This is a genomic window from Mesorhizobium sp. WSM4806 (assembly GCF_055811635.1).
Genome location: NZ_JBVVQZ010000002.1, coordinates 136,318 through 192,436 on the forward strand (window position 1 = coordinate 136,318; position 56,119 = coordinate 192,436).

54 protein-coding genes and 2 pseudogenes (1 of these 56 cut by a window edge) are annotated in these 56,119 nt (G+C 63.4%); 25 read left to right on the top strand and 31 right to left on the bottom strand.

The genetic code is table 11. From position 1 onward, the window contains the following. The coding region (locus AC0L2M_RS03340) for a hypothetical protein (RefSeq protein ID WP_473534030.1) at positions 1-598 on the top strand (598 nt) is incomplete at its 5' end. A gap of 104 nt (positions 599-702) precedes the next feature. Here AC0L2M_RS03340 and AC0L2M_RS03345 read toward each other — a convergent pair. Beyond that, entirely contained in the window at positions 703-1,875 is a 1,173-nt protein-coding gene (locus AC0L2M_RS03345; protein ID WP_473534031.1) for an amidohydrolase, read from the bottom strand. A 100-nt stretch (positions 1,876-1,975) separates the two neighbouring features. Here AC0L2M_RS03345 and AC0L2M_RS03350 point away from each other — a divergent pair, with 100 nt between their 5' ends. Continuing rightward, on the top strand, positions 1,976-2,830 hold the full coding sequence (locus AC0L2M_RS03350) for an AraC family transcriptional regulator (RefSeq protein ID WP_473534032.1): 855 nt from the start codon (positions 1,976-1,978) through the stop codon (positions 2,828-2,830). Between the two features lie 61 nt (positions 2,831-2,891). Here AC0L2M_RS03350 and AC0L2M_RS03355 read toward each other — a convergent pair whose 3' ends face one another. The 4 genes from AC0L2M_RS03355 to AC0L2M_RS03370 are packed head-to-tail and all read right to left on the bottom strand — an operon-like array spanning position 2,892 to position 4,985. Then, entirely contained in the window at positions 2,892-3,446 is a 555-nt protein-coding gene (locus AC0L2M_RS03355) for a nuclear transport factor 2 family protein (protein ID WP_473477051.1), read from the bottom strand. Continuing rightward, positions 3,443-3,874: a hypothetical protein gene (locus AC0L2M_RS03360; RefSeq protein WP_473534033.1), complete on the bottom strand. Its 432-nt coding sequence runs from the start codon at positions 3,872-3,874 to the stop codon at positions 3,443-3,445. The genes AC0L2M_RS03355 and AC0L2M_RS03360 overlap by 4 nt, the downstream gene beginning before the upstream one ends. Further along, positions 3,805-4,422, bottom strand: a complete 618-nt coding sequence (locus AC0L2M_RS03365; protein WP_473534034.1) for an alpha/beta hydrolase — start codon at positions 4,420-4,422, stop codon at positions 3,805-3,807. Before AC0L2M_RS03365 ends, AC0L2M_RS03360 begins: the two co-directional genes overlap by 70 nt. Before the next feature lie 59 nt (positions 4,423-4,481). Then, positions 4,482-4,985: a nuclear transport factor 2 family protein gene (locus AC0L2M_RS03370; RefSeq protein ID WP_023803615.1), complete on the bottom strand. Its 504-nt coding sequence runs from the start codon at positions 4,983-4,985 to the stop codon at positions 4,482-4,484. A gap of 126 nt (positions 4,986-5,111) precedes the next feature. On the opposite strand from AC0L2M_RS03370, the gene AC0L2M_RS03375 reads away from it, so the two are divergent. The 3 genes from AC0L2M_RS03375 (at position 5,112) to AC0L2M_RS03385 (ending at position 7,518) form a co-directional block, all read left to right on the top strand. After that, positions 5,112-6,020: a LysR family transcriptional regulator gene (locus tag AC0L2M_RS03375; RefSeq protein WP_128246838.1), complete on the top strand. Its 909-nt coding sequence runs from the start codon at positions 5,112-5,114 to the stop codon at positions 6,018-6,020. Between the two features lie 179 nt (positions 6,021-6,199). After that, positions 6,200-7,006, top strand: coding sequence for a copper homeostasis protein CutC (locus tag AC0L2M_RS03380; RefSeq protein WP_473534035.1), 807 nt, complete (start codon positions 6,200-6,202; stop codon positions 7,004-7,006). Then, complete coding sequence (locus AC0L2M_RS03385) at positions 7,003-7,518, top strand: GNAT family N-acetyltransferase (protein WP_128246840.1); 516 nt, start codon at positions 7,003-7,005, stop codon at positions 7,516-7,518. The genes AC0L2M_RS03380 and AC0L2M_RS03385 overlap by 4 nt, the downstream gene beginning before the upstream one ends. Positions 7,519-7,621: 103 nt before the next feature. Here the strand turns inward: AC0L2M_RS03385 and AC0L2M_RS03390 are convergent, their stop codons facing one another. The 4 genes from AC0L2M_RS03390 to AC0L2M_RS03405 all read right to left on the bottom strand — a co-directional run bounded on the left by AC0L2M_RS03390 (position 7,622) and on the right by AC0L2M_RS03405 (position 12,186). Beyond that, entirely contained in the window at positions 7,622-8,419 is a 798-nt protein-coding gene (locus tag AC0L2M_RS03390; protein ID WP_473534036.1) for an FAD binding domain-containing protein, read from the bottom strand. Between the two features lie 116 nt (positions 8,420-8,535). After that, a complete protein-coding gene (locus tag AC0L2M_RS03395) occupies positions 8,536-10,884 on the bottom strand; it encodes a xanthine dehydrogenase family protein molybdopterin-binding subunit (RefSeq protein ID WP_473534037.1) in 2,349 nt (782 codons plus the stop codon). A gap of 111 nt (positions 10,885-10,995) precedes the next feature. Further along, complete coding sequence (locus tag AC0L2M_RS03400; protein WP_287055216.1) at positions 10,996-11,490, bottom strand: (2Fe-2S)-binding protein; 495 nt, start codon at positions 11,488-11,490, stop codon at positions 10,996-10,998. Positions 11,491-11,754: 264 nt separating this feature from the next. Continuing rightward, positions 11,755-12,186, bottom strand: a complete 432-nt coding sequence (locus AC0L2M_RS03405; protein WP_473534038.1) for a nuclear transport factor 2 family protein — start codon at positions 12,184-12,186, stop codon at positions 11,755-11,757. Positions 12,187-12,391: 205 nt separating this feature from the next. Here AC0L2M_RS03405 and AC0L2M_RS03410 point away from each other — a divergent pair, with 205 nt between their 5' ends. Continuing rightward, positions 12,392-13,561 (top strand): FIST N-terminal domain-containing protein, encoded by a 1,170-nt coding sequence (locus tag AC0L2M_RS03410; RefSeq protein WP_473534275.1) that lies wholly within the window; start codon positions 12,392-12,394, stop codon positions 13,559-13,561. An 8-nt stretch (positions 13,562-13,569) separates the two neighbouring features. Continuing rightward, positions 13,570-14,910, top strand: a complete 1,341-nt coding sequence (locus tag AC0L2M_RS03415) for an ATP-binding response regulator (protein ID WP_128166753.1) — start codon at positions 13,570-13,572, stop codon at positions 14,908-14,910. A 123-nt stretch (positions 14,911-15,033) separates the two neighbouring features. On the opposite strand, the gene AC0L2M_RS03420 is transcribed toward AC0L2M_RS03415, so the two are convergent. Beyond that, positions 15,034-15,717, bottom strand: coding sequence for a response regulator (locus AC0L2M_RS03420; RefSeq protein ID WP_023803603.1), 684 nt, complete (start codon positions 15,715-15,717; stop codon positions 15,034-15,036). A 157-nt stretch (positions 15,718-15,874) separates the two neighbouring features. Between AC0L2M_RS03420 and maiA the strand changes: the two genes are divergently transcribed. After that, positions 15,875-16,525 carry a maleylacetoacetate isomerase gene (maiA, locus tag AC0L2M_RS03425; protein ID WP_128166755.1) on the top strand — a complete coding sequence of 217 codons (651 nt, stop codon included), beginning with the start codon at positions 15,875-15,877 and terminating at the stop codon, positions 16,523-16,525. 29 nt (positions 16,526-16,554) lie between these two features. After that, positions 16,555-17,595, top strand: coding sequence for a zinc-dependent alcohol dehydrogenase family protein (locus AC0L2M_RS03430; protein ID WP_023803601.1), 1,041 nt, complete (start codon positions 16,555-16,557; stop codon positions 17,593-17,595). Positions 17,596-17,765: 170 nt separating this feature from the next. Here AC0L2M_RS03430 and AC0L2M_RS03435 read toward each other — a convergent pair whose 3' ends face one another. Further along, on the bottom strand, positions 17,766-18,629 hold the full coding sequence (locus AC0L2M_RS03435) for a DMT family transporter (RefSeq protein ID WP_473534039.1): 864 nt from the start codon (positions 18,627-18,629) through the stop codon (positions 17,766-17,768). A gap of 106 nt (positions 18,630-18,735) precedes the next feature. On the opposite strand from AC0L2M_RS03435, the gene AC0L2M_RS03440 reads away from it, so the two are divergent. Further along, positions 18,736-20,139 (top strand): aminotransferase-like domain-containing protein, encoded by a 1,404-nt coding sequence (locus tag AC0L2M_RS03440; RefSeq protein WP_473534040.1) that lies wholly within the window; start codon positions 18,736-18,738, stop codon positions 20,137-20,139. A 57-nt stretch (positions 20,140-20,196) separates the two neighbouring features. Here the strand turns inward: AC0L2M_RS03440 and AC0L2M_RS03445 are convergent, their stop codons facing one another. From AC0L2M_RS03445 to AC0L2M_RS03455, 3 genes are all read right to left on the bottom strand, one after another. Continuing rightward, positions 20,197-20,697: a MaoC family dehydratase gene (locus AC0L2M_RS03445; protein WP_473534041.1), complete on the bottom strand. Its 501-nt coding sequence runs from the start codon at positions 20,695-20,697 to the stop codon at positions 20,197-20,199. A gap of 230 nt (positions 20,698-20,927) precedes the next feature. Further along, positions 20,928-21,356, bottom strand: coding sequence for a phasin family protein (locus AC0L2M_RS03450; RefSeq protein WP_473534042.1), 429 nt, complete (start codon positions 21,354-21,356; stop codon positions 20,928-20,930). Between the two features lie 95 nt (positions 21,357-21,451). Further along, a complete protein-coding gene (locus AC0L2M_RS03455) occupies positions 21,452-22,747 on the bottom strand; it encodes a DUF445 domain-containing protein (RefSeq protein WP_473534043.1) in 1,296 nt (431 codons plus the stop codon). Positions 22,748-22,945: 198 nt separating this feature from the next. Between AC0L2M_RS03455 and rirA the strand changes: the two genes are divergently transcribed. Next, on the top strand, positions 22,946-23,407 hold the full coding sequence (gene rirA, locus AC0L2M_RS03460; protein ID WP_023803595.1) for an iron-responsive transcriptional regulator RirA: 462 nt from the start codon (positions 22,946-22,948) through the stop codon (positions 23,405-23,407). 264 nt (positions 23,408-23,671) lie between these two features. Here the strand turns inward: rirA and AC0L2M_RS03465 are convergent, their stop codons facing one another. From AC0L2M_RS03465 to hemP, 5 genes and pseudogenes are all read right to left on the bottom strand, one after another. Continuing rightward, entirely contained in the window at positions 23,672-24,460 is a 789-nt protein-coding gene (locus AC0L2M_RS03465) for a heme ABC transporter ATP-binding protein (RefSeq protein WP_473534044.1), read from the bottom strand. A 60-nt stretch (positions 24,461-24,520) separates the two neighbouring features. Continuing rightward, positions 24,521-25,621, bottom strand: coding sequence for a FecCD family ABC transporter permease (locus AC0L2M_RS03470; RefSeq protein WP_419693602.1), 1,101 nt, complete (start codon positions 25,619-25,621; stop codon positions 24,521-24,523). Positions 25,622-25,632: 11 nt separating this feature from the next. After that, positions 25,633-26,498 (bottom strand): annotated as a pseudogene (locus tag AC0L2M_RS03475) (heme/hemin ABC transporter substrate-binding protein). 47 nt (positions 26,499-26,545) lie between these two features. After that, the gene (locus tag AC0L2M_RS03480; protein WP_473534045.1) at positions 26,546-27,625 is read right to left on the bottom strand and encodes a hemin-degrading factor; all 1,080 of its coding nucleotides are present in this window, start codon (positions 27,623-27,625) and stop codon (positions 26,546-26,548) included. 11 nt (positions 27,626-27,636) lie between these two features. Further along, the gene (hemP, locus tag AC0L2M_RS03485; protein ID WP_023803590.1) at positions 27,637-27,858 is read right to left on the bottom strand and encodes a hemin uptake protein HemP; all 222 of its coding nucleotides are present in this window, start codon (positions 27,856-27,858) and stop codon (positions 27,637-27,639) included. Positions 27,859-28,157: 299 nt separating this feature from the next. Here hemP and AC0L2M_RS03490 point away from each other — a divergent pair, with 299 nt between their 5' ends. The 4 genes from AC0L2M_RS03490 to hmuQ all read left to right on the top strand — a co-directional run bounded on the left by AC0L2M_RS03490 (position 28,158) and on the right by hmuQ (position 32,204). Continuing rightward, positions 28,158-30,299 carry a TonB-dependent hemoglobin/transferrin/lactoferrin family receptor gene (locus tag AC0L2M_RS03490; protein WP_473534046.1) on the top strand — a complete coding sequence of 714 codons (2,142 nt, stop codon included), beginning with the start codon at positions 28,158-28,160 and terminating at the stop codon, positions 30,297-30,299. A gap of 5 nt (positions 30,300-30,304) precedes the next feature. Further along, positions 30,305-30,748: a hypothetical protein gene (locus AC0L2M_RS03495; protein ID WP_236376692.1), complete on the top strand. Its 444-nt coding sequence runs from the start codon at positions 30,305-30,307 to the stop codon at positions 30,746-30,748. Next, a complete protein-coding gene (locus AC0L2M_RS03500; protein WP_473534047.1) occupies positions 30,664-31,821 on the top strand; it encodes an energy transducer TonB family protein in 1,158 nt (385 codons plus the stop codon). The genes AC0L2M_RS03495 and AC0L2M_RS03500 overlap by 85 nt, the downstream gene beginning before the upstream one ends. 68 nt (positions 31,822-31,889) lie before the next feature. Further along, complete coding sequence (hmuQ, locus tag AC0L2M_RS03505) at positions 31,890-32,204, top strand: heme-degrading protein HmuQ (RefSeq protein WP_473534048.1); 315 nt, start codon at positions 31,890-31,892, stop codon at positions 32,202-32,204. 366 nt (positions 32,205-32,570) lie between these two features. Here hmuQ and putA read toward each other — a convergent pair whose 3' ends face one another. Then, positions 32,571-36,182 carry a bifunctional proline dehydrogenase/L-glutamate gamma-semialdehyde dehydrogenase PutA gene (putA, locus tag AC0L2M_RS03510; protein ID WP_473534049.1) on the bottom strand — a complete coding sequence of 1,204 codons (3,612 nt, stop codon included), beginning with the start codon at positions 36,180-36,182 and terminating at the stop codon, positions 32,571-32,573. A gap of 162 nt (positions 36,183-36,344) precedes the next feature. On the opposite strand from putA, the gene AC0L2M_RS03515 reads away from it, so the two are divergent. Next, positions 36,345-36,797, top strand: coding sequence for an Lrp/AsnC family transcriptional regulator (locus tag AC0L2M_RS03515; protein WP_023803583.1), 453 nt, complete (start codon positions 36,345-36,347; stop codon positions 36,795-36,797). Positions 36,798-37,015: 218 nt separating this feature from the next. Here the strand turns inward: AC0L2M_RS03515 and AC0L2M_RS03520 are convergent, their stop codons facing one another. Both AC0L2M_RS03520 and AC0L2M_RS03525 read right to left on the bottom strand, forming a co-directional pair. After that, a complete protein-coding gene (locus AC0L2M_RS03520) occupies positions 37,016-38,218 on the bottom strand; it encodes a cytochrome-c peroxidase (RefSeq protein WP_473532307.1) in 1,203 nt (400 codons plus the stop codon). 13 nt (positions 38,219-38,231) lie between these two features. Continuing rightward, the gene (locus AC0L2M_RS03525; protein WP_023803581.1) at positions 38,232-38,681 is read right to left on the bottom strand and encodes a FixH family protein; all 450 of its coding nucleotides are present in this window, start codon (positions 38,679-38,681) and stop codon (positions 38,232-38,234) included. Between the two features lie 210 nt (positions 38,682-38,891). Here AC0L2M_RS03525 and AC0L2M_RS03530 point away from each other — a divergent pair, with 210 nt between their 5' ends. Continuing rightward, positions 38,892-39,812: a sugar kinase gene (locus AC0L2M_RS03530; protein ID WP_473534050.1), complete on the top strand. Its 921-nt coding sequence runs from the start codon at positions 38,892-38,894 to the stop codon at positions 39,810-39,812. 39 nt (positions 39,813-39,851) lie between these two features. On the opposite strand, the gene AC0L2M_RS03535 is transcribed toward AC0L2M_RS03530, so the two are convergent. Continuing rightward, complete coding sequence (locus tag AC0L2M_RS03535) at positions 39,852-40,886, bottom strand: class I SAM-dependent methyltransferase (RefSeq protein WP_128166787.1); 1,035 nt, start codon at positions 40,884-40,886, stop codon at positions 39,852-39,854. A 286-nt stretch (positions 40,887-41,172) separates the two neighbouring features. Between AC0L2M_RS03535 and AC0L2M_RS03540 the strand changes: the two genes are divergently transcribed. Next, positions 41,173-43,194 carry a putative bifunctional diguanylate cyclase/phosphodiesterase gene (locus AC0L2M_RS03540; protein ID WP_128176810.1) on the top strand — a complete coding sequence of 674 codons (2,022 nt, stop codon included), beginning with the start codon at positions 41,173-41,175 and terminating at the stop codon, positions 43,192-43,194. 136 nt (positions 43,195-43,330) lie between these two features. Here AC0L2M_RS03540 and AC0L2M_RS03545 read toward each other — a convergent pair. Both AC0L2M_RS03545 and AC0L2M_RS03550 read right to left on the bottom strand, forming a co-directional pair. Continuing rightward, positions 43,331-43,486: pseudogene (locus AC0L2M_RS03545) on the bottom strand (DUF899 domain-containing protein); the annotation flags it as partial. A 326-nt stretch (positions 43,487-43,812) separates the two neighbouring features. Further along, positions 43,813-44,235 carry a hypothetical protein gene (locus AC0L2M_RS03550; protein WP_287342679.1) on the bottom strand — a complete coding sequence of 141 codons (423 nt, stop codon included), beginning with the start codon at positions 44,233-44,235 and terminating at the stop codon, positions 43,813-43,815. A 621-nt stretch (positions 44,236-44,856) separates the two neighbouring features. Between AC0L2M_RS03550 and AC0L2M_RS03555 the strand changes: the two genes are divergently transcribed. From AC0L2M_RS03555 to AC0L2M_RS03585, 7 genes are all read left to right on the top strand, one after another. Beyond that, complete coding sequence (locus AC0L2M_RS03555) at positions 44,857-45,192, top strand: hypothetical protein (RefSeq protein WP_023803574.1); 336 nt, start codon at positions 44,857-44,859, stop codon at positions 45,190-45,192. Between the two features lie 90 nt (positions 45,193-45,282). Beyond that, on the top strand, positions 45,283-46,764 hold the full coding sequence (locus tag AC0L2M_RS03560) for a multicopper oxidase family protein (protein WP_473534051.1): 1,482 nt from the start codon (positions 45,283-45,285) through the stop codon (positions 46,762-46,764). 26 nt (positions 46,765-46,790) lie between these two features. Then, positions 46,791-47,231, top strand: a complete 441-nt coding sequence (locus AC0L2M_RS03565; RefSeq protein ID WP_023803572.1) for a DUF411 domain-containing protein — start codon at positions 46,791-46,793, stop codon at positions 47,229-47,231. Between the two features lie 35 nt (positions 47,232-47,266). Next, positions 47,267-47,401 (top strand): hypothetical protein, encoded by a 135-nt coding sequence (locus tag AC0L2M_RS03570; protein WP_023803571.1) that lies wholly within the window; start codon positions 47,267-47,269, stop codon positions 47,399-47,401. Then, a complete protein-coding gene (locus AC0L2M_RS03575) occupies positions 47,398-47,847 on the top strand; it encodes a c-type cytochrome (protein WP_023803570.1) in 450 nt (149 codons plus the stop codon). Before AC0L2M_RS03570 ends, AC0L2M_RS03575 begins: the two co-directional genes overlap by 4 nt. Beyond that, positions 47,844-48,389 (top strand): TlpA family protein disulfide reductase, encoded by a 546-nt coding sequence (locus tag AC0L2M_RS03580; protein ID WP_473534052.1) that lies wholly within the window; start codon positions 47,844-47,846, stop codon positions 48,387-48,389. The genes AC0L2M_RS03575 and AC0L2M_RS03580 overlap by 4 nt, the downstream gene beginning before the upstream one ends. Positions 48,390-48,540: 151 nt before the next feature. Further along, a complete protein-coding gene (locus AC0L2M_RS03585; protein WP_287229348.1) occupies positions 48,541-49,029 on the top strand; it encodes an SCO family protein in 489 nt (162 codons plus the stop codon). Between the two features lie 172 nt (positions 49,030-49,201). Here AC0L2M_RS03585 and AC0L2M_RS03590 read toward each other — a convergent pair whose 3' ends face one another. The 6 genes from AC0L2M_RS03590 to AC0L2M_RS03615 form a co-directional block, all read right to left on the bottom strand. After that, a complete protein-coding gene (locus AC0L2M_RS03590) occupies positions 49,202-49,990 on the bottom strand; it encodes a DUF899 domain-containing protein (protein WP_473534053.1) in 789 nt (262 codons plus the stop codon). A gap of 409 nt (positions 49,991-50,399) precedes the next feature. Continuing rightward, positions 50,400-52,379 carry a D-apionate lactonase family protein gene (locus AC0L2M_RS03595; RefSeq protein WP_473534054.1) on the bottom strand — a complete coding sequence of 660 codons (1,980 nt, stop codon included), beginning with the start codon at positions 52,377-52,379 and terminating at the stop codon, positions 50,400-50,402. Then, on the bottom strand, positions 52,376-53,470 hold the full coding sequence (locus AC0L2M_RS03600; protein ID WP_473534055.1) for an ABC transporter ATP-binding protein: 1,095 nt from the start codon (positions 53,468-53,470) through the stop codon (positions 52,376-52,378). Before AC0L2M_RS03600 ends, AC0L2M_RS03595 begins: the two co-directional genes overlap by 4 nt. A gap of 11 nt (positions 53,471-53,481) precedes the next feature. Continuing rightward, positions 53,482-54,330, bottom strand: coding sequence for a carbohydrate ABC transporter permease (locus tag AC0L2M_RS03605; RefSeq protein WP_128246859.1), 849 nt, complete (start codon positions 54,328-54,330; stop codon positions 53,482-53,484). After that, positions 54,330-55,271, bottom strand: coding sequence for a carbohydrate ABC transporter permease (locus AC0L2M_RS03610; protein ID WP_287242094.1), 942 nt, complete (start codon positions 55,269-55,271; stop codon positions 54,330-54,332). Before AC0L2M_RS03610 ends, AC0L2M_RS03605 begins: the two co-directional genes overlap by 1 nt. Before the next feature lie 112 nt (positions 55,272-55,383). After that, positions 55,384-56,119: the 3' end of an extracellular solute-binding protein gene (locus AC0L2M_RS03615; protein ID WP_287059078.1), read on the bottom strand. It continues 920 nt past the right edge of the window; only the last 736 of its 1,656 coding nucleotides appear in the window; its start codon lies off the right edge, out of view — the gene reads right to left on this strand; the stop codon is at positions 55,384-55,386.

Below are 56,119 nucleotides of genomic sequence, written 5' to 3' on the forward strand. Positions count from 1 at the left end.
TTTATCGCTCCGTCTGCGTCCACATTCCCCCCTTTTTTTTTTACCCCGCCACACCCAATATCTTAATTATATTTCAGTTACTTCACGGCGTGGGTTGCCGCCCCCCGCCTCTTCTAATTGCGGGGCGCGCGACTATGCGATGGGCAGTGTCAAAATGCGAACAATCAGCAGACTTTTCGATTCCCGCGACCAGGCAGCGCGTGCCGTTGCCGCGCTTCAGGCGGCAGGAGTTTCTCAAGAACAGATCAGCGTCATCGGACCTTACGACGACGAAATCAGGGCTGTCCTGCGTGGTCCGGGCGGTGCCGCGCTTGGCGCGGCCGCTGGTCTGTTAATCGGCCTGGGTGCTTTTGAGGCCACCGGCATTGATCCTGTCGGAGCGGTGGCTGGCCTAACTCTTGTCGGTGGGGCCTGCGGCGGCTTTGCTGGTGGGCTTCTCCAGGCATCTGCCGATGTTGCCAGACAGCCGGGTGAGCCGAATGTTGAACAAGGCGTCATTTTCGTGATGGCGCAGGTCGATGAAAATCAGGCCGATACCGCACAGGCAGTGCTGGAAAATCCCATCCGCGTAACGCAACTCGTGGCCACAGCCGGCTGAGATGCGTCGGGTTGGTTCGCGCCTGACTCCTTCCCGGCTTATCGCGCACGAATCGCATTCAGATCGGGGTTTCCCGCTGAGCCGTCAGTTTTCCCTCTGACGGTTCACGAGGCGGGAAGCGTCTGCTCGACCAGGTTGACGTAGTAGCGCAGCACGGTCGGCACGATCTCGTCATTGAAGACGTAGCGGTCGCCGTGCAGGCCCTCGCCGGGCCCGACATCGCCGACGCCGATCCACGCGTAGCAGCCGCCTGCCTCGCGGATCATGAAGGCGAAATCCTCGCAGCCGAGGCTCGGGCTGAACTCGGTCGAGACGTTCTCGCTGCCGACGGTGGCGGCGGCCGCCGCGATGGCGCGGGCCGTGGCGTCAGCCGTGTTGATGAGCGGCGGACAGCCCTTCTTGTAGTCGAGCGTGGCCTTGAGCGCATGGGCTGCGGCAATGCCGTGGGCGATCTCGCCGATCAGCTTCTCGCAATGATCGGAATGACCGGGCTCGAAAAACCGGCAAGTGCCTTGCAGCCAGACCCTGCCCGGCACGATGTTGCCGACTTTGCCGCCGTGGATCTGGGTGAGGCTGACGACCAGCGCGGTTTGCGGATCGACCGAGCGGCTGACGATACGCTGAACGGCCTGGACAAAGGCGCCCGCGGCCAGGATCGGGTCGTCGCCGAGCTGCGGCATGGCGGCATGCGCGCCAAAACCCTCGAAGGTCAGCTCGAAATTGTCGACGGCCGCCATCTGTGCTCCAGCGCGAGCGGCGATCGTCCCCTGCTCCAGGCCCGGCCAGTTGTGGACGGCATAGATCGCCTCGATCGGGAAACGCTCAAACAGGCCGTCTTCGATCATGCGCAGGCTGCCGCCTTCGTTTTCTTCGGCTGGCTGGAAGACGAAGTAGACGGTGCCGTCGAAGGCGCGGGATTGGCTGAGCAGGCTGGCCGCGCCGAGCAGCATGGCGGTGTGGCCGTCATGGCCGCAGGCGTGCATCACGCCCTCGTTCCTGGACGCATAGGGCAAACCGGTCCTTTCTGCGACCGGAAGCGCGTCCAGCTCGGCGCGAAGGCCGATGGCGCGTGTGCCCGTGCCGCTGCGCAGGACGCCGACGACCCCGGTGCCGCCGATCCCCTCATGCACCTCGTCGAGGCCGAAGGCGCGCAGTTTCTCGGCAATGAAACGCGCCGTTTCGTATTCCTTGAATCCGAGTTCGGGATTGCAATGGATGTGGTGCCGCCAGGCTATGACCTCTGGAGTCAGAGCGGCGATCGGGTCATTATGCAGCATGATGCTCTCCTTCCAAGCCGCAAAGGGCGGTTTGGATCACGATTAGAAGGTCGCACAACAGGCGTCTTAAACCAGATTGACCGCTGCAGGGACAAAAACCGTGGACGCGACAGAGACCAGGAAATACTGGCGCCATCCCTGCTTCCCTGAGCTTGGCCTGTTCAAGGCGCGCTTCACGCAGCATCGCTACGAACTGCACACGCACCCAACCTATGTGATCGCGCTGATCACGGCTGGCTGCGAACGCATCCGCATCGGGAGCCACAAAATAGTCGCTCCGGCAGGCACCATTGCCGTCGTCAATCCCGAGGAGTGGCATGACGGGGAACAGGGTGCGGAGGAAGGCTGGGCCTACCGGACGTTTTATCCCCCGGTGCCGCTGATGGCGGGCCTCGCCCACGAGCTGGGCAGGGCTGACGCTCCGGTCTTCTCACGTCCGAATATCGAAGACAGCGATCTCGCCGCAGCGTTGATGGCAGCGCACCGGAGCTCGACCTCACCGGACGCGACGCAAGCCGAGACGTCGCTGCTCGTCGCCTTGAGACATCTCATCGTTCGGCATGGCGATTGCAGCGGGCGGGTAGAGGAGATCGAAAGCTCGGGATCGCGACGGAGGTTCTCGCTCTACGAGAACCTTGTCGAAAGCGACCTTGGGTCGCAGTGCGACCTGCAGCGGCTTGCCGACGCCGCGCGCGTCACCCGGTTCCAGGTCATCCGGGATTTCAAGAAAGCGATTGGCCTGACGCCTGCAGCTTATATCCGCGACCGGAGACTGCGTCGCGCCAGTTTCTTGATCGAACAGGGGCTCGGCCTCGCTGAGGCCGCCATTGCGGCAGGTTTCGCCGACCAGAGCCATCTTTCCCGTGCGTTCCGGACCATGCATGGCATGACGCCAGGCATGTTCAGGAGAGGCAGAACTCCCGAACCAAACCGAGTTCACATCGACATGAAATGATCGGGCAGTGGCCGGACCACCAATGTCGGCGCCAATCGGTTCCCGGCGCAACCTTGCGTTGTCATTTCGCCGCCGCCTCCACCCGGTCCGCAGCGGCGGCCAGCACGGCGCGGTCGCCCTCCTCGTACAAGCGATGGATCGAGATGGCGCTGACGCGCCAGCCTTCGGGCGTCCGCACCAGCCGGTGCAGATAGCTGGCGCCGACCGTCCAGAACCGGGCGCCGATCCAGTGGCTGGCGCGGACATGGCTGCGCGCGACCGCATCGTTACCCGCGCCTTCGACAACGATGTTGGTGATGAGGTGCTGGGTGGCGTCGAAGCCCGGCAGCAGGCCTTGCCACTGAGCAATCAGCGCGTCGCGGTCGCTGGTCGCGACCTCGCCACCGAAAAGGCTGGTATAGTCGGTCGTGACGCGGGTCGTGAAATAGGATTTTACCCGATCCCATTCGCGCAAATCGGCATAGAGGCCGATCCCCGCCACCGCCTCGGCGATGGCGGCCTTGTCTTCGCTCGTCAGCGCAGCCGTGGACTGCATGGTGCTCAAGGCGGGCAGAGCGGCAAGCGTCGCGGCAAAAACTGCCGAGGCCAAAACAAACCGGCGGGTGACGGGGCTCATTGTCCCGCCTCCCCTGCACTGCCCAGCGTGGCGCGGAAATGCGCGGCAACGGCGTCGCTCGCCGACTTCACCGGCGCAGCGCGGTCGTAGAAGTCGAACTGGGTGACGTTGTCGAGCCACAGCTCCTGCTTCGGCCCGGTCAGCCGCGCATAGAATTTCCGCGCGCCCTGCGGGATGGCAGCCGCCTCGCTGTGCACCATCAGCAAGGGCTGATGCAGGCGCCGGGCAGCCTGGATCGCATCGAATGTCAGCCAGCCGCGCCAGAAGGCCGGATCGGCCTCGTTGCGCCAGGCCGGGATCATGCCGCGACCAGCCTCTGTATAGTAAGGCACCTTGAACATGATCGCCCGCTCGTCGGTCAGGCTGGCGGCGGGCAGGAAAGCCTGCTTGTCGGTGCGGCGATAGGCGGCCTCGGCCGCATCACCCACAGCTTCAGCCTGGCAATGCCGTCCTTGCCGCCATAGGTCTGCTCGACCACCTCGGCATCGTGCAGCCAGGGCGCGACCAAAGCGACCGACTTGATCGCGGCATTTTTGGCGGCGGCAGTAACCGTGTAGCCGGAGCTGGCGCAAATGCCGAGCCCGCCGATGCGGTCCTTGCTGATCTCGGGCCGGGCCGCGAGATAGGCGACCGCCGCCTCGATGTCGGCGACCTTGGCGGTGGGGTCCTCATACTGGCGGCGGGCGCCGCCGCTCTCGCCCCAGCCGCGAAAATCGAAGGTCAAGGCGACGAAGCCGCGGTCGGCCAGCTCGCGGGCGTAGCGGGCCGGCATCTGTTCCTTCACCGTCATCCAGGCACCGGTCACCACCAGCGCGGGTCGAGGTCTCGCCGGGTCCAGATCCTCGGGCAGATAGAGGTCGCCGACGATCTGCTCACCGTGCGCGGCGAAAGCAACGCGCTCGACGCGCGATGCGGCGAAGGCGCTTGAGCCGAGGGCGACGGCGGTTGCCGTGGCCAGCGTCAGGATTTTCAACATCGTAAATCTCCTTTGGCCTGGAGCGAAAAGCGCGGAGCGACGGATTAAAGGCCGCCGTCTCAGCGGTCATCCGCCAGTCGGCCGGGCAGTGGCTTCAGCTTGTAGTGCGTCCAGTAGAAGGTGTCCGACTGGTACATGTCGGTCAAGAAATTCTGCGCCTCGGCGATCTTGCCGTCCTTGATGCGAAACATCAGGGCGAAAAGCTGGTCGATCTCGGGACCCGAGCCGACGTTCGACCAGCCGCGATGGATATCGACGACGAGATCACCCTGCGCCTGGAAGAAGATCGGCTCAGCCCTGAATTTGCCGTCGGCCAGGCCACGGAAGAAGGCGACCACTTCCTCCGGCCCGCGCTTGTCGCCGGCTAGCGGATGGTGGCCGGGAATGCGCCACACGATGTCGGCCGCCAGGAAGGGCCGAACCGCCTCCGGGTTCCCGGTCGCATAGGCTGCGTAATAGTCCTTGATCAACTGGATGTTGCGGTCTTCCTGCGGGCCGCCGTTGGCGGGGGCGGCGGACACCGCCAGGAGAGCGCCGGCGGCGAGCGAAGCGAGCCTGGTCATCGGTCCTGTCTCCTTGCTTGATCGAGCCGTCGCAACAGCGAGGCCGTTCGTCGGGCCCAACATGAGACTTTTGGTTCACCGGAAAAACCCGTAGAGTCCGACAAGGCTATTTGGAATATCCTCACAATGCGACTCGACCAGTTCAGCGGCATCGTCGCCTTTGTGAAGGTCGCGGAGGCAAAAAGCTTCACCCGCGCCGCTGCCGAACTCGGCGTCGCCCCGGCCTCGCTCAGCGAGGCGGTCAAGGGCCTCGAGGAGCGTCTCGGGGTGCGGCTCCTCAACCGCACGACCCGCAGCGTCGGCCTGACCGAAGCCGGCGCCCACTATTTCGACCACGTGCGCCCAGCGACCGAGGAGATCCGGGCGGCAGGCGCGGCACTGCGTGAGACCCGCGACCGCCCCGCCGGCACGCTGCGGCTGAGCCTGCCGTGGATCGCCGCGCCGCTGCTGATCGAGCCGCTGATGGGACCGTTCATGGATGCCTACCCCGAGGTGCGGCTTAGCCTGATCTTCGACGACAATTTCGTCGACATCGCCGCGCAGGGCTTCGATGCCGGCGTGCGGATCGGCGAGCTTCTTGAGAAAGATATGATCGGCGCGCGTCTAGGCGGACCGTTGCAGACGGTGGTGTTGGGCAGCCCCGACTACCTGGCGCGTAACGGCACGCCAAAACGACCCGCCGACCTCGCTGCCCACCGCTGCATCGCCTTCGCCTTCACCCGCACCCGCGCCATCTCGCCCTGGGAGTTTGTTGTCGATGGACGCCAGGTCGAGTTCACGCCCGACGCACGTCTGGTCGTGAACACACTGCCGCTCTGCATCACCGCCGCCGCGCAAGGGCTTGGCCTGGCCTTTGCCGTCGAAGGCCTCGCTGCGCCGCTCCTCGCCTCAGGCGCGCTGGTCAAGGTGCTGGAGCCTTTCTGTCCCACCTACGAACCGCTCCACCTCTATTATCCCAGCCGTCGCCTCGTCCCGCCAAAGCTGCGGGCGTTCATCGATTTCGTCCGCGCCAACGCCCACAATTTGCGGATCTGATGCGCCGCCGCGAAACCAGCCATGACGCATATCGGCGAGCCGGTCCGGCTCACCCCAGGCGCCGACCATCTGCCGGGTGGCGGCGTTGAGGCGGTTGAAGGCGTTGATTGGCCGCATTGCAAACCGCAACAACCCGTCGCGTTGAGCCAATAGTTCCGGCTTTCGCGGCACGGAGCCCGATGCTAAGGGCTGCAAATCTTGAATCAGCAACGGATCGCCCTGTGACCGACACTGAACGCCCTCGCCTGCCGCTGATCGAAATCTGCGTCGAAGGCATCGATGGCCTGCTCGCCGCGCAAGCCGCCGGCGCCGACCGGATCGAGCTCTGCGCCAGCCTCGTCGAGGGCGGCGTCACACCGAGTTTTGGCATGGTGCGCGCAGCCGTCGAACTAGCGACGATCCCATTCCACGTCATCGTGCGGCCGCGCGGCGGCGATTTTCTCTACAGTGACACCGAGTATCGTTCGATGCTCGCCGATATCAGCGCGCTGCGCGAGCTTGGCGTCGCCGGTGTCGTCGTCGGCTGCCTGAATGCCGACGGTACCATCGACGAAAAGCGGATGAGCGAATTGGTGCAGGCGGCAGGGCATTTAAACGTCACCTGCCACCGTGCCTTCGACATGACACGCGATCCGACTGATGCGCTGGAAGCGCTGATCCGCAGCAAGGTCGGCCGCGTGCTGACCAGCGGCCAGCGCGACACCGCATTGGAGGGCGCGGCCCTGCTGGCGGCCCTCGTCCGGCAGGCGGGGAAGCGCATCATCATCCTCGGCTGCGGCGGGCTCGACCCAAACAACATCGCCGAGGTGCGGGAAAGAACCGGACTGACCGAAATGCATTTCGCCGCACTCAAGGACGTGCCGAGCGCCATGCTTTACCGCAATCCCCGGGTTGGCATGGGCGGCACCGACCTCGACCGCGAGTACCGCAACACGGTGACCGACGCGGCGCTGGTGGCGGCGACGATTGCGGCGGCGAAAGCATGATCGCGAAGGAAGAAAACAAACGGGCACGCCTGCCGATCGACCGGGTCTCGCCGCAGGACGAGCCCGTCATCCTCGCCCTCAACAACGCGCACGCGGCCGAGTTGTCGTGGCTTGAGCCAGAACGCCTGTCCTTCCTGCTCGGCGAAGCGTTTTATGCGCGCCGCATCGGCGCGCTCGAAGCCTTCATCATGACCTTCGACCAGGACGCCCGCTACGACAGCCCGAACTTCCTGTGGTTCCGCGAGCGCTATCCTCGCTTCGTCTATGTCGACCGCGTCGTCGTTGCGGGAGAAGCGCGTGGCCGCGGCCATGCCCGGCGGCTCTATGAGGATCTGTTCGACCATGTCTCGCGTGCCGGCCAGACCATCGTCACCTGCGAGGTGAATGCCGAGCCGCCCAACCCGGCTTCAGATGCCTTTCACGCAGCGCTCGGCTTCGTCGAGGTCGGCGACGCGGTGATCCACGGCGGCAAGAAGGCGGTGCGCTACTATACCAGGCCGATCACCGGCTGAGGCGACAGCGCTGCCCTGCCAGATGCGGTTTGCAGGGCGAGCCGCATGGCTCGTGCGTTTCTCCCCTTGTTGTGGGAGAAGGAAGAACCGGCACGCTGCCGGTTCAGGCGTTGGCGGCGGCCACCGCGCGCTTGGCCATCACCACGATCAGATTGGCGCGATAATCGGCCGAGGCATGGATGTCGCTCATCAAATCATTCGCCGGCACTTTCACTCCGTTGAGGGCGGCGGCGTCGAAATTCATGCCAAGCGCCGCCTCGATTTCCTTCGAACGAAAGACGCCGCTGTCGCCGGCCCCGGTGACGGCAACGCGGACTCCATCCGCACCGTTGGCCACGAACACACCGACGATCGCATAGCGCGATGCCGGGTTGCGGAATTTTTCATAGGCCGCCTTGGCCGGCGCGGTGAAGGTCACCGCGGTGACGATCTCGCCGTCCTCCAGCGCCGTCTCGAACAGCCCTGTGAAGAATGCGTCGGCGGCGATCTCGCGCTTGTTGGTGACGATGGTGGCGTCGAGGGCAAGAAGTGCCGCCGGATAATCGGCGGCGGGGTCGTTGTTGGCGATCGAGCCGCCGATTGTGCCCTTGTAGCGCACCGCAGGATCGCCGATCCGGGACGCCATATGGGCGAGCGCCGGACACGCCCTCTTCAGCTTCTCGTCGCTGGCGACATCGTGATGCGTGGTGGCGGCGTGGATGGTGATGGTGGAGCCCGCCACCTCAATGCCTTTCAATTCCTCGATGTGCGAAAGATCGACGAGATCGGACGGTGCGGCAAGCCGCGTCTTCATCGCCGGGATCAGTGTCATGCCGCCCGACAAAAGCTTTGCATCGCCGGTCTCGAGCAGCTTGACGGCCTCGGCGACGGAGGCGGCTCGGTGGTAGTTGACTGGGTACATTTGTCTTTCTCCCTTCGGGGGAAGGAGCGAATAGGGAGTAGTGAGTAGCGAATAGGGCCTACCCCTTCGCACGCACTTTGTTCCCTATTCGCTACTCCCTATTCGCTATTTGCTTATCAATGTTTCGTCGCCCGGATCGCTGCCCAGACCGTGGACGGCGATGCCGGCATGGCGATATCGGTGATGCCGATGGCGTCGGTGATGGCGTTGATCACGGCCGGCGGTGAGCCGATGGCGCCGGCCTCGCCGCAGCCCTTGATGCCGAGCGGATTGCCCGGGCACGGCGTGTTCGAGGTCGAGACCTTGAACGACGGCAGGTCGTCGGCGCGCGGCATGGCGTAGTCCATGTAGCTCGCCGTCAAAAGCTGCCCGCTGGCGTCGTAGCGGGTGCCCTCCAGCAAGGCCTGGCCGATTCCCTGGGCGACGCCGCCATGCACTTGGCCTTCGACGATCATCGGGTTGATGATGTTGCCGAAATCGTCAGCCGCGACGAACTGGACGACCTCGGTCACGCCGGTCTCGGGATCGATCTCGACCTCGCAGACATAGCAGCCGGCCGGGAAGGTGAAGTTCGACGGATCGTAGAATGAGGTCTCCTTCAACCCCGGCTCCATGCCGCCAGGCAGGTTGTGGGCGGTGTAGGCAGCAAGCGCCATCTGGAACCACGGCACTTGCTTGTCGGTGCCGGCGACCTTCAGGGCGCCATTTTCGATGACGATGTCGCCCTCGTCGGCCTCGAGCAGATGGGCGGCGATCTTCTTGGCCTTGGCCTCGACCTTGTCGAGCGCCTTGACAACGGCCGACATGCCGACGGCGCCCGAGCGCGAACCGTAGGTGCCCATGCCCATCTGCACCTTGTCGGTATCGCCATGGACGATGGAGACGCTGTCGATCGGCACGCCGAAGCGCTGGTTGACCAGTTGCGCGAAGGTCGTTTCATGGCCCTGGCCGTGGCTGTGCGAGCCGGTCAGCACCTCGATGGTTCCAGCGGCGTTGACGCGCACCTCGGCACTTTCCCAAAGGCCGACACCCGCTCCAAGACTGCCGACCGCCGCCGACGGCGCCAGTCCGCAGGCCTCGATATAGCAGCTCATGCCGATGCCGCGCAGCTTGCCTCTGTTGGCGGCGTCGGCCTTGCGCTGGGCAAAACCGGCATAATCGGCAGCGGCGATCGCCGCGTCCAGCGAAGCGGCATAATCGCCGGCATCATAGTTCATGATGACCGGTGTCTGGTGCGGGAACGCGGTGATGAAGTTCTTTCGGCGAAGTTCCGCCGGCGACACGCCCAGCTCGCGTGCGGCGGTCTCCATGGTGCGTTCGAGCAGATAGGTGGCCTCCGGCCGCCCTGCCCCGCGATAGGCGTCGACCGGCGCGGTGTTGGTGTAGACGGCGCGCACATTGGCGTGGATCGCCGGAATGTCGTACTGGCCCGACAACAGCGTCGCGTAGAGATAGGTCGGCACACAGGACGAGAACAGCGACATGTAGGCGCCGAGATTGGCGATGGTGTCGACCTTTAGCCCGGTGATCCTGTTGTCCTTGTCGAAGGCCATTTCGACCGTCGAGACATGGTCGCGGCCATGGGCGTCGGTGAGAAAGCTCTCGGTGCGGTCAGCGACCCATTTGACCGGCACGCCGGTTTTCTTCGAGGCCCAAAGGCAGATGATTTCTTCCGGATAGATATAAATCTTCGAGCCGAAGCCGCCGCCGACATCCGGCGCGATGACGCGCAGCTTGTTTTCGGGCGCGACATTGTAGAAGGCGCTCATCACCAGGCGCGCGAGATGCGGGTTCTGCGAGGTCGTCCAGCAGGTATAGTGGTCCTCGGCCTTGTCGTAGTGACCAAGCGCTGCGCGCGGCTCCATGGCGTTCGGCACCAGCCGGTTGTTGACGATCTTCATGCGGGTGATGTGGGCAGCCGCCTTGATTGCCGCGTTGGTTGCCGCGCTGTCGCCGAGCTCCCAGTCGAAAATCAGATTGCCGTCGGCTTCCGGATGGATCTGTGGCGCACTCCTTTCGAGCGCCTTCGGAGCATCGACGACTGCCTTCAGTTCCTCGTAGGTGATGTCGACCGCTTCGGCAGCGTCGCGCGCCTGGCCCTTGGTTTCGGCAACCACGACGACCACCGCGTCGCCGACATAACGGACCCTGTCGAAGGCCAGCGGCGACCACGCCCCCATCTTCATCGGCGAGCCCTCCTTGGAATGGATCATCCAGCCGCAGATGAGATTGCCGATGCCGTCGGCCTTGAGCTCTTTGCCGGTCAGCACGCCGATGACACCCGGCATGGCCTGGGCTTTTTTGACATCGATCTTCTTGATCTCAGCATGCGCATGCGGGCTGCGTACGAAGGCCGCATGCTTCATGCCGGGAACCACCATGTCGTCGACATAGCGCCCGGCGCCGGTAATGAACCGCTTGTCTTCCTTGCGCGCTACACGAGCGCCAACACCTTCAATGCCCATCGCAGAAATTCCTCCCGAAAAAGTAGGGGAATAGGGGAGTAAGGCAGTAGGGCAGTAGGGATTTGAGCCGACTTCCCCTACTGCCTTACTGCCCTACTCCCTTACTGCCCCTCATGCAGCTTGCCTGGCCTTGCCCTTCGAAGACATCGTCTCCGATGCGGCGAGGATCGCCTTCACGATGTTGTGGTAGCCGGTGCAACGGCAGATATTGCCTTCGAGCTCGGCCCGCACCGTGGCCTCGTCGAGGCCTTCGGGGTGACGGTTGACCATGTCGGTCGCCGCCATGATCATGCCCGGCGTGCAGAAACCGCATTGCAGGCCGTGATGCTCCTTGAACGCCGCCTGCATCGGATGCAGGTCGGCGCCGTCAGCCAAGCCTTCGATGGTCACGACGCTTGACCCGGAGGCTTGCACCGCAAGCATCGTGCAGGATTTTACCGCCTTGCCGTCGACATGGATCACACAGGCGCCGCATTGTGAGGTGTCGCAGCCGACATGCGTCCCGGTCAGGCCGAGATTCTCCCTCAAGAAATGAACCAGAAGCGTCCGGTCTTCGGCAGCGCCGCTGACCCGCTTTCCGTTCACCGTCAATGATATCTCCGACATGAAACCTCCCTGGGTGTTACCTTGGTCGTTTTTGGCGTCGGTGGTGCCCGAGCCCTCCATCTGTCCGCTATTCTTATACCGCTTAGAGCACGGGAAATAGTGCCGCGGAATGCCGAGATTGCGAGAATGCAGTTCGGCCGAAAATCCGCCTATTGTACTTTCGGTCACGCAAAGACAGGCAAACGGCGCAACGAAGCGAAGCCTCGATCGCCATGCGATGCCGCCTGCCGGCCATGAGCGGCAATGGGGCTGGCCAGGCCGATTTCAGCCGATGCCGTGTTTTCTGAGAACCTCCTGCTCATCGCCTGACACCCAGCCGAATATTTTGGGCTCCCCACCCAGCTTCTGCACGAGATAGTGGACGTCGAAATCGATCGTGACGTCGGTTTGGCCTTTGCGCGCAAAGATCGACGTCCAGGCGACGTGGGCAACGCAATGATGCTCGTCTATCGGCGAAATGCCAACATCGCGTATTCGCATCTCCTTGGTGCCGATCGCTCGATAGCGAGCATAGCCTTGTTCCATAGCCTGCTTGAGCTGGTCGTCGTTCTTCCCGACCATGATGCCGGCAGGCGACGCCGCAATGAAGGCGGAAGCATAGACCGACGTGACTTCGTCCATGTCGGCATCACCGGCGAGGGATTTCCGGAAAAGCCGCTCGTAGCGTTCGAATAGCTTCCTGACCTGGGCGTCCATGGATAACTCCCTTCCGCTGTGGTTTTGGATCTGACGTTTCTGAGCGCCGATGCTGTCAAAAACAGCAGAAAATTCAATTCCGTCATGTTGGCTCATTGCCAAAGTAGCACTTGAAGACAACAATGGCTTCGACGCCGGCGCGCCAGGATCACAAAAAAACAGCCGCGCACAAAAAGAGCGTCGGAGGAAATGGAGGAGGAAGCCGCTGGCCAGTTCACGGACGCGCTATGCATGCGGTCTATCGGTTCTCACCACCGACGAACCCGACGCGGATGCGTTCGCCCGGGCGGTGGCAGTGGAAGCCGCGGCCATCGACGCTGGATTTGCCCTGCTGTTTTTCTCGCAAAGCCTGCTTGAGGCAGTCGCCCTTTCGGAAGCGCTGGAGAACCACGCGCCGGCGCTCCGCTATGCCGGCTGCTCGACGGCCGGCGAGATTACGCCCAAAGGCCTGGAGGACGGCCAGGTCATGGCCATGCTGCTTCCCTCCGTATCTTTTTCGGCAGCCAGCACCATGGTCGAAAATCTGTCGTCATCGGGCATGGACGGGATCACCGGCGAAGTCGAGGCGCTGAGGCGTTCATTACGCGGCCGCGTCGGGCACGAGCGAGCCGACACCACTTTCGCGCTCTGCCTCATCGACGGGCTGTCCTATGCCGAAGAAGCGGTCACCTCCGCCATCCATTGGGGGCTCGACGATATTCCACTGATCGGCGGTTCGGCGGGCGATGATTTGAAATTCGAGACGACGCGGCTGATCTCGAATGGCAAGGTTGCCTGCGACTGCGCCATCATCGTGCTGATCACCACGGAAATTCCTTTCCACGTGTTCAAGACCGACAATTTCGTCCCCACCGACGAGAAGCTGGTGGTGACCGCGTCCGATCCCGATCACCGCACCGTGCGCGAATTCAACGCCACCAATGCCGCCGAGGAATATGCCGCCTCGGTCGGCGTCATCCCGCAGATGCTGACGCCGCTCAGTTTCGCTTCGCACCCGGTGGTGGTGAAAGTCGGCGGCGAATTTTACTGCCGCTCGATCCAGAAGATGCATGCGGACGGCTCGCTGTCGTTCTTCTGCGCCATCGACGATGGCGTCGTCCTGTCCATCGCCCGACCCAAGAACATGGTTGAATCGACGCGTGCCGCCTTCAGGGATGTCGAGGAAAGGCTTGGCGGCATCGACATGATCCTCGCCTTTGACTGCGTGCTGCGCAGGCTCGATGCGCGCAACCGCCAGGTCTTTCGGGAGATGTCGGAACTCTACAAGGTCAACAACGTCATCGGCTTCGGCACCTATGGCGAGCAGTACCGGTCGATGCATCTGAACCAGACGTTCACCGGCATCGCCTTCGGAGAGCGGCAGGCGGCGGAGTAGGAGGTTTCATGCCGCTCAGGGACATCAACGACCTGGAGAAGCTGAAGAAGATCAACGCAGCCCTTGTCAGCCGCGTCGAGCGCTCGATGGACCAGCAAGGCAACGCGTTCTCGCTGTTCCAGACCGCGATTTCGCTCGAGAATCGAGTGCGTACGCGCACCGAGGAACTGCACTCGACACTGCGCAGATTGGAACAATCCAACATCGATTTGAGCGCGGCCAAGGAAAACGCCGAACTGGCGAACCTGTCCAAGACCAGGTTCCTGGCAGCCGCCAGCCACGACGTGTTGCAACCGCTGAACGCCGCGCATCTCTCCGTCTCGGCGCTGGCCGAAGTGCAGACCAGCGACGAAGGCAAAAAACTGGTCCGGCAGGTCGAGCGGTCGCTGGAGACGATGGAGGATCTGCTCCGCACCCTGCTCGACATCTCCAAGCTCGATGCCGGCGTCGTGCAGCCCGATATCGGCGACGTCAGCCTGGAGGTGCTGTTTTCGTCGCTGCGCTCGGATTTCCTGCCGGTCGCCGAATTGAAGGGCCTGACGCTAAAATTCCGGCCGGTCAACGCCGTCGTGCGTTCGGACCGCACCTTGCTGCGCCGCATCCTGCAGAACATCCTTTCCAACGCGCTGCGCTACACCCGCTCCGGCGGCGTGCTGGTCGGCACCAGGCATCGCGGCGACACGATCCGCATCGATGTCGCCGATACCGGCTGCGGCATCCCCGACGACCAGCGCGAGGCGGTGTTCGAGGAGTTCCACCGCGGCACTTTCCCGACCGATGCCGGGCTAGCCGGCGGTGGGCTGGGACTGGGCCTGGCCATCGTGCGCCGCATCGCCGCCGCACTCGGCCATCCCGTGACGTTCTCGTCGAAAGTCGGGCACGGCACGATTTTCCACATCGACGTTCCGGTCGGGATCGGCGCCAGCGTCGATCCCATTGCCAGCAGCGCCGACATGGAGCGGCCGCGCGGCTACGGTCTGTTCGGCACGAAGGTGCTGCTGGTCGAGAACGACGTCGAGGTGCTGCAGGCGATGACATCCCTCCTCGAGCGCTGGCAATGCCTGGTGCGCCCTGCCACCTCGACCGATGCTGCACTCGACATGCTCGGCGATACGGACTGGGTGCCGGACATCGTCATCGCCGACCAGCATCTCGACGGCGGCGACCTCGGCACCACCACGATCGCCGAGGTCCGCGATTATCTCAGCCGCGCCGTGCCGGCGCTGATCGTCACCGCCGACGGTTCGGAGACCGTCGCCAAAGCCGCCCGCGCCGCCGGCATCGAGCTGATGCGCAAGCCGCTGAAACCGGCGCAGCTGCGCGCCCTGCTGGCGCATCTCTTGGCTTGATCCCAAAGACACGGGCAGAAGACCGCGAGCGACAGGAAAATGGTGCGCTGTCACCGTGATTTCTCGTCCTTGGACGGAAAAGGTAAGTTCTCGGTTACGGTTTAGTCACCCTAACGGGTACGGCTAAAACCCCGCCTGGCCGCGAAACAGCTCGGCGCTGTCGAGCTTCGAAACCTCGATGACGGCTTGCGTGCGGCTGTAGACATTGAGCTTGCGCAGGATTTCGGAGACATGCGCCTTGACGGTGGTTTCGCCGACCTGCAGCTCGTAGGCGATCTGCTTGTTGAGCAGGCCCTGGCGCAGCATCTGCAGCACCCGCAATTGCTGCGGCGTCAGTTTGGCAAGGCGCTGCACCATCTCGGCGCGATCGGTGCTGTCGGCGTCCGGCGGCTGGCCTTCATAGGTTTCGGGCACGTAGATCGCGCCTTCCATCACCGAGCGTATGGCGGCGGCTAGATCGCTCTTGCGCGCCGATTTCGGGATGAAGCCGGCAGCACCATAGGACAGCGCCTCGGAAATGATCTTCGGCTCCTCATGCCCCGAAACGATGACCACCGGCAGGCGCGGATAGCGGGTCCGAAGCTGCAGCAGTCCGTCGAAGCCATGCACGTCGGGCATGCTGAGGTCGAGCAGCGCGAGATCGAACGGCTTGGCGTCCGCCAGAAGCTCGAACGCCTCGGTGATCGAACGCGCCTCGACAGTGTCGACGTCCGGATAGGCCATCTGCACGGCGCTGTGCAGCGCCTCGCGAAACAGCGGGTGGTCGTCGATGATCAGAAACCGGGCGCGATCGTTGACTGCGGTCATGGCGTTCGTTTCAGTTCAGGGCAGGATAGAATAGCCCAGCGACCATGGCCAGATTATTGGCAAATAGTACATCGCCATCCCTGGCCGAAGGACGGAGATGGCAATTTCGGGACCATCATGCCTTGCCCGGTCGTCCAAATCGGCCGAATGTGCAGGAATGAGCGATCTCGTCCTGCATAACTACTACCGCTCCTCCACCTCCTACCGGGTGCGGATCGCGCTGGAGATGAAGGGCCTGACCTACCAGTATGTGCCGCATCATCTGCGCCACGGCGAGCATCTCGAGCCCGCCTATCTCTCGGTCAATCCGCAAGGACTGGTGCCGGCGCTGATCCTGGGCGACGGCACGCTGCTGACGCAATCGCTGGCGATCATCGAATTTCTCGACGAGACCAGGCCCGAACCGCCTCTTTTGCCGCAGGACGCGCCTGGCCGGGCCCGCGTCAGGATGCTGGCGCAGATGATCGCCTGCGACATCCATCCGGTGAACAACCTGCGCGTGCTGACGTCGCTGCGCACGCTGTTCGGCGCCGGCGACGAGGACGTCGCCAACTGGTTCCGGCACTGGGTGAACGAAGGTTTCCAGCCGCTTGAAAAGATTCTTGTTTCATCGCCTGAAACAAAAACGTTCTGCCATGGTGACACGCCGGGGCTGGCCGACATCTGCCTGGCCGCGCAGGTCACCAGCAACGCCCGTTTCGGCGTCGACATAGCGCCCTACCCGACGGTCACACGCATCCACGCCGCCTGCATGGCGCTGCCGGCCTTCCAAAAGGCCGCACCCGAGAACCAGATCGATGCCGAATAGCAGCGCTATCCAATTATGAGGAATTGCCGATGAAAGCCGTTGTCTTCGAAAAATTCGGCGAGGTGCCGACGATCCAGACTGTTGCCGATCCGGAGCCAGCACCGGGCGGCGTTGTCATCAAGGTCGAGGCGACCGGGCTCTGCCGCAGCGACTGGCATGGCTGGATGGGCCACGACGACGGCATCCGTCTGCCGCATGTGCCGGGCCACGAGCTTGCCGGCGTCGTGGTGGCCGCCGGCAGTCAGGTGACTCGCTGGAAGACCGGCGAGCGCGTCACCGTGCCGTTCGCCGTCGGCTGCGGCCGCTGCTTCGAATGCAGCTCCGGCAACCATCAGGTCTGCGAGCACCAGACCCAGCCCGGCTTCACCGGCTGGGGCTCGTTCGCCGAATATGTCGCCATCGACCATGCCGACACCAATCTGGTCCGCTTGCCGGACGTGATGGAATTCGCCACCGCCGCCAGCCTTGGCTGCCGCTTCGTCACCTCGTTCCGCGCCATTGTCGACCAGGGCCGGGTGACACCAGGCGAATGGGTGGCCGTGCATGGCTGCGGCGGCGTCGGCCTGTCGGCGATCATGATCGCCAGCGCCATGGGCGCCAACGTGATCGCCATCGACCTGACCGACGAGAAGCTGGACTTCGCCAAAAAAATCGGCGCGGTGGCGACGATCAATGCCGCCAGGACGCCGAACGTGGTCAAGGCGGTCAAGCAGATCACCAATGGCGGCGCGCACATGTCGATGGACGCGCTCGGCCATCCGACGACCTCGTTCAACTCGATCGCGAACCTGCGCCGGCGCGGCCGCCATGTGCAGGTCGGGTTGATGCTTGGCGATCACGCCAGGCCGCAGATCCCGATGGACAAGGTGATCGCCTTCGAGCTCGAAATCCTCGGCAGCCACGGCATGCAAGCCTACCGCTACCAGGCGATGATGGAGATGATCCGCACCGGCAAGCTGAAACCCGAATTGCTGGTCGGCAAGCGGATCAGCCTCGATGAGGCGCCCGCGGCCTTGATGGCGATGGGCGGCTTCGAAGGCATCGGCATCGGCGTGGTGACGAAGTTCTAGCCGTGCGGCTCCCCCTTCTCCCCTTGTGGGAGAAGGTGGCCGCGAAGCGGCCGGATGAGGGGTGCTCCAGCTTGGCACCAACAGCACTCCGGCCAGCACCCCTCTTCCGTCTTGGCGCTGCGCGCCAATCCACCTTCTCCCACAAGGGGAGAAGGAAGAGAGGCCGCCGCCTACCGCGCATATTTCTTCGCACCGACCACGCAGAGCACGACGGCGGCGGTGACGGCGATCATGGCGGGGCTGACTTGCTCGTGCAGCAGCATTGCCGCTAGCCCGAGGCCGAAGAAAGGCTGCAGAAGCTGCAACTGCCCGACCGCGGCGATGCCGGCTTGAGCCAGCCCGCGATACCAGAACACAAAACCAATCAGCATGCTGAACAGCGAGACATAGGCCAGGCCGATCCAGGCGGCCTTGCCGACGTTTTCGAGCGACGGTGGCATGGTGATGAGCGTCAGCGCCAGCATGACCGGCAGTGACAACACCAGCGCCCATGAGATCACCTGCCAGCCACCAAGTTTGCGCGACAGCGTGGCGCCTTCCGCATAGCCCAGTCCGCACACGATGATTGCCGCCAGCATCAGCATGTCGCCAAGCGGCGAGGCCGAGACACTTTGGGTCACCGCAAATCCGGCAACCAGGGCGCTGCCAAGGCATGAAAACAGCCAGAAGGCCGGTTTGGGGCGATCGCCGCCGCGAATGACGCCGAAGATCGCGGTCGCCAGCGGCAACAGGCCGATGAAGATGATGGAATGGGCCGAGGTGACGTGCTTGAGCGCCAGCGCGGTCAGCAGCGGAAAGCCGACCACGACGCCGAGCGCCACGATGGTCAGCGACAACAGATCCTGCCGTTCCGGACGCTTCTGGCGAAAGACGAGCAGAAGCGCCAGGCCGAGGATGCCTGCCGTGGCAGCGCGGGCGACGGTCAGGAAGGCCGGATCGAAATCCATCACCGCAACCCGCGTTGCCGGAAGCGATCCGCTGAAAATCAGTACTCCTACGAATCCGTTGATCCAGCCGCCCGCCGTCTTGTCCATCGCATGCCCCTGATGTTCTCGCCCTCTATCGGGCCGGACCTATGGCGCCGCCAGAGACAATGAGGTACAGTTCGACAAAACTGTCATGGTAGATTGAGCAGTACGGATGGACGAGCAGACGACGGCAAATGTGGGCAGCGGGACGCTTGTCGAAAGCGTCATGGCGACGATCAGGCACAGGATCGCCGCGCGCAGCCTGACACCGGGAACACGATTGCCTTCGATCCGGGCTTTCGCGAAAACCATGCAGGTTTCGAAATCCACAGTGGTCGAAGCCTATGAGCGTCTTGCCGCAGAAGGCATCATCCGCTCGCGTCCAGGTTCGGGCTTTTATGCCGCCGGACCGTTGGCTCCCTTGTCGCTGGCCGAGATCGGCCCCAGGCTTGACCGTGCCGTCGATCCGCTCTGGGTTTCGCGCCAGTCGCTGGAAGCCGGCGACGGCGTGCTCAAACCCGGTTGCGGCTGGCTGCCGGCCGCGTGGATGCCGGAGGCCGGATTGCGCCGGGCGCTACGGACAATGGCACGCGGCGATGATGTCACGCTGACCGATTACGGCACTCCGCTCGGGCTGCCGCCGCTGCGTCATCTGCTCGCCCGGCGCATGGCAGAGCACGGCATCGAGGCGTCTCCCGACCAGATCATGCTGACGGAATCGGGCACCCAGGCCATCGACCTCCTGTGCCGGTTCCTGCTCGAACCGGGCGACACGGTGCTGGTGGACGACCCCTGCTATTTCAACTTCCATGCCCTGTTGCGCGCTCATCGGGCCAAGGTGGTCGGCGTTCCCTATACGCCGTCGGGACCGGATATCGAGCTGTTCGCGCAGGCGCTGATCGAGCACCGGCCGCGCCTCTACATCACCAATTCCGCGCTTCACAATCCAACGGGTGCAATTCTGTCGCCGGTCGTCGCCCACCGATTGCTCAAGCTCGCCGACCAATCGGATCTGACGATCATAGAAGACGATATCTTTGCCGACTTCGAACACACCCCGGCACCCAGGCTGGCGGCGTTCGACGGTCTTGGTCGCGTCGTCCATATCGGCAGCTTCTCCAAGACGCTTTCGGCGTCGGTGCGCTGCGGCTTCATCGCGGCTCCGCGCGACTGGATGGAAGGGCTGACCGACCTCAAGATCGCCACGTCCTTCGGCAGCGGCAGGCTTGCCTCCGAACTGGTGCTGACGCTGCTGAAGGACGGCAGCTATCGCAAGCACGTCGATTTGCTGCGCACGCGGCTTTCACGCGCCATGGCTGAGACAGGCAGCCGCCTGAAGGCGATCGGCATCATGCCGTGGATCGACCAGCCGACCGGCATGTTCTTGTGGTGCAGACTGCCGGAAGGCGTCGATGCAGCGGAAATAGCCCGCCGCGCCTTGTCGGCCAATGTCGTGCTGGCGCCCGGCAATGCGTTCAGCCTGTCCCAAACCGCCAGCCGTTTCCTGCGCTTCAACGTCGCGCAGTCGGCGGATGAGAGAATTTTCAGGACGCTTGAAGAGGCGATGTCGCGTTGATTTTCCCGCACTGTCCCTTCTCCCACAAGGGGAGAAGGCAAGATGGCGCTTCGCCCCTCACGGCCCCGCCCGCCTGCGCCGCCGCTCATAGAGCATGACCAGCGTTTCGGCGGTCAGCGCCGGCTTCTTCTCACCTTCGATCTCGACGATGTTGGCCGCCTTCATCAGATACTGGCCGGGGCCCTTGTCCTCCATGGACAACAGCGTGATCCGCAGCCTGATGCGCGCGCGGGCCCTGACCGGCGCCAGGAACCGCACCTTGTCAAAACCATAATTGAAGACGGCTTGCGTGTTTTCCGGCACGATGCCCATGTCGAGCGCCAGCGCGCCGATGATCGACAGCGTCAGATAGCCATGCGCGATGGTGGCGCGGAACGGGCTCTGCCGCTTCGCCCGCTCTGGATCGACATGGATCCATTGGCGGTCGCCAGTGCATTCGGCGAACTGGTCGATGCGGCTCTGGTCGACCGTCGTCCAGTCCGACACGCCAAGCTCCTGCCCTGTCATCGTCCTGAGCTGTTCGTAGGTCGGCGGCGGCCTCAGCCGTATTTGCGTCATTCCTGCTTTCCCGATCGCTTGCCCTGCCTCCGGACCACGAACCGGCCGCCTCTGTCAATTCGCTCAGTGTGTTCCGCCGCGATATCCTCGGCCGGATCGCGCCAGTGCCGGTGTAGAGCTGGCAACAGGATTATCGAGCAAGAGGAACTTTGTCCGCCTCGGCGGGACCAACACCAAGGCTTTCGCCAGCCGGGATGACGACAGAAAAGTCCAGCGGCTTGGGAAACAGCCTACTTCTTGTCGTAGCCGCTGCGGATTTCCTCCATCGCCTCCTTGATGCGCTCGCGCAGGATCTCGACCGATTCGGTGCCGGATTTCCTGGCCAGCTCGGCCACCTCGCCGGCATTCTTCAATGCGGTTTCGAAGGATTTCCTGGCGAACGCCGTTTGCTTGGCCATCAGCTCCCGAGGATCGCCCGGCGCCCTGTAGTCCTGTGCCATGTCGGCGATCTCGTGCAGCGTGTCCTGCAGCATCTCGCGTTGTCTGGAGAGCAGCGACGACGCTCCGGCAGCACTTGCCCTGGCCGACTTTTCCAGTGCTTCGAGGTTCTTTCGATGATGGCTGAGGATCGCCTCGACATCGACGTTCGGCAGCTTCAGGTCGCGGCCGAACCTGTCGAACATGTCGATGAAGGTGTCGGATTCCGGTCGCTTTGCCATGGTGGTTTTCCTCTGTTGCTGCGAATTCGGCAGCTGAAGAGAAACAATAGAACAGCGGAGCTTCGCGGTCCATTCGGCCGCGCACACATCGCGCCTCAGCCGACGAGGAACAGCCGTTCCAAAGTGTGGAGCACGACGCCCGCCAGGCCGCCGATGATCATGCCGTTGAAGCGGATATATTGCAGGTCCCTGCCGATGTTCATTTCGATCAGCCTGGTCAGTTGCGCAAGGTCCCAGCGCTTGACCTGATCGGCGATGAATTTCGAGACGCCGCTCTTCTGGCTTTCGACGAACGACGACAGCGCAACGATAAACCCCTGGTTCATGTCGGCCCTGATCTGGGCGTCGCCGGCAAGATGGCGGCCGACCTCGACGAACATGCTGGCGAGATGGGCGCGAATCATCGAATTCGGCGCCTTGGCGTCCTGCTCGATGAACACACTGAGGCTTTCCCACATGTCGCCGGCCAGCGCCTTCAGCTCCGGCCGGGCGAGGAAATCGCGCTTCAGTTTCTCGGCGCGCTTGGCATATTGCTTGGACGTCCTCAGCCGCTCGACGAAGCTCAGGACAAAACGGTCGAATTCGGCGCGCATCGGGTGATCGGGATCGGCCCGCACCTCGTCGAGCAACGAACCGGCGGAGGCGACGATCTTCTTCAGCAGATAGGCGTCGGCGCGAAACAGGTTGAACAGCGACGGCAGTTCCTCGCGGATCTTCTCGCGCATCGTCGTCAGCGCCTGCTCGTCGCTCAGGAAACGGCCGACGACCTTGGTGAATTCGTCGAACAGCCTTTGGTGGCGGCGGTCGTCGGTCAGCGCCGACAGCAACTCGGCGGCGAGCGGCGCCAGCGGCACCTTTTCGATCTGCTCCAGAATGCGGCTGCTGACGAAGCCGCGCAGGCCGGATTGCTCGACGGCCGCCAGTGTCTGCGGCACCAGCCGGCCGACGAAATGCGACAGATCGGCGGCGCGGTTGGGGTCGGCCAGCCAGTCGGCGACGAGCGCGGAAAAATCGACCTCGGCAAGCTTTTCGCGCACCGGCTCGGGCGCCAGGAAATTGGCCTCGATGAAGCGGCCGAGATTGTCGGCGATGCGGTTCTGGTTCTCCGGGATGATCGCGGTGTGCGGGATCGGCAGGCCGAGCGGCCGTCTGAACAGCGCCACCACCGCATACCAGTCGGCCAGCCCGCCGATCGTCGCCGCCTCGGCGAAAGCAGCGACGAAACCCAGCCACGGATAGTGGCCCTCGAACGACTTGGCCACCGCAAAGATGAGCACGCAGAGGGCGAGCGCTGCGGTGGCGACGAATTTTGTGCGCCGAAGCGCCGAAAGTTTGGCCTCCGCGTCGGCATCGAAGCGGGCGGACGCCCAAGCCGGTGATGATTGTGACATGGATGAACTGCTCCTGGTCTATGTCGCGGAGTTAACTTAGTAATCCGCCCACCCGAATGCGCGCCATATCAGGGTCGTGGTTTGCACGACCGCCCACACAAAGCTGATAAAAATCTTCAACTATTATGCGGTGCTTGTCTGGAATTATTCCAAGGTATAGGCCATATTAGGGTTGAGCTACTGCTTCGTGAGGACACAATGCGGCTGACACGCCAGACCAACTACGCCATGCGCATCCTGATGTATTGCGCCGCGAATACCGACCGGCTGAGCCGCATCCCGGAGATTGCGGCGGCCTACTCGGTGTCTGAACTTTTTCTCTTCAAGATCCTGCAGCCTTTGGTCGAGCATGGTCTGGTCGAGACGGTGCGCGGCAGGAACGGCGGCGTCAGGCTCGGCCGCGCGGCCGAATCGATCACATTGTTCGACGTCGTGCGCGTGACCGAAGAGAGCTTCGCCATGGCTGAATGCTTCGAGAACGACGCTGCCGAATGTCCGCTGGTCGACAGTTGCGCACTGAATTCGTCGCTGCGCGAGGCGCTCAATGCCTTCTTCGCCGTGCTCGAGCGCTATACGATCGCCGACATGGTGGCAGCGCGCCCGAACGTGCGCCACCTGCTCGGCATCGACATGCTGGTGCAAAGGGCGCCGGCCGCCTGATCCGGGTCGAGCCATAGCCGAACAGCGCTTGCGCTGCCCCTCACCTGCCTGCCGGCATCCTCTCCCCGTATAGTGACGGGGAGAGGGAGGCTCCCGCCAATGATTTCGCCAATCGCCAGCGTTGCAAAAGGGCGCCGGCTTTGCGGCCAGCCCCTTCTCCCCGTCACTATACGGGGAGAAGTGCCCGGCAGGGCGATGAGGGGCAGCGCCGACCCCTGCAAGTTGGAACGCGTTGGTTGCAGCCCGGCTGACTATCAGACCGACCTAAGCCGCTGACTGCGGCAGCACGAACGGCATGTCTCCGGCCGGCAGCACGCCGACCCGCAGCCGGCAATCGAACACTTTTTCGATCAGATCGTCACTCAGCACGTCCTGCGGTGAGCCGGTGGCGGCAAGCCTGCCGCGGTGCATGACAAAGATCCTGTCGACATACATCGCCGTCAAGTTGAGGTCATGCAGGATCGCGACAACGCCGCCGCCCCGCCTGGCGAAATCTCGGGCGATGTTCATGATGATCAATTGGTGCTTGATGTCGAGGCTGGAAACCGGCTCGTCGAGGAAGAGATAGCGCGGTTTGCCGTCGAGGACCGGCGCCCAGACCTGGCAAAGCACACGGGCCAACTGCACGCGCTGCTGCTCGCCGCCCGAAAGCTCCTGGTAGAAACGGCCGGCAAAGCCGTCGAGATCGACGCGCGACAGCGCCCGTTCGGGCAGGCGCTCGTCCTCGCCGGGCAGCGCGCCCGAGCGCCCGCCGAGCAGGCCAAGCCTGACGATCTCGCGCACCGTGAAGGGAAACGACAGCGTCGTCGCCTGCGGCAGCACCGCGCGCAGCATGGCGGCCTCGACCGGCTTCATCACCGACAGGTCGCGACCGTTGATGGTGACCTCTCCCGAATAGGCAAGATCGCCGGACAGCGCCCTCAGGAAGGTCGTCTTGCCCGAACCGTTGGGACCGACGATGGCCGCGATCTCACCGGGCCGCATGTCAAAATCGACATTGGCGACGATGCCCTTGCCGCCGATCGCCACCGAGACATCCCGCGCTGCGATCATGCCCGCACTTCGCTCATGAAAAGCCCTCTCACAGGTCCCCCTCTTCACAGGTCCCCCGCTTCACAGGTCAACGACGCCACGCTTGCGCAGCAGGATCCAGAGGAAGAACGGGGCGCCGGCGATCGCGGTGACGATTCCGATCGGCAGTTCCGCCGGCGCCACGATGGTGCGGGCGACGGCATCGGCTAGCAGCAGCAGGCAAGCGCCAAGCAGGGCCGAGGCCGGCAGCAGATAACGATTGTCCGGGCCGATGGCCAGGCGCAGCAGATGCGGCACGACGATGCCGACAAAGCCGATGCCGCCGCTGACGGCGACAGACGCCCCGACCGCCGCCGAGACGCCGACGATGGCCGTGTATTTCAGCCGCTGAACCGGAATGCCGAGATGGCCGGCGGTGGCTTCGCCCAGCGCCAGCGCGTTGAGGCCGCGCGCCACGAACGGCATCGCCGCCAGCGCCAGCACGATCACAGGCCCAACGGAGCCGATTTTTTGCCAGGTCGCGCCGGCGAGCGAGCCGAGCTGCCAAAAAGTCAGGTCGCGCAACTGCCGGTCGTCGGCCATGAAGATCAGGATACCAGTCAGCGCCATGGCAAGGGCCGCCAGCGCGATGCCGGCGAGCAGCATGGTGGCGACCGAGGTTTGGCCGCGCCGGGTGGCCACCTGATAAAGCACCAATGTCGTCGCCAGCCCGCCGCAGAACGCCGCCAGCGGCAGAGCGAGTGTGCCCAGCATCGAAGTTATCGGCGCCAGCACTGTGGCGCCAAGCACGATGACGGACACCGCGCCGAGGCTCGCTCCGGCCGAAACGCCGATGAGACCGGGGTCTGCCAGCGGGTTGCGGAACAGCCCTTGCATCACCGCGCCGGAGACGGCCAGTGCTGCGCCGATCAGCACACCGAGCGTGACGCGCGGCAGGCGGATATCGTAGACGATCAGGCGGTCGCGCGCGCTCAGCGCCTCGTTGCCGGGTGCTGCACCCAACAGCCAGTCGCCGACGACGCTGACGGCCGAGGCATCGGATGCGCCTGAGGTCAGCGACAACAGGACGGCAACGGCAAGTCCGAGGAACAAAGCCAGGATGACGATGCGCGCGCGCCCAGAGCGGTCGCCGTCGGATGCTGTCGCCATAGTGCTCGAACCAGCGATCGATTGATCCACCATCGGGCGCCCGCTCAGTCCGCGGCCTGCCCGCCATAAAGCGAGGCGGCAAGGTCGTGGATGACGTCGGCGGTGCGCGGCCCGAAGCCGAGCAGATAACCGCCATCCATGCGGACCACCTTGCGCGCCGCGCCCGCCGGTGTCGACCGGATGGACGGGTGCGCGAACAATTCATCGTCCGATACGCCGGGGCCGGCATTGTTCATCATCAGGATCACGTCGGGCCTGGCGGTGATGACAGCCTCGTCGGACAGTTGCTTGTAGCCGGAATAGCCGTCGATCGCATTGACGCCGCCCGAAAGTCTGATGATGCCGTCGGCCGCGGTGTCGCCGCCGGAAGCGAGGATCTTGCCGCCCCGCATTGACAGAACGAACAGGACGCGCTTGCGGTCCTTGATCGCGGACGTCTGCTTTTCGGCGGCCTTCAGCTTGGCATCGATCTCGGCTGCCAGCGCATCGGCCTTGGCGTCTGCGCCAAGCGCCTTGCCGACGATACGGATCTTTTCGAGAATGCCTTCGTGGTCGTAGCGCTCGGGCACCTCGATGAACGGGATGCTCGTCTTCTTCAGCACGTCGACGGTTTCCTTCGGCCCGCTGCCGTGCAGCGCCAGGATGCCCGACGGATTGACCGACAGGACGCCTTCCGGCGACAGCTGGCGCATGTAGCCGACGTCAGGCAGCTTGAGCGCCGCTTCGGGATATCGGCTGGTCGAATCGCGAGCGACCAGCCGGTCCTGCTCGCCGAGCGCAAAGACGATCTCGGTGATCGAACCGCCAATGGCCGCTATCTTCGACGGGTCCGCAAAACCTCCGTGCCTTCGGCAGCGCGGGCCGGCAGCGCAAAGGCCACGCAAAGGCACATCGTGGCCCCAAGCGCCATTCTAAAAACACGCGCCCGTTCAAGCAAAGCAGCCATTGTCGTTGTCCTTAGGCTGCGGTCGGGCTTGGAATGCGCGGCAGGTTCTCTGCCAGAAACCGCCAGTCCTCGCGCTCGCTTTCGCCTTCGTGGCGCTTGCCGAAGAACTGGATGATCATCTTGCCGTCGGCGCCATAGGCCTCGAGAGACGTGACATGGCCATCCTTGGTCGGCTTGCGCACGGCCCAGACCTCTTGGATGTGGTCGGTCCGCAGATGCAGGTGGAAGGTCTCGTCCAAGACGTTGATCCACGGCCCCATCGGCTTGATCGACTTGATCGGGCCCGAATGGATCTGGATGCAGCCGCGATTGCCGACAAAGCACATGATCGGCATCTCGCCCTCGGCGGCATGATGGAACATGGCGCTGACGGCATCGTGGTCGAGCAGCCAGGCGTAATCCTGGCCAACCATTCGCAGCGCCTGGCGGCGGTCGAGCTTCAGCGTCTTCAGCATGCCGAAGAACTGATGCACGTCGGTCAGACGGCTCCAGCGGTCGCGCAGATCGTCGACGTCAGCGGAAGCGGCGGAAACCTCGGCCTCGCTTTCAGGCCCGCCTTCTGAAATCGACCCTTCCTCTGAAATCGCGACGCTCGACTCCTGGTTCGGCGATTCCAGCTCGGCCACCAGCTTCTGATAGGCATAGAGGTTCGACGCCGGCCGCAGATGCACCTTGTGCACCGCCTCGCCTGCCGCATCGAAGAACTGCAGGCTGCGCCTGATATCGCCGCCGTCGCGCTTTTCGACGGCAAAGCCGTGCGCCCAGGCTTTCGGGAAGATGCGCAGGTCGATGTTCTCGCCGAGCACCATGGCATTGTGGTTGCCGGTCACGACCTTGTCGTAGACGCCGATCTTCTCGTGCACGGCGCTTTCATTGCGCGTCAGCGCCATGACCTCGCCGACGGCCTCGAGGCCGGTCAAAAGATCATTGACGCGCGGCTCGACGCGGAGGACGCCGTCGCCGCAATGCGCGGCGACCAGCTCGGCCTCCGAAACGCCAAGCTGGGCGGCGAGATCGCGCTCGCGCGTCTTCGGATTGTCTGCCCGCGCCCGCCGGATCTCGTGCGGCGCGGGCCTTACGCGCTGGTCCATATTTTTATTACCTACTTGTTGAGGATGAGCTTGCCCTGGCGGGTGATTTTTAGCCGGTAGAGCGCTCCGTGATGCTCGATGCCGATCTCGTGCTCGCCCTGGAACAAGGCGTTGCTGGACAGGGTCCTCACCGTCAACGCAACCCGATCGAAACGAGCTGAATTGTCGTCGGAACGGCGGACGCGATCGCGAAAGTCATTGGGCCGAAAGTCTTTGGGATTGTGCGTGTTCATCTGGTTCGATCCCTTTCCTGGGCCGGGCCTGGTCGGCTGGCGCGGCGGTGCGTGAAATGCCGATTCATTTCTTGACTTGAATACTCATGTTTACTAGTCAGTGCAATACCGGACTAGATGAGTCAAGATTTAAGAAGCCGGACACGACGAAAAATGCCGGCGCGTCAAGCCGGCCAGCATCGAACCAGGATTTTTGGAGTTGGGGCATGGGGTTGGGGAATTGGGGACGGCTGGGTCTGGCGAATAGCAGCCCAGATCCGGGGCATAGAGGTCCGGCGCATCGATCGATGGCAACGGGCATGGCGGCATTGCTGGCGGGCGCTGCGGCGATCGCTTTGCTTACCCCGTCGGCCAATGCTCAACAGGCCGCCCAAACTGCAACAGATCGGCAGCAGGCCGAACAGGCGCAGGCGCCTGAACAGCCGGCCGCGGCAGGCGCAACGCTGCTCGACCAGATCCTGGTCGTCAGCCGCACCGGCGAGACGGCGATCGATTCCCTGGCTTCGGTCAGCCATGTCGATCAGGAGCAATTGCAACGCCGCATGGCGACGACGCCCAACGACATGCTGTTGGGTGTGCCGGGTGTAGCGGTCCAGGCCGACGCAAGGCGCGTCTCCTCCAGCATCAACATCCGTGGCTTGCAGGATTTCGGCCGCGTCGCGGTCATCGTCGACGGTGCGCGGCAGAATTTCCAGCGCTCCGACCACGGCCCGCAATCGACCTTCTATATCGACCCGGAACTCATCAAATCCGTCGACGTCATTCGCGGCCCGGTCGCCAACACCTACGGCTCGGGCACCATTGGCGGCGTCGTCCTGTTCGAGACCAAGGACGCGGACGACTATCTTCGCGACGGCGAGACATGGGCGGCGGCCGCGGCCGGGCGCTATGAGAGCAATGGCGAAGGCTGGACGACCAGCGCTGCCGGCGCCTACCGTTTCAACGAAAACTGGGATGTCCTCGGCAACATCGTCTATCGCGACTACGACGACTACAAGGATGGCGGCGGCGATACGGTCGACGGCACCGGCTTCGACGTTTTGAGCGGTCTGCTGAAGACAACCATCCGCCCCAACGAAAACAGCGAACTGAAGCTGGGCTGGAATGGCACGAGCGACGGCTGGAACGAGGTCAGCGGCGGCACGCTGGTGAATGACGTCGACCTGGAGGCGAATACCTTCACGGCGCGCTACAACATCACCGATGAAGACAAGAGCTGGCTCGATCTCCACGTCAACGCGTCCTACAACAAGACCAACATGGAGATGACGAGCCTGGTTCCGCAAAACCGCTTTGATCCAGTCACCGGTCTTCCCATCGTCCTGCCGGCGGGCTCGATGTCGACCTTCGATGTCGGCACTTCGGGCATCGACATCTGGAACACCTCGCGGTTCGAGACCGCCGGCATTGCGCACGAACTGACCTATGGCGGCGACTGGGTTGGCGACGACGTCGAGACCGGTGGCGCCGCGGGCGGCGCCAGTTTCTATACCCCTTCGGGCAACAGAAACGTTTCCGGCACCTACATCCAGGACAAGCTCACCTGGGACTGGCTCGAAATCATCGCCGGCCTGCGTTACGACAGCTACAAGCTCGAAAGCGATGTCGGCGAAACCTCCGGCGACCGGCTGTCGCCGCGCATCACCGTCGGCGTCTCGCCGTTCGAAACCGCCAGCCTTGCGGGACTGCAATTCTACGGCACCTATGCCGAGGGATATCGCTCCCCGTCGCTGTCGGAAACCCTCATCAGCGGCAACCATCCGGCAGGCGTCAGCTTTCCCTTCCTCCCCAATCCCGATCTGAAGCCTGAAACCGGCAAGACCGTCGAATTCGGTGTCAACTACAAGCACGACGACATCCTCGAAGCCGGCGACGCGTTTCGTTTCAAGGCGGCCTACTTCAACAACGAGGTCGACGACTACATCGAAGGCGTCACGCTATCGGCCTTCGATCCGACCAGCGGCTGCCCGTTCGGCCCCGGCATCCCGATCTGCTTCCAGTACCAGAACTTTGCAGAAGCCAGGATCCGCGGCTTTGAAATGGAAGGCGTCTATGACGCCGGCTGGGGTTTCGCCGGGCTTTCCGCATCGATCATCGATGGCCACACCATCTCCTACGACGGCGAGCGGGCAGACCTTGTCACCATCCCCTCTTCGCAGGTCACCGGGCAGCTCGGCTTCCGCTTTCTGGAGGACAAGCTGACCGTCGGCGGCGAGGTGCAGTATAATGGTAAGCCGAAGGGCAATCCGGTGGCCAGGGACTATACGCTAGTCAACGCCTTCGCCAGCTACCAGGCGACCGACAATCTCAAGGTCGACTTCCGTGCCGACAATTTGTTCGACGTCAAATACACCAACCCGTTGAATGCACCAGCCACTGTTGTAGTTTACGAGCCCGGCGTCACGCTCAAGCTGGCGGCGACAATGCGATTTGGAGGCTGACGACAATGACAAGCTTGACGGCATCGCTTCGCCTGCTGACCTCGGTGCTGGCCATGCCGCTTGCGATGGGTCCGGCGTGGGCGCAACAGTCTGCGCCGGCCCCTGCTCTCACGCTTGAGCTCAATGGCGCGCAGGCCTCCGAAAAGGGCTGCCGTCTGACGTTCGTGGTCAATAACACGCTCGGCGCCGACCTCTCGAAAGCGGCGTTCGAGATCGCGCTGTTCAACGAGGCCGGCGTCGTCGACCGGCTGACGGTGCTCGACTTCAAGGACCTGCCGGCGGGCAAGACCAAGGTGACGCGTTTCGATCTTGCCGGCGCCGACTGCGCCAAGGTCAGCCGCGTGCTGATCAACAGCTCGACCGAATGCGCCGGCACCGGCATCAAGCCGGACGCTTGCATGCGTGGACTGAAGACCGAGACCAAGACCGGTATCGCCTTCGGGGTCTGAGAAGGCAGCCCGCGCTGGCCGACCTGTTGCCGCTGGGGGCAAATGATGTTGATTTGACAAGTCCGCGCTGGTCGCGGCAGGTCTCGTCGCGAGCCATGCAGAAAATCATTCCCCTCCCCGACGCCGATGGCGAACTGGCGCTTGCGCCGACCGGAACGCTTGCGCCGGCCGCCCGACCGCCAGCCTTGAGCCCCAAATGGACGGCGGCGATCGTCGCCTCCTGCCTGTTTCATGCCGCGGTGGCGGCTGCTTTTCTCTTCGCACCTGCCGGCACGTTTGATGCCGGGGACGCAATCGAGGTGGAAGGCGCCGATCAAACCGGCGCCGACGTGGTCGGCAGCGCCTTGGATAGTCAGGGTGCGTTGAACGTCACCCTGGTGCCCGACCCGCGGCCAGCCAAGCCCGAGGTCAAGCCCAAGCCGCCTGCCGACCGGCCCACCGGGGACCGGCCCATTAGGGAAATGGCGGTGCAACCCCCCGCGCCCTTGCCGCAGATTGTCGAGCAACCCACTGCCACGCCAGACATGCTGATGGCCGAAACCCCACGGCTGGACGAGCAGAGCGTGGTTCCGAAGATCGAAACGCCGGCAGAGCCGGCTGCTCCGGCCGAAAGCACCGAGGCCGCTCCTGCCGATATCGGACAGCCGCCGATCCCGACGCCAAGGCCGAGCCCGACACCAGGTCCTGGCGGAGCCGACGAAACGAACGAGGCCCGCGGCGCGGCGGATGGCGAGGAACGCACCGCGGTGGCTTCCAGCAAGGGCAAGGAGCAGGCGGCGGCAGGCAATGCGATTGAATCCCGCTACAGCGGTGAAGTCCAGAAGAAGCTCGCCCGCGCCAACCGTCGTGTTTCGAAAGCGATACAGGCCAGCGCTCGCAACAATGCCAGGGTCGTTTTCGTTGTCATGGCCGACGGCAGCATCAGCGATATACAGCTTGCCGAAAGCTCAGGTTCTGCGGAGCTTGACCAATTCGCTTTAACACTGGTGCGCAAGCAGGCGCCGTTCCCTCCCATTCCAAGCGAAACCGGCAAGTCAAGTTGGGTGTTTAAAGCGCGGATCGGTCCATTTTAACAGCCTGGGCCTCATCGTTTCAGGCAATCCACCAAGCATCATAATTCGCAATCCCGGAAGGACGGCCAATGTACATCGCCATGAATCGCTTCAAGGTCCAGAATGGCTCGGAAGCCGCTTTCGAGGACATCTGGAAGAACCGTGATTCCAGCCTGTCCGAAATGAAAGGTTTCAAGGAATTTCATCTGCTGCGTGGTCCGGTCAACGAGGCCGAAGGTTACACGCTGTTCGCTTCGCACACGGTGTGGGCGAGCCATGAGGATTTCGTCGCCTGGACCAAATCCGAGAACTTCCGCGCCGCGCACCGCAACGCCGGCTCCACCAAGGTGCACTATCTCGGCCATCCGCAGTTCGAGGTCTTTTCGGTCGTCGAGGGCGCGTGAGTAGTCTCAGGCGACCCATGGTTCCCTTGGGCTTTTGCCGAACGATCGGCGCCTGACGGAATAGGGCGCCGTCGGCGAAGCTGCCAATCTCCCCCCTTGTGGGGGAGATGCCCGGCAGGGCAGAGGGGGCGCTGTCCCGCCGGCCTGCTGATCAAAGGCATGCCTGCTCCTACCATCACTCTTTTCGCAGAACTTGACGCGTACAACTGGATCAATTTCAGACCGCAACCTTCGGCGCATGGCGGGCAGAAAAAAGCAAAGCCGGCGATCCTTCACGCCCCCCTCTGTCCTGCCGGACATCTCCCCCACGAGGGGGGAGATCGGCCTTCGCCAATCGTGGGAATGCAGGAAAGCCCCGGCCGTCCCTTACGCCGCGGCCAGCAGGCTGGCATTGCCGCCGGCAGCCGTGGTGTCGACGCAGACGGCGCGCTCATGCGCATAGGCGGCCGGGTTGAGCACTTCGCTGACCAGCGGCACGATCGGGCCGGCGCGATCGGCGATCACCTTGCGCACGATGCGAGCGGCCTCAGGCGTGCCGGAAAAGGCAACGACGTCGACACGCAGCGCGCGTGCCTCGACCGGGTCGGGCCGGCCGTCAATGGCCGCCAGCGGCAGGCCTTTGCCGGTCAGTGATGACAGTGCTGCCGGCGCACCCGGCGCGACGGCCAGCACCGCATTGCCGGCGGCGAGCGCCTGGATGGTCTGGGCAAGCAGCGTGTCGGCGTCCGGTCCGAGGCAGAGCACGCGGCCGCGCGGCGACAGCGACAGCGTGTTGGCCTCGCCGGTCGGTCCGGGCAAATCGACCTGGCCGAAATCGATGCTTGCGGCAGCACCGATGGCCGCAGCACCCTTGCCGCGCAAATGCTTCCTCAGCACCGCCACCCGATCCGCCCGCGTCGACCAGCCGCCAAGCGTCGGGTCCGGCAGATTGTCGGCAAGTTCGGTCGCCGTCACCTTGCGGCCGTCAAGAACAGGCGTGCCCGCCTGCGGCCCCTTGCGGAACCGCCTGAGATAGTGCGGCCCGCCGGCCTTCGGCCCGGTACCGGAAAGTCCTTCGCCGCCGAACGGCTGAGAGCCGACCACGGCGCCGATCTGGTTGCGGTTGACATAGATGTTGCCGGCATGGATGCCGTCGACGAAATGCTGGGCGCGGCCTTCGATGCGGGTGTGCAGGCCGAAGGTCAGGCCATAACCCTTGCGGTTGATCGCGGCGATGACCCCGTCGATATCGTCGGCGTCGAAGCTGGCGACATGCAGCACCGGCCCGAACACCTCGCGCTCGATGTCCTCGATGCCCTTAACCCGAAACACATGCGGCGCCACGAAGCGGCCCGGCTTCGGCGCTTCGAGCTTGGCGATCAGCCGGCCTTGCAGGCCCATGTCGGTGCAATAGTCGCGGATCGATTTTTGTGCCTCCTCGTCGATGACTGGCCCGACATCGGTCGAGATCCGCCAGGGATCGCCGACGCTGAGCGCTTCCATCGCGCCTTTCAGCATGTCCAGCATCTTCTTCTCGACGTCCTTCTGCACGTAGAGCACGCGCAGCGCCGAGCAGCGCTGGCCGGCGCTCTGGAAGGCCGAGGCCAGGATGTCGCGCACCGCCTGCTCGGGCAGCGCAGTGGAATCGACGATCATCGCATTCAACCCGCCGGTCTCGGCGATCAGCATGGCGTCGGGCGCGGCAGTCTCGGCCAGCTGCTTCTCGATCAGCTTGGCGACGTCGGTCGAGCCGGTGAAGCAGACGCCGGCAATGCGCGGATCGGCGGTCAGCGGGCCGCCGACCGAGGGACCGTCGCCGGGCAGAAGCTGGATGACGTCTTCCGGCACGCCGGCTTCGCGCAGCAATTCGACCGCACGGAAGGCAATCAGCGGCGTTTGCTCGGCCGGCTTGGCGATGACCGAATTGCCGGTGACGAGTGCTGCCGCAATCTGGCCGGTGAAGATGGCGAGCGGAAAATTCCATGGCGAGATGCACGCGATCACGCCGCGCGCCTCAGTTCCCGTTTCGGCATTGGCCGCCTCGATCGCGTAATAGCGCAGGAAATCGACCGCCTCGCGCACCTCAGCGACGCCGTCGGCCAGGGATTTGCCGGCCTCGCGTGTGGCGAGCGCGAAGAATTCGATGGCGTTGGCCTCATAGAGGTCGGCCGCGCGGTTGAGGATGGCGGCGCGCTCGGCGACGGCGCGCTTCGCCCAGGCCGGTTGCGCCTCCATGGCGATGCGCATGGCGGTCGCAACCTGTTTGGCGGTAGCCTCGCTGACCGTGCCGACCACTTCCTCGGGCTTTGCCGGATTGACCACCGGACGCTGATTGCCGTAGCCGGCGGCACGGGTGATCGGCCTGGCGTGCCAGCGGTCCGGCCCGGCGAATTCAGCCCTGGCCTTGTCGATCGCGGCCAGCGTCACCGGATCGGTGATGTCGAACCCCTTCGAATTGCGGCGGGCAGCACCGAAGATCGCCGACGGGCTGGGAATCGCCGGATTGGCGGCCGGCCTCTGTTTCTCGACGGTTTCGAGCGGGTCGCGGGCAATATCCTCCGGCTCGACCTCCTCGTCGGTGAGTTGGTGGACGAAGGAGGAGTTGGCGCCGTTTTCGAGCAGCCGGCGGACCAGATAGGCAAGCAGGTCGGAATGCGCGCCGACCGGGGCATAGATGCGGCAGCGCGTGCCCTCGGCCCGCCGCACCGTCTCGTGCAGTGCCTCGCCCATGCCGTGCAGGCGCTGGAACTCGAAGGAGTCGCGATCGCCGGCCATCGACAGGACGGCGGCGACGGTGTGGGCGTTGTGGGTGGCGAATTGCGGATAGATGCGGTCGGTCATCGACAGCAGCTTTTTCGCGCAGGCCAGATAGGACACATCGGTGTTGGCCTTGCGGGTGAACACCGGATAGCCGTCGAGCCCGAGCGCCTGCGCCCGCTTGATCTCGGTGTCCCAATAAGCGCCCTTGACCAGCCGCACCATGATGGTGCGGTCGTGCTTCTTCGCCAGCGCATAGAGCCAGTCGATGACGAAGGCGGCGCGTGGACCGTAGGCCTGGACGACGACGCCAAAGCCGTTCCAGCCGGCGAGCTCCGGCTCGGCCAGCACCCGCTCGATGATTTCGAGCGACAGGTCGAGGCGGTCGGCCTCCTCGGCGTCGATGTTGAGACCCATGCGCGAATGGCGCGCCGCCAGCGCCAGCGACAAAAGCCGCTCGGCCATCACAGGCAGCATCTTTTCCTTCTGCGTCGCCTCGTAGCGCGGATGCAGCGCCGACAGCTTGACCGAGATGCCGTGATTCTGGCGGATGTCGGGGCCGTTGGCGCCGGCATCGAGCGACGAGATGGCGTCGGCATAGGCCTTGAGATAGCGCAGTGCGTCGGCCTCGGTGCGAGCCGCTTCGCCCAGCATGTCGAAGGAATAGAGATAGCCTTTCTGGGTCATCGGCCGGCCGCGCTTGACGGCCTCGGCAATCGTGCGGCCGAGCACGAACTGCTCGCCCATTTCGCGCATGGCGGCGGCGACCGCCCTGCGGATGACCGGCTCGCCCAGCCGGCGCACCATGGCGCGCAGCGTGCCTTCGATGCCGTCCTCGCCTTCATCGAGCACCCGGCCGGTCAGCATCAGCGCCCAGGTCGACGCATTGACGAAGATCGAGCTCGAGCCGCCCGAATGCGCCGACCAGTCGTGCGGCGCGATCTTGTCGGCGATGAGGTCGTCCATCGTCTCGGTGTCCGGCACCCGCAGCAGCGCTTCGGCCAGGCACATCAGCGCGACGCCCTCCTTGGTGGACAGGCCGTAAGCGGACAAAAAGACTTCCATCAGCCGCGGATCGGACGAGCCGCGCACCGCCCGCACCAGATCGGCGGCGCGGGCCGAGATTGCCTTGCGCTCTTTCGTCGAAAGGCCCGTCGCCTCGGCCAACCGCTTCACGGCCTCGTCTTCGTCAGGCAAGTAATTGGCACGGATCTGCTGGCGGATGGCTTCGAGCGCTGGCATGACGGTCCTGTGGAGCGAGCATCAGTGAGCGGTCCGGCGGTCACCGGACCGAATGACGCAAGCTAGCACAAAGCGTGGTTTCGATCGGTCCAAAGAAATCGACAGGAGAGGTCGATTGATCTATCATTTGGGCGGATTTCCTCCAATTTGACCAGATATTTGATGACAGAAGACCAATTGGACCGCATCGACAGGAACATCCTTTCGGCGCTGGGCAGCGACGGCCGGCTTTCGATGTCGGAACTCGCGGCAAAGGTCGGCCTGTCGAAGACGCCGGTGCAGGCGCGGGTCAAGCGGCTGGAAAAGGACGGCATCATCCGAGGCTACCAGGCGATCGTCGACCGTGAGCGGATGGGCGAAGGCCATGTCGCCTTCGTCCAGGTGAAACTGTCGGACACCCGCTCGGCCGCGCTCGACGCCTTCAACCGCGCCGTGCAAGCGGTGCCGGAGATCGAGCAATGCCACATGATGGCGTCGAGCTTCGACTATCTGCTGAAGGTCCGCACCACCGACATCGCCGCCTACCGCCGCGTGCTTGGCGAGCGCATCTCCGCTCTGCCCCACGTCGCCCAGACCTCGACCTTCGTGGCGATGGAGACGGTCAAGGACCGGTAGTAAAGCGCTGATGCATTGACGTCGGCGGGACAGCGCCCCCTCTGTCCTGCCGGACATCTCCCCACTTGGGGGAGATCGGCGGCTTCGGCGACAGTACCCCTTTTCTTGAATGTTGAAAATTGGCGAAAGCCGAGGGGCAGCCAATCTCCCCACTCGTGGGGGAGATGTCCGGCAGGACAGAGGGGGGCGCGAAGGATCGCTACCGAGCAGCTGGTCCCTCACTCCGCCAGCGTCTTCAAGAACGCCACCAGTGCCGCGCGCTCGCGGTCCGAAAGCTGCAGCGGGTGGATCTCGGATACACCCTCGACACTGGCAGGCGCCTTCGAATAATGCGCCACAACCTCCTCGAGCGAGGAAAACTGCCCGGCATGCATGTAGGGCGCACGGGTGGCGGCGCCGCGCAGCGACGGCGTCTTGTAGGCGCGGACGAGTTCCGGCCCGGCCTTGACCATGAAGCGCAGCTCGCCGCAGGCGCTGGCGCCACCATCGCGAAACGCGCCGAAACAGTTGAACGGATCGGCCTCGACTTGGCGTACCGCGTCTATGCGGCCGCGATCCGGCGGCAGGTTCGCCACCGACGGCACGCCGGTGTTGTGAAAACCGCCGTCCGTAAAACGCGGCCCGTTATGGCAGGTCACGCAATTGGCCCTGCCGATGAACAGCTTTAGCCCGAGGATTTCTTCGGGCGACAAGGCATCGCCGCCTTGCGGCGCCTGTATACGGGTATCCAAAGCGGCGGCGAACCGGTCGAAGCGCGTCTGCGGTGGCGCGATCGATCGCTCGAAGGCGGCGATCGCCTTGCCGATATTGGCGAAGACGCGGTTGACGTCCTCGGCTTGCGCATCGGACATGGCATTCCAGGCAGCCTTCTCGGCATCGCCGCCGAGCGGACTGGCATTGGCCGGCACATTTGAAAGGTCTGGCAGCGGCCCGAAGATGCGCTCGTAGCGCTCGCCGAATCGCGCCTTGATATAATGCGCGTAGGCGGCGCGGTTGCCGGCCTGCTCCAGCGGATTTTCCAGCGGCGCCAGCGCCTGCGCCCAGAGACTGTCGCGCCGCCCGTCCCAGAAGAACCATGCGTCATGTACAACGCCGGCCAGCGGCATGGTGCGCCGGTTGGTGCGGCCGACACCGACCGCTCGCGGCAGATCGTCCTGGAACTGCCGGTCGATCTTGTGGCAGGTCGAGCAGGAAACCTTGCCGTCGCCGCTCATCCCGGGGTCGAAAAACAGCGTCGCGCCGAGCGCGGCGGCAGCCGGCACGTCGGCGAAGCGGTTGGTGGTGTCGGTTTTCAGCGGCGGCAGGGCTGACAGCGCCAGCGAGGCGATGGTCTTCTTTTCGGCATCGGAAAACTCAGGCTTGCCGCAGCCGGCAAGCACAGCCATCGCCAGCAGCGCGAAAAGTCGCGGAAAGCGGTTCATCTTGCTCCAGCGCTCAGAGCAACACATTGAAGACCACCGTGTCGGATCCGGCCGCCGCGGAAATGGCGAAATGCAGTTGCCACAATCCGCTCATTGTGAATTTCACCCCGCCGATGCGATAGCGGCCATCGCCCAGATAATCGGTCGCATGCGGGCTGGTTGGCAGACCGTGCCTGTGCTGCGGCATGCCGCCGGATATCGAGATCGCAGCGCCCTCCACCGGGGTGCCCGCATTTGTCTTCAGGGTCAGCAGCCAGGATTGCAGCTCGCCTTGACGGACAACGCCCCGCTCCGGCTCGAAACTGGCTACGAACAGGCCGTTCGCCGTCTCTTTCGAACGGGCAATCTCGGAGCCGGCGAGCCGAGGCGCTTGCGGCGCGGTCACATAGACGGCGGCGAGAATGCCGGCCAGCAAGGCAGCCAGACCAACACCTGCCAGAACGTTGCGCCATAACGATGCCAAACCGTTTCCTCTTCCGGATATAACGCCCGCTGGGTAGATTTGCGTCCCGCCGCTTAGTTGAGAAAACGCCGCTGGCGCAAAAATCCTCTGCCGCCAAGCATGGCGCTGCCGCTCGCAAAAAGCTACAGCACCGGGTCTTTGGTTTGTGCATGTCGTGATCCCAAAACCGCCGCGCAGGCTGTGGGCGACATGCACCAGGAGAGAGAGTACATGGCAGGAAACGGCGTCGCTTCGATCGGTGAATGCATGCTCGAGCTTTCAGGCCAAGCCGGGCCGAACTGGCGCATGGGCTTTGCCGGCGACACGTTCAATACGCTGTGGGCGCTGCATGCGCTGAGCGGTGACCGGCCAGCGACCTATGTGTCGGCGTTCGGCGACGACCCGTTCTCGCGCGACCAGAGCGATTTCTTCGCGCAAAACGGCATCGGCATCGGCGCCAGCCCGATTATACCAGGCGCCCGGCCTGGCCTCTATGCAATCACGCTGACCGGCGCCGAACGCTCCTTCACCTACTGGCGCGGCGACGCAGCCGCGAGACAGCTTGCATCCGACGCGGCCGCTTTGGCGAAAAATCTTGAAAATCAGGCGCTTGTTTACTTTTCCGGAATCACTTTGGCAATTCTGGACGACGCCGCGCGCAAGACACTTTTGGCGGCGGTGGCCAAGGCGCGCGCCGCCGGAACGCTTGTCGCCTTCGATCCCAATTATCGGCCGCGGCTGTGGCGCCGGCGCGAGGAAGCACAGACCGCGATCCTCGATGCGCTGGCAGTCTCTGACATCGCGCTGCCGACCTTTCCCGACGAGCAGATGCTGTTCGGCGACGCAGCGCCGCAGAAAACCTCGGAAAGGCTGCGAAAGCTGGTCGGCGAAGTCGTTGTCAAGAACGGCGAGGAGCCGGCGCTGATCGCCGCAGACGGCACCCTGCAACCGGTTCCGGCCGTGCATGTCGCCGCCCCCGTGGATACGACCGGCGCCGGCGATTCCTTCAATGGCGCCTATCTCGCCGCCCGGCTTGCCGGCGATGCCCCAACCGAGGCCGTGTTGCGCGCGCATCGCGTCGCCGCCGCCGTCGTCCAGGTGCGTGGCGCGCTGGCGCCATTCGAGACGTTAAGGGCAGCGTTCGGGGATTAGAACCGACAACCGCCGACAAGCTCGCAGCCCAGGCGCTCGCTATCCGCGCTTTTCGATGACGCCGTACAGGACGTTGCGGTTCTCGCCAAAGAACACCTGCGCCTCGACGGTGTTTCGATCGACGCTGGCATTGATGATGTTCCACATATCGGCCTCCGACCGCAGCAGCAACACCCAGTTCATGAATGTCTCCCAATACCCGGCGTCAGGGTTGCCTTCTGCGTAGTTCGCAAACAGGAAGGTCCCGTTCGGCTTCAACATCTGCAGGCAGGTTTTCGTGAGCTTCACGGCGACGTTGTGCGCAAGGTAGTCGTAAAGGCCGGAGGCGTAGATGAAGTCGAACTTGCCAAGCTTGTGGCCCCGCGTGAGCACGGTTCGCACCGAGCCGTCGATGGCCTCTACCGCAGTGCCCTGGAAGTCGCGCGTGATCAATCCAACGCTCTGAGGGTCCTGATCGAGTGCAACCCAGCGCTTGAGACGGCCCTCCTGTAATGCGGCCGAGCGATTGGCCTCCCTTAAATGGCCGGCCGCAATCGCCAGGACCTCGGTTTGCGGTCCATTCCTGGTCGCAATCTTATCGACATAGCGGGTCAGAAGATCACGCCGTTCCCGTGCCGCGATGGACGACGGCACATCCTTGGTATGCATGTAGAGCGCCTTGCCGATCTCCGAGGCGTTTGCCACGCTCTCCGCCACGTGCGGATCGCAATAGATGTAGTCGAGCAACTGCGCGTCGCCGGAATAACCTCTGGGCTTGTCATGGGACCACCGCGTGAGCGGATCCTCAAGAAAGTACTCCAGGACCGGGTGGTTCTGCACCACCGGTATCAATGCCTGCCAGACGTCGGGATGAACCTTGGAACGCGTCGCGCTGAGGTACGACGTCACACGACGAATGATCTCGGCGGGGTCCTTTCGTTGCTCGATTTGCTGGTGTGTGGTGTGGAGAATGAGCGCAAGCTCGACGCGAGCGGTTTCGAACGCTTCGCTATGAGGCTCGAGCTTTTTTTGAGGGAGACTGGCGGCGATCATCTCGGCAGTAATCAAACTTTTGCCATCGAGGATGGTTGCCACCGCAGAACTCCATAATCACATTTAACTAGATATCGTTACATATTGCGTAAAATTTTATCTTTGCCAAGACACATGTCAGGCATTTTAGCGGTGTCGTTAAATTCCCGCCAACCATGCTGGTTTTTTGGACGCCTTGCGGGTCGGATTCCAGATACGAGTTAACCCAAACCTATATGCGCGACTGCATATTGCTTGCGAGGCGCCGCAATTCGCTGTCGCGCCTGAGGAGTCGGCCGGCGTGGGGGTAGAAGCTAGAAATGAGTTCGGCATACAAAGCCCCGTTCAAATGGGGCTTAGGGTGACGAACGAATACGCGTCATCCGCATTGGCCGATATGGCCCATGCGGAACCGCTTGAGCGGCGCTACGAGCGACGGTCCGACGAACTCCGCAGCCTCTACTGGGAGGAAGGCCAGGCGAAGCGAAGGATGGACGCCAGGCCGGGGCTTTGGATCGCCGTCGCCATCTATCTCATGTTTTCGGCAACGGATCTGCTGCTGATTCCGGATGTGGCACTCTATACGATCACGGCGCGCTTCGCGGTCGGAGTGACTGCGCTGTTGACCCTGGAAGCACAACTTCGCCGGGGGGTCGGAACGGAATGGATTGACGTGACTTGCGCCGCAGCCATCATCTTTGGCTATGTTGGTTGGTTGTCCCCAGCGGTTATGGCCGCGGACAAGGAAAGCGTCTCTTATTATATGGTCTTCGGTACTATCTTCATGATGGGCGCCAATCTTTTCTTCACATTCAGGTTTAATCTATCCATCGTAACTTCTGCTATAATTTTGTGTGTACTATACACCGTGAACTATTTCGTACCTTCTACGCTAACATACAAAATAGTACTAGGAATTTTTTACATTTCGTGCTTCATATTCACGTCGTATGTAAACTGGAGGTTAAACGAGGAACGTTACAACGTCTTCCTGAACGCCTTGGAAGCTAAAATCCAGCACAAGGAGGCCACCGAGCGCGGACAGGCGCTCTTGAATCTGTCGAGAACCGATCCGCTTACCGGTCTGGAGAATCGGCGTGCGATCGACGAGAAGCTGCGCGACTACTGGAGCGACTGGCAAAGGCATGGCAGCGGTTTTGTGGCGATCCTCATCGACGTGGACTTCTTCAAAAGGTTCAACGACTACTACGGACATCAGGAAGGCGATCGCTGCCTGATACTTGTCGCCAATGCCCTTGCCGAAATGATCAAGCAGCACAATGGTTCAATCGGCCGCTACGGCGGGGAAGAATTCATTGTCCTGGCTCGCATGGAGAAAAGGGAACAGGTCGCAGGTCTTGCCGAAGCCATTCGAAGCACGGTGGAGAACCTCGCGCTTCCCCACCAGCAGCGCAGAGACGGCACCTCGGTGGTGACGGTGAGCGTCGGCGCTGCCTTCACCAGGGCGCAGACTGGCGCCAAGCTGGAGAAGATCGTCCACGAGGCCGATCGTGCGCTCTATCTGGCGAAAGCAGGCGGTCGCAATTGTACCTGGCTGTTCGATCCAAACGATCCCCAGAGCAGCGACGAGAGCGAGAACATTGCGGCTTTGCTGAAGATCGCGATCGGCCAGGATCTCGTTTCACTCGTCTACCAGCCGATCCAGAACGTGGCGTCTGGCCGGGTTGAAGCCGTCGAGGCTCTGATGCGCCTCAAAATGCTGGACGGTACATCGGTTCCGCCGAGCCTGTTCATTCCTGTTGCGGAACGAACCGGCGCGGTCCTGGAGCTCGGGCGCTGGGCCATAAGGACAGTGTGCACCGAGCTCTTGGCGGACGATCACGTCCGTGTCGTCAGCGTCAACGTCTCTCCAATTCAGCTCAAGACGCCCGGCTTCGCAGCTTCGGTTGCGACGATTTTGAGCGAGACCGGCGTCGCCGGCAGCAGGCTGGCCCTCGAAATCACCGAAGGGCTGGAGATGGAGATGCACTCCGACGTTCTGCGCTGCATCAGCGACCTGAAGCTGCTGGGGGTCAGGGTATGGCTTGACGACTTCGGGACAGGCTTCGCGGGCCTCTCATGGCTTCGTCTCATCGATTTCGATATGGTGAAGATCGACCGCTCGTTCCTGCATGACTGCGGCACCCCAAGGGGCAAGGCGATGCTGCAAGACATCATTGCCCTGGTGCGAAATCGCGGCCATAAAATCCTGGTCGAAGGGGTGGAAACCGACGAGCAGCTGGCCCTGATCCGCGAATTCGACATCGATAAGATCCAGGGCTTTCACGTCGGCCGACCTGCTCCCGCCGCCAATTTCCGCACGAAACCGGCCGCTTACAAACGCACATTGTCGATCGTCAAGTCCGCATGAATGGCGGCGAGCGGCTACCGCCAGCCGTCGTCGCCGCGCTTCCCTCAGCAATGGTCCAGCGGCAATGTCTCGGGCCCGGATATCCGGATAGCCGATCGACCGTCGCCGCCGTCTATCTCAGCGGATCAGGTCTGGCTCATTGCTTCGTGCTCGCCTCCCGGAACGCCGCCTCTCCGGCCTCCGAAACCTCGGCCCACTTCTTGTCGGCTGCCGGATCCGGGGCGTAGCTGTCGTGCCAGTTCCACCATTTGTAGGCCGGGGTCTGGGGATAGCCTTCGGGCGAGTCCTCCCAGGAGGCGATGGAGCCTGGCTTTCAGGCGGTCGTCGACTGCATGCTGGGGGCCGGCTGGACGCGGGGAGATCTGCTGTTCGCCGGCTGCGCCGCCGCCGCGCACTGGCCGAACAACTGGCGATCATCGCCATCGTTTCGCGCGGCGATTCCAAGGAAATCAGGAAACAGATCAAGCAGCTGTCGAGGGACTAGGGTCAAAACTCAATCAGCCGGTGATCGACAATGACCGGGATGGAAGGCGGCCCGTCGTTGGACGTTCCCCACCACGACAGATACGCGCTCGGGCATCTCTTTAGGGCAGCCATAGCCGCACTTCCACCCATCGCTTACCTCATGCGGGCATCAATGACCCGCATGATCGCGACCGCAGTGCTCGTGTTCTGGGTGCCTTCTGTAGTAGCGCCTTTAGCGCAGGCCCAAACATCGCCCTTCTTGACTGTGAACTTTTCTTTGTTGTGAACGACCGAAAGTTCTCCCTCAGTCATGTGGCAGAGCATGTCGTTCGTCATCATGTTGTCCGGCGTCTTCGCCCCGGGTTGGATAACAACATCGCGTAGCATGACCGTTTTATAAGCTGGTATGACCGAAGCCCGCTCACCAAGCGCTACAACTCTGACACCGGGGCCGATCTCCTTGCCCTCATCGGGGCCGTAAGTCTGTGCGGCTGCTGGGGTCGCCCAAGCGATCAGTGGCGTCGCGGCTACTGTAAGACCGAGTGCAAATGTGGATCTACGATTGACGGCTTCCATTGCTTCCTCCCTATCAAAAGTTGGTCGGAAAGGTAGGCCAACAAGTCAAGGATGAGCGTTGCGGCCCAAAGTCAACTGATCTTCCGTTGGGTTTTGAGCCTAGGGCCGGATGGATAACTGCCTGACGACACGAGGAACTCGGAGTGCGAATTGTTCTTGGCGTGACAGCGGTGCGTGACGCTAGTGAACCCGGCTTAACCCACTGCATCGTCGGCGCTTCTTCATCTCCTTGGGCGCCTCGCCGGCATGCTGGAGGCCCTTCCACAGCCGCTTCCAACTCAGTGAAGGCGGCGCGGCTCCCGCAAAAGGAAACGCCGAGGTCGAGGCGCAGCTCGCAATTGCACGCTCCATGATCCGCGCCGGCCGGCCACTCTAGAATCATAACTAGCGGACTTCGCGTCTTAGGCTACTCGGAACCGCTTAATGCCGCCGCGGTCCAGAAGCCAGCGCAATGGCACCAAAGGCGGTTATAATCTCACGCCAGACCATTTCCGGAACCTAGTCAGACATTCCAAGGCAGCCTGCAACAAATCGCCTCCCGTCGGCATCCGTTTGCGGCGGTCATGGTTCACCTGCGACCGAATCTGGACACGGCGCAGAGCCAGGACTACTGTCTACCCAATGAGCAGGTTCGTCCGCATCCTCGCAGTCGTCTTCCTCGCGGCCTTCGCCCTCGGCACGGCGGCGCATGCCGCGGCTTTGACGGACATGTCCCTGAAGATGTCGATGGCTGAGATGGACGGCGACATGCCCGACTGCCAGGACTGTCCCGGCGATGACGGTGAGACGTCGGCATGCGACCAGTTCTGCGTTACCTCGCTTGTCGCGATCTGCACGCCTGCCGCGGCCGAGCTGCCGCATTTCGCCGGTATCGTATCCTTGCCTCCCGGAGAACCGTCCGACGGCCGCACCGGTCCGCCCGAGCCCTATCCTCCCCGAACCACCTTCCTGAGCTGACACGGCCGCGGCATCCGCTCGCGACTGACCCGTCGACGCGCCCGGCTACGTCCGCGCGTCAAAAAAGCCTATTCCGGAATGGTTGATCCAATGCCCTATCCACGTGTGCCGGCGCTGACGCGTCGAACCTTCCTCGCATCGGCCGCCGCCGTTTCGGCGGGCGTGGTGCTTCCACCGCGATCCGACGCCGCAGGCCTTCGCGAGTTCCGGATCCGCGCCGGACCGGGACGCGCCCAGATCGCGCCAGAGCCGCATGGCGATACCCCCATCTGGTGCTATGACGGCAGCCTGCCCGGTCCGGAAATTCGCATCCGCCAGGGAGAACACCTGCGGGTGGCGGTCGAGAACAAACTCAACGAAGAGACGACGGTGCACTGGCACGGTTTGCGAGTCCCGAACGCGATGGACGGCGTGCCGCACCTCACGCAGGCGCCGATCTGGCCCGGCGAGACCTTTGCCTACGAGTTCGATGCCGTCGACGCAGGCACCTTCTGGTACCATCCGCACCATCGCAGTTTCGAGCAGGTCGGCAGAGGCCTCTACGGCCCGCTGATCGTGGAGGAAGCCGATCCCATCCGGGTCGACCGCGAAGTCACATGGGTGCTGTCCGACTGGCGGCTGACCAAAACCGCCGAGATGCGGGAAGACTTCGGCAACCGCCATGACATGATGCACAACGGCCGGGTCGGAAACACGGTCACGATCAATGGCCGCGTGCCGGATGTCTTTCAGGTGCGAAAGGGAGAACGCATCCGGCTGCGGCTGATCAACGCCGCCAACGCCCGCATTTTCGGCCTCGACTTCGGGAACCATCAGCCTGCCGTCATTGCGCTGGACGGGCAGCCAGTAGAGCCGCATGCGCCGGAAGGCGGGCTGGTCGTGCTCGGGCCCGCGATGCGCGCCGACCTCACCCTCGACATGACGGCTGACGCCGGAAGCCGGGTTTCCGTGATCGACCGCTTCTACGAGGGCCTCGAATACCGCCTGGTCGACCTAGCCTATGCCGGTAATCCGCTCAGGCAGGCGACTCCCGACTGGCCTGTCGCCCTCCCGCCCAACCCGCTGCCGGAGCCGGACCTTGCATCGGCCGTCCGGCACGAGGTCACCTTCAACGGCGGCATGATGGGAGCCATGGTCATGCAGGAGATGGGCGGCAGCATGGGCGACACGCGCAAGCATTCCCCCGGCGCCGTTGGCGGCATGATGGGCAGCATGGGCGGCATGATGAACATGATGCACTCCGGCGGCATCTGGTTCATCAACGGCATCGCGGCGGAAGGGCACGTCATGGACCCGATGCTGACGCTTGCGCGGGACAAGAGCCATGCCATCGCGATGACCAACGCGACGGCCTGGCATCATCCGATCCACCTGCACGGCCATTCCTTCCGGGTGATCTCCCGGAACGGCAAGCCGAGCAAGCACCGCGAGTGGCAGGACACGGTGCTCATGTCTCCGCGCGAGCGGGTGGAGATCGCCCTCGTTGCCGACAATCCGGGCGACTGGATGCTCCATTGCCACATACTCGAACACCAGGCCGCCGGGATGATGGGCGTCTTCCGCGTCGCCTGACCAATCCCTCAAAAGGAGAACCGAAAATGCGTACTATCCTGAATGCCGTCGCCCTCGCTTCCTTCGTCTGGGCTGCCGTCCCGGCGCTCGCGGGCGAGAAGGACGTCACCCTCTACAAGAACCCGCAGTGCGGCTGCTGCGAAGGCTATGCCGAGTACCTGCGGGAGAACGGCTTCACCGTCACCAGCAAGGCCACCCACGACCTCGCCGAGATGAGCCGCGAGGCAGGCATCGCGGACGAATTCCAGGGCTGCCACCTGTCATTCGTGGACGGCTACGTCGTCAGCGGCCACGTCCCCGTCGGCACGGTCAAGAAGCTGCTCACGGAGCGGCCCGACATCAAGGGCGTGACGCTGCCCGGCATGCCAATGGGCTCGCCGGGAATGAGCGGCACCAAGGAAGCGCCGTTCGAGATGCTGGAGATCACCAAGTCTGGCAGCGTGGGCGGCGTATACGCGCGGGAATAGGCCTGCAACGAGACGCGGAAAAGGAGCCGACAACGATGGACGGCGGAATGATGGAAGGCATGGGCGGCATGATGCTGGGCATGGGTGTGGGCTGGCTCCTGCTCGCAGTTGCGCTCGTTCTCGCGGTCGCGACCTTGGTGAAGTACCTGTTCTTCAGCGGCCGCAAATGAGCAGGCAGGCTGTTATCCTCGGCTTCGCGGCGCTCTTGGGAGTTGCCGCCCTCGCCTTGATCTGGTCGTTCGGAGCAAGCGAGGCCGCGGCAATTGCGCGGGGACGGCAGCTCTATTCCGCGAACTGCGCTTCCTGCCACGGGGCCAGCCTCGAAGGCCAGCCTGACTGGAAGAGGCAGCTTCCCTCGGGACGCATGCCCGCCCCGCCGCACGATGCGTCCGGGCACACCTGGCACCACCCGGACGGGGTGCTGTTCCGGATCACCAAAGAGGGTCCAGCCGCCGTGGTGGGCAACGGGTACGCTAGCGACATGCCGGGATTCGAGGACATTTTGAGCGACGAGGAGATCCGCGCCGTTCTCGCCTTCATCAAGAGCACATGGCCGGAGCGGGAGCGCGCCTACCAGTCGGAGATGAGCCGCCGCGAGCAGGAAAAGACGCAGTGAAGACGATCCCGTCGGCGCTGATACTTACCGTCGTTGTGGCCGTGGGCAACGCGCACGCGCAGGAACCGACAGTGATGCCGCTGCACGAGGAGCCGCAGCCCTTGCCCGAGCTCATCCTCGCCGACGAGGCGGGAGAGCCGCAATCTCTCGACGATTGGCGCGGCAAGATGGTGCTGCTCAACGTCTGGGCGACCTGGTGTGCGCCCTGCCGGGCCGAAATGCCCACGCTCAACCGCCTTCAGGGGCGGCTCGGCGGCGAGGGATTCGATGTCGTCGCCCTTTCGGTGGGCCGAGCGGGAGCCGGCGCAGTCCGGAAGTTCTTCGACGAGATCGGGGTCAAACTCCCCGTCTTCATCGACCAGGACGGGACTGCGATCCGCGCTTTGGGACTGTTCGGCCTGCCAGCCACGCTTCTGATCGGCCCCGACGGAAACGAGCTCGCGCGACTCGCCGGACCCGCCGAATGGGACACCCCCGAGATGGTTTCCTTCTTCGAAGGGATCATCGTACGAGAACTCGACCAAACCGGAGAACGGAGATGAACAGAAAAACACTTCTCGCCGCGATGGCCGTCACGTCTGTCCTCGCGCTTCCCGCATTTGCCCATCATCCGGGCGCCGATCTCGACAGGCTTATGGGCAGCGAGAGAAGTATTTCCAGGCGATCGACGCTCCCGCAGCGCCGGGATTCGATCTGGCCGACGACGAAGGCAATCCGGTCCGCCTCTCGGACTTCGCCGACAAGGTCGTTGTACTCAATTTCATGTTCGCGAGTTGCACCGACGTCTGTCCGCTGCACTCCGACCTGATCGCCCGCGTCCAGGCGATGGTCAACGAAACGCCCATGAAGGACGTGGTGCAGTTCCTGACGGTGACGACAGACCCGAAGTCAGACACGCCCGAGGTCATGAAGGGATACGGCGAAGCGCACGGGCTCGACCCGCGCAACTGGACCTTCCTGACCACCCGCGAAGGGCAGGCGGAGGATGCGACGCGCAAGCTGTCCGAGCAATACAACGTCCGTTTCGATCCGCTCGAAGGCGGCCAGCAGATGCATGGCTTGGTGACGCACGTGATCGACCGCGGCGGGCGCTTCGCGGCCAAGTTCCACGGCCTCAGGTTCGATCCGCTGAACCTGGTCATGTACGTCAATGGGCTGACGAACAGCGTGAATCGGCCGTGATCAATTGACTTGATCCAGCACTACCGCCGGACGCCCTCCGAGGTTGTCCGGTTGGGGGAACAACACGGCAACAGCGCAGGGATCGCTCATGAGCCGCCGCGCCAGCGCCGCTGGGAACAGGATTCCTGCGTTTCGACGCCGCCGCCGTCTATCTCAGCGGATCAGGTCTGGCTCATTGCTTCGTGCTCGCCTCCCGGAACGCCGCCTCTCCGGCCTCCGAAACCTCGGCCCACTTCTTGTCGGCTGCCGGATCCGCGGCGTAGCTGTCGTGCCAGTTCCACCACTTGTAGGCCGGGGTCTGGGGATAGCCTTCGGGCGAGTCCTCCCAGACCTCCTGCCGGCCCAGCGGCGTGATGTCGAGATAGTTCCAGGTGCCGCCCATCTGCTCGTCGCCGCGGTTGTTGATGAAGTAGGTGCGGAACACGCGATCGCCGTCGCGGATGAACACGTTGTGGCCGTGCCACTCGTCGACGCCGAAATCGGCGTCGAAGCTGTCGGTGAGGGTGAACCATGGTATCTCCCAGCCCATCCGCGCCTTCAACCGCGCGATATCCGCCTGCGGCGCACGCGAGACGAAGACGAGGGTGATGTCACGGGCGTTCAGATGGGCGAGGTGGGCAACCTGGTCGGCCACCATGGAGCAGCCGCGGCAGGCATGGTCGGGCCAGCCGAACACTCCCGGCTCGAAGAAGGCGCGGTAGACGATCAGCTGACGCCGGCCGTCGAACAGGTCGAGCAGGCTCACCTTCCCGTCGGGCCCCTCGAACGCATAATTCTTCTCCACCGCCATCCACGGCATCCGCCGCCGCTCGGCGGCCAGCGCGTCACGGGCGCGGGTCTGGGCCTTTTCCTTCACGAGCAGCTGCTCGTGGGCCGCTTCCCACTCCTGCGGCGACACCACCGGTGGCGTGCGCATGGCAGTCTGTCCGCTTTTCCGTTCGCTCTCGGCTACTGAAGTCATGGCTTCCTCCTGATCTGGGCGCGCGCCTCGTCGCTGAAGCGCGGCTCATTCGCTGCTCATCGCTGGTTGTTGGGCCTAAAATAGTTTGGCACCGGAAAACGACCAGTGGGAGTAACAAGTGTGACGCTATTATCCCCTCGGCGCGTTGAACCGCGTGGCGTGGCGCGACGGTGCTCCCGCCGCATGCCCGGGGCGCTGGCGCCATTCAAAATTTTGAGGGCAGCGTTTCGAAGATTGGGCTCAAACTCAAATCAGACTGGCTGCCGCCAATGGCCGAGAACCTTGCTGCTTGAACTGGTCGGCGGGAACTAGCAAAGAGCGCCATAACGGGCATCCGACACTGAACGCAAGAGCGGACGTTGACTCTGTTCTCCGCTACATCAACCCCACCAATCTACCGTCCACCGGGCTATGTCGAAGACGAACGGTGGAGATCGACTCGCGCCACGGCGTAGGCGTCAAGAGAGATGAATTGGTCATCCAACCGTCTTCCGGGACTTTCCATGAAGTTCGGATCGGCTGCCGCCCGCTCGAACTGGTCGGCAGCAAGAAGAGCAATGCGGGCGCTGTTCGGCGTATCCGAAAGCTGCACTGATTGCTTTTTGGCAGTAAGATTCGAGAGCCACAGCGTCGTGCGCCCGTCTTTTTCGGCCGCGATCGCCGCGATGCTGTCAGCTCCGGAAGTTGCCACGGACAGCAGGGTGGCCCCACTGAGTTTTGAGAGGCCTGCCATGACATGGAAAGCGGGATACACCATTCGGCCATCCTGTTCGTCAAACCACGGCTGCACGAAATCGGCCTTCCTGTAGACGTATCCGAACGGGCCGGTGAAGTCGCCGAATGCGACGGCCTCGATTCCCTCGCGCGCGCAGGCCGCGAAATAGCCGACTGTCCAAGCCGCATTGAACAGGCCGCGCTGCCGAGGATCGATGCGGCTCAGACAGACGCGACCGTTCGCTTCATTCGGCGCAGTGGACTTGCCGTAGGGGTTCTCGCGGCAGCCTAGCTGACTGGGACCTATACGCAGGGGCAAGCGGTCGCCCATGAAAGCACGGGTAGAGCGGATCAGATGGGGGATAGCCTGAAGCGTCTCCATTACGGAGACATCATCTGCTGCGTGCACGTTTGGACAGGTGGTGAAGGTTGCGTAGTCGAGCGCTCCGCTTGGCGGACGCTTGCGGTTTAGCTCGGTGAAGTATGCGGCCATGCCGCCGCCCAGCGGCACCCCGGGGAAAGCCCGGCGGGCGGCGGCGTAGTTTTGCTCGAAGGTGGGCATCGCCGGCCACGGTGCTCCCGGCTGCACCGACTTCATGTCCTGCGCCGGAAAGACGGAGACAGCTTCTGGATTGAGGCGAAGGCTTTGGACAGCATCCGCGAGAGGCGCCAATTCGCCGAAAGGATCAAGCGTGCCCTTGGTGATGATCTCAAGTACGACGCCAGCGCCGGTCAACTGTGCCAGGGCGGTGTAACCTTCAAGTTCATCCTGGCCGTGCCCGAACCGGAGATCGACTTGGCAGACCACCCACTGCGGAGCCAATGGTCGAATGAGCTCGGCGACTTCAAACGCGTGCTTCGCCTCGTCGGCAGCGACGCCGATGCCAATGCGGGGCACTCGACCGATGGCTCTGCCAATCGTCAGGTTGATGGATGGATCGGGGTTTTTGGAAGACCCGGCAGGGAGCGTTCCCAACAGCTGAAGTCGGACGGCCTGCGTGAATTTCTCGCCTTTCGGCAATCTGTAGGGCCACGGGCGACGCAGGGGACGGACATAGGTTTTGTAGGAGGCGTCGGACCAATTGCGCTGGTCCTCCATTTCAAAGGCGTCACCTTCCATGGTGCACGTGGCCCAGATTCCAGGCACGATCTCGTGCGAAAGCGCGCGAATGTCGGTGAACGGACACCTAGGATCGATGTAGTCCGGAAAAAGCGAGAGTTTTTCGCGACCGTCCTCGTGCAGCACCTTTACCGGCTTGCCGGCCAAACCCTCGATCGGATGCAGCACGACGAAGCCGGTTCTGTTGGTCAATACGTCAGTTTCGGGCTCCGCCTCCACCACAAACGACAGCGCACCGTCGCTCCCGCCTGCGATCCGCGCCTGGTAGACCAGCCGACCGCACGCACCGGCGCATGTTCCACGATAGGCGACGCTGAACGCATCCGGCTTTTCATCGATCTGAAGGTCATCGAGAACGGGCGTCTCGGTTCCCCAGTTCTCGTCCCGTACGAGAAATGAAATCCCGCGCAGAACCTCGACCCCGCCGATCCGCACATAGCGTATCGCCCCATTGTCAAACTCGACCGACAAGGGTCCCGCGCGCAGTGTCCGCAACTGCGGATCGACCTGTTCGGTCCCACACAAGCGGATTGCTCGAGGTGCTGCCGTGGTCAAATCGCTCTCTCGGTCTTGGCGTCGAAAATCGAGGCCCGGTTCATGTTGATGTCGATCGGCAGTCTCTCGCCGGGACGACTGACGTCGTGCGCCTGCAGTTCCGCCATCACCGGCGCGCCGGCCAGGCGGAAGGTCGCATAGCTGCGCGAGCCGGTCGGCTGCAGCAGGTCGATCGTTGCGTCGTAGCGAAACGTGCCCTGCGCAGGTGTCGCAGCATGCGCGCGCGTCAGATGTTCTGGCCGCAGTCCAAGCAGCACCGCCTGTCCGTCAATGGCGCCATTCAGGCTCCGGCCGCGGGCGACCGGAAGCAGCGCCTCGGAGAGCCGGATGGCGGCAGCGCTGCCGTCCAACTTCAGCGTGCCCGGCAGGAAGCTCATCCGCGGCGAACCGAGAAAGCCAGCGACGAAGGTCGAGGCGGGGCGCTCGAACAGCTCGAGCGGCGCGCCCTGCTGCTCGATCATTCCGTCGCGCATCAGCACGATGCGGTCAGCCAGAGTCATCGCTTCGATCTGGTCATGGGTGACGTAGATCATCGTTGTCGCAATGTCCTGGTGAAGGCGCTTGATCTCGCCGCGCATCTCGTCGCGAAGCTGCGCGTCGAGGTTGGACAGCGGCTCGTCGAACAGGAAAATGCGCGGGCTGCGGACAATGGCGCGGCCGATGGCGACCCGCTGGCGCTGCCCGCCGGACAATTGGCGCGGAAAGCGCCCGAGCAGCGGGGTGATGCCAAGCATGCGCGCCGCCTCGGCGACGCGCGTCTCCACCTCCGATTTCGGCATTTTTCGCGCCTTTAGGCCGAAGCCAATGTTTTTCGCCACGTTCATGTGGGGATAAAGCGCATAGTCCTGGAACACCATCGCCACGTCACGGTCGCGCGGTCGGAAATCGTTGACCACTTCGCCGCCGATCTCGATCGTGCCTTCCGAACTCTCCTCCAGCCCTGCAATGGTCCTCAGCAGCGTACTCTTGCCACAGCCGGACGGGCCGACCAGCACGGTGAACTCGCCGTCGCGAATGTCCAGGTCTATGCCGCGCACGGCATGGAAGGCGCCGTAGCGCTTGTGCAAGCCGGTGATCCTGACTTCGGCCATGCCGACCCTTTCTATCCGCGAACAGCGCCGAGCGTGAGCCCGCGCACGAGATGTCGTTGGGCAAGTACTCCCAGCGCGATCGACGGTACGAGGGAGACGATGGCCAGGGCTGCCGCCTCGCCATATTGCGCGCCCTGGAAACCGATGAAGGCGCGAAACACCGTTGGCAGCGTGAAAGCAGTGCGGCTGGTCAGAATCAGCGCGAAGAAGAACTCCGTCCAGCAGGCGATGAAGGCGAAGACCGCCGCCGCGACGATGCCTGGCGCGGCGAGCGGCACTGCGACGCGCCAGAACGCCTCCCACCGCGTGCAGCCGTCGACAAGGGCCGCCTCCTCCATCGATTTCGGCATGCCGCGGAAATAAGCGAACATCATCCATACCGACACCGGCAGCGTGAACACCGTATAGGCGATGATCAGGCCAATATGCGTGTCGTAGAGGCCAACGCCGCGGTAGATCAGGAACACCGGCAGCACGATGCCGATGGGCGGCAGGAAGCGCTGTGACAGCACCCAGAACGACAGATGCTGGCCGCCGGTGTTGTAGCGCGCCAGGCTGTAGGCCATCAGCGTGCCGAACAGGGCCGAGAGCACCGTTGCCGACAGCGAGATGATCAGGCTGTTGATCAGCCCGTCGAGGCCGCGATAGGCGAACAGCGCAGCTTCATAGTGGACAAGGGTGGGTGCGGTTGGGAACCAGACGGGCGGCACGGTGAGATAGTCGTCGCTCGGCTTGATCGAGGTGTTGAACATCCAGTAGAGCGGCCACAACACGAAGACCAGGAAGAAGCCGAGCAGCAGGATGCGGCCGACCGGTATCGACCGGCGTTTCGGGCGACGGACAGGCGCGACGGCCGCCATCAGACCGGCTCCGTCTTCAAAAGCCGTCGCACCAGCAGCATTACCACGAGCGCGGTGAAGATCAGGAACAACCAGCTTCCGGCGGTCGCCTGCGACAGATGGAATTGGGTGAAGCCGACCGTGTAGAGATAGTAGGAAGCGGTGTAGGTCCGCGTGCCTGGCCCGCCGCCGGTCATGATGAAAATAGTATCGAACATGCGGATTGCATCGAGCAGCCGAAAGGTCAGCGCCAGCAGCATCATTGGCGCAAGATGCGGCAGGGTTATCGCCCAGAACGCTTGCCAGGCATTGACCCCGTCGAGTTCCGCCGCCTCGTAAAGGTTCGGGGGAATGGCGGTAAGCCCGGCGAGCAGGATGACGAACATGAACGGTGTCCACTGCCAGACATCGGCGATGATCAGCGAAACATAGAGCCATGGCGATTCGGTCATCCAGCCGATCGTCACCTCCTGCCCCAGAAGTTGCGTCAAGATGTAGTTGGTCGGCCCGAACGGCCGCTGCAGCAGCAGCGTCCAGGCCTGGCCGACGATGACCGGGCTGATGAACAGCGGCACGATCAGGATCGACATGATCACGCCGCGGCCCGGAAAGCTGCGAACCATGGTCAGCGCCACGAGAAGTCCGAGAACGAATTCGATAGCGACGCTAATCCCCGACAGCCACGCTGTCAGCAAAAGCGACCAGCGCGCGACGGGATCGAACACGACGCGCTCGAAATTCTTCAATCCGACAAAGGCGTGGCCCGGCACCTGGAAATCATAGTTGATGAAAGACACGACCAGCGAGAACAGCAGCGGATAGACCGAGAGCGCCAGGATCAGCAGTACTGCTGGCGCCACCAGCAGCCATTTGAAGTGGCGGTCCGCCCAATTTGCGAAGCCCGACAGCCGTGGCGGGGCGCCGGCGGCCTTCAAGCGACTGATGGTTGCGGTATGCTGCATCGATTACATCCCAAAACCTGCCTGGCGGTTGCGACGAGGTGTTGCGGACCAAGCGCCCGCAACACCGATTTTGGTCAAGAATGCCGGCCGGCGTCCCTGAGGCAGGCCGAACTCAGAGGGTGACCGCCATGCCGAGCTTCTCCACCGTGTTGTCGGCAGTAGCGCCCGGCAGTTTCAGGAACTCGGTGTAGAATGCCTTCTGCGAATCCACGCCGAGCCGGTCGGTCGTCTCATTCCACTCGGCCGCCGCTGTTTCTAGCGACGCCTTCGGATCCGCACCGGCCCACACAGCTGTGCACATGCGGTCGATGCTCAGGAAATAGTCCTGCGCGCCTGGCATGATCGGGTCGAGGAGGCCGACATTGGCCGAGTTGTTAAGATTGCTCAGATACTCCTTGGCGCTCGGGAACAGCGCGCCGTAAAGCTCGGATTTGAAGTGGGAGATGCGGTAGGGATCGCGCAGGGCGTAGGGCAGCATGCAGCGCGCAAGCGAGACGGGTGGCGAGCAGGCCCATTGCATGAAAAGGTAGGCCGCTTCGGGGTTCGCCGAATCCGCCGACAGCGCCTTGTTGTAGCCGGTCGCATGTTCAGGATTGCCGGGCACGACCGCGTAGCCGACCTTGCCGGCGATCTGCGATTGCGGGATGAAGTTGATTGCGGTGGCCGACTGCGAATAGTTCGCGGCCATGCGGCCAGACGGCGGCCAGGAGTAGATCATCGCTACCTTGCCGGTCAGGAACGCCGCCCACAGCGAGACGGCGTCGAGTTCATTGTTGCCGGGAATCGACGCCGCATTGGCTGCAATCATGTTCTGCAGCGTCTTCACGCCGGCATCCGAAACCAAGCCG

Coding starts and splice junctions, on each gene's coding strand:
- putA (WP_473534049.1), bottom strand. CDS start 36,182: ATGCCAGCGCTCGAAGCCATCCGCCAGCAGATCCGTGCCAATTACTTG.
- AC0L2M_RS03365 (WP_473534034.1), bottom strand. CDS start 4,422: ATGTTGAAAATCCTGACGCTGGCCACGGCAACCGCCGTCGCCCTCGGC.
- AC0L2M_RS03435 (WP_473534039.1), bottom strand. CDS start 18,629: ATGGACAAGACGGCGGGCGGCTGGATCAACGGATTCGTAGGAGTACTG.
- AC0L2M_RS03570 (WP_023803571.1), top strand. CDS start 47,267: ATGGACGGCGGAATGATGGAAGGCATGGGCGGCATGATGCTGGGCATG.
- AC0L2M_RS03610 (WP_287242094.1), bottom strand. CDS start 55,271: ATGCAGCATACCGCAACCATCAGTCGCTTGAAGGCCGCCGGCGCCCCG.
- AC0L2M_RS03600 (WP_473534055.1), bottom strand. CDS start 53,470: ATGGCCGAAGTCAGGATCACCGGCTTGCACAAGCGCTACGGCGCCTTC.
- AC0L2M_RS03470 (WP_419693602.1), bottom strand. CDS start 25,621: ATGGTGGATCAATCGATCGCTGGTTCGAGCACTATGGCGACAGCATCC.
- AC0L2M_RS03440 (WP_473534040.1), top strand. CDS start 18,736: ATGGACGAGCAGACGACGGCAAATGTGGGCAGCGGGACGCTTGTCGAA.
- AC0L2M_RS03370 (WP_023803615.1), bottom strand. CDS start 4,985: ATGACCAGGCTCGCTTCGCTCGCCGCCGGCGCTCTCCTGGCGGTGTCC.
- AC0L2M_RS03405 (WP_473534038.1), bottom strand. CDS start 12,186: ATGGACGCCCAGGTCAGGAAGCTATTCGAACGCTACGAGCGGCTTTTC.
- AC0L2M_RS03530 (WP_473534050.1), top strand. CDS start 38,892: ATGGCAGGAAACGGCGTCGCTTCGATCGGTGAATGCATGCTCGAGCTT.
- AC0L2M_RS03500 (WP_473534047.1), top strand. CDS start 30,664: ATGCGCCGGCACCGGCATCAAGCCGGACGCTTGCATGCGTGGACTGAA.
- AC0L2M_RS03490 (WP_473534046.1), top strand. CDS start 28,158: ATGGCGGCATTGCTGGCGGGCGCTGCGGCGATCGCTTTGCTTACCCCG.
- AC0L2M_RS03395 (WP_473534037.1), bottom strand. CDS start 10,884: ATGGGCATTGAAGGTGTTGGCGCTCGTGTAGCGCGCAAGGAAGACAAG.
- AC0L2M_RS03390 (WP_473534036.1), bottom strand. CDS start 8,419: ATGTACCCAGTCAACTACCACCGAGCCGCCTCCGTCGCCGAGGCCGTC.
- AC0L2M_RS03515 (WP_023803583.1), top strand. CDS start 36,345: ATGACAGAAGACCAATTGGACCGCATCGACAGGAACATCCTTTCGGCG.
- AC0L2M_RS03345 (WP_473534031.1), bottom strand. CDS start 1,875: ATGCTGCATAATGACCCGATCGCCGCTCTGACTCCAGAGGTCATAGCC.
- AC0L2M_RS03590 (WP_473534053.1), bottom strand. CDS start 49,990: ATGACTTCAGTAGCCGAGAGCGAACGGAAAAGCGGACAGACTGCCATG.
- AC0L2M_RS03575 (WP_023803570.1), top strand. CDS start 47,398: ATGAGCAGGCAGGCTGTTATCCTCGGCTTCGCGGCGCTCTTGGGAGTT.
- AC0L2M_RS03380 (WP_473534035.1), top strand. CDS start 6,200: ATGCTAAGGGCTGCAAATCTTGAATCAGCAACGGATCGCCCTGTGACC.
- rirA (WP_023803595.1), top strand. CDS start 22,946: ATGCGGCTGACACGCCAGACCAACTACGCCATGCGCATCCTGATGTAT.
- AC0L2M_RS03540 (WP_128176810.1), top strand. CDS start 41,173: ATGGGGCTTAGGGTGACGAACGAATACGCGTCATCCGCATTGGCCGAT.
- maiA (WP_128166755.1), top strand. CDS start 15,875: ATGAGCGATCTCGTCCTGCATAACTACTACCGCTCCTCCACCTCCTAC.
- AC0L2M_RS03560 (WP_473534051.1), top strand. CDS start 45,283: ATGCCCTATCCACGTGTGCCGGCGCTGACGCGTCGAACCTTCCTCGCA.
- AC0L2M_RS03445 (WP_473534041.1), bottom strand. CDS start 20,697: ATGACGCAAATACGGCTGAGGCCGCCGCCGACCTACGAACAGCTCAGG.
- AC0L2M_RS03415 (WP_128166753.1), top strand. CDS start 13,570: ATGCCGCTCAGGGACATCAACGACCTGGAGAAGCTGAAGAAGATCAAC.
- AC0L2M_RS03455 (WP_473534043.1), bottom strand. CDS start 22,747: ATGTCACAATCATCACCGGCTTGGGCGTCCGCCCGCTTCGATGCCGAC.
- AC0L2M_RS03555 (WP_023803574.1), top strand. CDS start 44,857: ATGAGCAGGTTCGTCCGCATCCTCGCAGTCGTCTTCCTCGCGGCCTTC.
- AC0L2M_RS03550 (WP_287342679.1), bottom strand. CDS start 44,235: ATGGAAGCCGTCAATCGTAGATCCACATTTGCACTCGGTCTTACAGTA.
- AC0L2M_RS03355 (WP_473477051.1), bottom strand. CDS start 3,446: ATGAGCCCCGTCACCCGCCGGTTTGTTTTGGCCTCGGCAGTTTTTGCC.
- AC0L2M_RS03480 (WP_473534045.1), bottom strand. CDS start 27,625: ATGGACCAGCGCGTAAGGCCCGCGCCGCACGAGATCCGGCGGGCGCGG.
- AC0L2M_RS03420 (WP_023803603.1), bottom strand. CDS start 15,717: ATGACCGCAGTCAACGATCGCGCCCGGTTTCTGATCATCGACGACCAC.
- AC0L2M_RS03430 (WP_023803601.1), top strand. CDS start 16,555: ATGAAAGCCGTTGTCTTCGAAAAATTCGGCGAGGTGCCGACGATCCAG.
- AC0L2M_RS03375 (WP_128246838.1), top strand. CDS start 5,112: ATGCGACTCGACCAGTTCAGCGGCATCGTCGCCTTTGTGAAGGTCGCG.
- hemP (WP_023803590.1), bottom strand. CDS start 27,858: ATGAACACGCACAATCCCAAAGACTTTCGGCCCAATGACTTTCGCGAT.
- AC0L2M_RS03400 (WP_287055216.1), bottom strand. CDS start 11,490: ATGTCGGAGATATCATTGACGGTGAACGGAAAGCGGGTCAGCGGCGCT.
- AC0L2M_RS03495 (WP_236376692.1), top strand. CDS start 30,305: ATGACAAGCTTGACGGCATCGCTTCGCCTGCTGACCTCGGTGCTGGCC.
- AC0L2M_RS03605 (WP_128246859.1), bottom strand. CDS start 54,330: ATGGCGGCCGTCGCGCCTGTCCGTCGCCCGAAACGCCGGTCGATACCG.
- AC0L2M_RS03520 (WP_473532307.1), bottom strand. CDS start 38,218: ATGAACCGCTTTCCGCGACTTTTCGCGCTGCTGGCGATGGCTGTGCTT.
- AC0L2M_RS03450 (WP_473534042.1), bottom strand. CDS start 21,356: ATGGCAAAGCGACCGGAATCCGACACCTTCATCGACATGTTCGACAGG.
- hmuQ (WP_473534048.1), top strand. CDS start 31,890: ATGTACATCGCCATGAATCGCTTCAAGGTCCAGAATGGCTCGGAAGCC.
- AC0L2M_RS03385 (WP_128246840.1), top strand. CDS start 7,003: ATGATCGCGAAGGAAGAAAACAAACGGGCACGCCTGCCGATCGACCGG.
- AC0L2M_RS03565 (WP_023803572.1), top strand. CDS start 46,791: ATGCGTACTATCCTGAATGCCGTCGCCCTCGCTTCCTTCGTCTGGGCT.
- AC0L2M_RS03465 (WP_473534044.1), bottom strand. CDS start 24,460: ATGATCGCAGCGCGGGATGTCTCGGTGGCGATCGGCGGCAAGGGCATC.